Source organism: Virgisporangium aurantiacum, assembly GCF_016863635.1.
GTDB classification, from domain to species: Bacteria; Actinomycetota; Actinomycetes; order Mycobacteriales; family Micromonosporaceae; genus Virgisporangium; species Virgisporangium aurantiacum.
On the sequence record NZ_BOPG01000082.1, the window covers coordinates 1 to 56,727 of the forward strand.

Sequence of the window (56,727 nt, forward strand, 5' to 3'; positions counted from 1 at the left end):
TCGATCGTCTCGAGCACCGACCAGGCCGCGTCGAAGGTCGGCATCGGACGCAGCGCCATCGGCTGTTTCTGCAGTTCGACCCGCAACTGAATGAGCATCAGCAGGCGCCGGCTGCGTTCGCCGGCAAGGAGAAGCCGGATCGACTCAGCGTCTCCCTCGCCGCGCGCCAGGCTCCGGAACTGCGTCTGGGAAAGTACGTGGTTCCGGGCGCCCGCTGCGGATGGCCCGGAAGCCGCGCGCTCGGCCATCTCGCCGGTCAGTCGGCGCGTCCGGGCGGACCCGTTCCGATGTTCTTCCGTGGCCGGTCTACCTGGGCCATCACGGCCAACAGGGATGGGCCGAGAACATCGAGGTCGTAGTCGACGAGAGCCGCGATCGGGACATTCGCCAGATCGATCAGCACCGTCTCGACGCCTGAATCGGGAATCTCCACGATGCCGGCTCCTCCTTGTGGGTGGTGTGCCGGGCCACGTTGCCCAGTGAAAGGTGTCATTGGTCTGGACTCAATTTACATGCATCAGTCTCACAAGCACATCCCTGAAAATCCGGCCCGGACTCGGACAGTCATCATGGGAGTGGCTCGGCTGAGAAACGGGTGGGAAGATGACACGAGATGACCGCGATCTTGAACGGCGGTTCCCCGGTGCGGATCGGGAGCTGGTCTACCGGGAGCTCGAACTTGATCGGATCCTTACCAGGGTTCAGGTCGGCAGGTCGCGCGACGGAGCGACCGATGAGCCGTCCGGAATAGCGATTGGCCTGGTTACGGCGTTGCCGGTGGAGTCAGCGGCGATTCGCGTCATGGCCGACGACGTTCGGCCGGTGTCGGTTCCGGGCGACCCCACCTTGTATTTTCTTGCTGAAATGCCAAGCCGTGACGGTGGGCGTCATACCGTTGTGATCGCGAGCCAGGTTCAGGACGGCAACCGCGGAGCGGCAGCTATTTGTGCAGGTCTTGCCCGCAGTTTTCCGAGTCTTCGGCACATTGTCCTGTGCGGCATTGCTGGTGGTTTCCCGCAGAATGGGCTTCGGCTGGGTGACATCGTGTCGGCGAGTGACGGAATCGTCGACTACGACCACGTCCGGTCGCTGCCCGGCGGGGATCAACTTCGTCGGCCGGTCGAAGGCATGTCGAAGGTGCTGCTCGCCGCCGACCGGGAGCTCCTCGCCCAGGAGGCGCTCGGGTCGCGTCCGTGGCTCGCCCACCTTGCCGAGCGGAGGGTGCCGCCGCTGTTCGCGCGTCCCCTCGCAGTTAACGACCCGCGGCGAACCGATCGTCCCGACGGACCGATCGTGCATCGGGGTTCGATCGGCAGCGCCGATCGGCTGGTTCGGAGCGCCCGGGTCCGCGACCAGTTGGCCACGCGGTTCGGGGTGATGGCGGCGGAGATGGAGGGCTCGGGCGTCGCGGTCGGTGCGGACCTGCACGGGGTGCAGTGGTACGTGGTCCGCGGGATATCGGACTACTGCGACGAGTCCAAGAACGACCGGTGGCAGCCGTACGCCGCCCTGGCCGCGGCGTCCTATGTTCGGGCGCTGCTGGCGGAGGTCTCCGCCGGGCTCCCGGCCAGCAGGGCCGGTACGCAGCCCCGCGAGTCCGGCCTGAACGCGATCGTCGACGTGCTCCTGTCGTTGCCCGTCATCGAGGAGGAGCACCAGCGCCAGACCCTCATCCGCCAGCTCCCGTCGCGCATCAGGACCCAGATCCCGTCGCACCAGGTCCCCCGCCTGCACGTCATCACGCTGATCCAGACCTGCGAACGCTTTCCCGACGGCGCCGACCAGCTCATGCGCGCCCTGGAAACCACAATGGGCGGCGACGCGCCCGAACTCGACCGGGTCCGGTCGGTCATCGGGCAACACTGGCGGTTCTCGAACTAAGTTCGTTCCGGACCGCGGGGAATCTCCACCTTCGCCTCGCCCGTGCGCAGGGCGCGCACGATCGCCCGGGCCACGTACTCCGCGCTGTGCGACACCGTTCCCGGCCGGAGACGGCTGCGGTCGGCGTTGCGGCCGCCGTTGAACTCGGTCGCGGTCAGCGAGGGAATCACCAGCGACACGACGATGCCGTCGGCCGCGAGTTCCTTGCGGGACACCGCGGTCAGCGTGTTCACGGCGGCCTTCGTCGCGGCATAGGCGCCGATGCCCGGCGGATCGCGGCGCACCGTGCCGGAACTGACGTTGATGATGCGGCCGCCGCCCTGTTGGCGCATTGCCGGCAGCACGGCCTGCGTCATCGTCAGCACGCTGACCACGTTGAGGTCGAGCACGCGCAGGAACTCGTCGGGATCCACCGCGTCGAGGCTCCGGTGCAGGCTGCCGCCGGCGTTGTTCACCAGCGCGTCGATGCGGCCGTGCCGGTCGAGCGTCGCGTCGACCAGTGTCTTGATCTGGGCGCGGTCGGTGACGTCGGTTTCGACCGCGAGGGCGCCGCCGAGTTCGGCGCTGAGGTCGCGCAACCGGTCCGCCCGTCGCGCGGCCAAAATGGGACGGGCACCGGCCAGGTGGAGCAGGCGGGCGGTGGCCGCCCCGATCCCGGACGAAGCCCCGGTGACGATGACCGCCTTGTCGACAACATCGAAGTACACGAGCACACCCTAGACGGCGCCCCGGGTGTGCAGTTCGGCCAGGCGCCGGGCCGCGTACTCCGGTTCCGGCACCCAACAGGTGGCCGCTTCCCAGGCAATCCCCGCGGTGACGAGCACAGAGCGCCCGACCGGCACCGGAACCTCGACATCTTCCGGAACGAACGCGAAGTCGAACCACGGCACGTCGACCCGCGACTCGTCCCAGTCGAGCAGGGTCATCCGCGACCCGTCCACGAGAATGTTGCCCGCTCCCACGTCACCGTGGACGACACACTCCCGGTCGGCAGCCAGCGGCCGCCATGCCGCGCGGACCGCCCGTACGCCGTCGGGCGGCATCGTGTCGAGTCGGACGTCGCCGCCGCGGTCCGCCGTGAGCAGTTCCCGGCTCGACGCGAAACCCGGTCGTTGCGGCCATCCGACGGTGAGTTCGTGAAGGGTCTCCAGGGTTTCGACGACGCGACGCCAGTCGTCGACGTCGCGGGGTGGCCGGCCCGCGACGAAGTCTGTCACCATGACGCCGTCGACCTGGCGCCGCCCGTCGTCGCTGGGCACCGGGACGGGTACCGGGAAGCCGGCCGCCGCCAGGTGGTCGAGGAGGTCGAGTTCCCAGCGCAGCGCGTCGGGTGCGCGGGTGGACGTGCGGACGACGAGCCGCCGCCCGCCGCGCCGGGCGAGGAAGACGCGGTTGCGCGCCCCGCCCGGGAGCGGCTCCACCAGGTCGACGCCGTGCCAGGGAGTCACCGACGGGAGGGTCATCGCGCGGCGCGGGCGACCGTCACGATTTCCGCGCTCGACGGTGTGCACGGGCCGCCGCGGAAGTCGCCGTAGCGTTCGGCAACCGTGAAGCCGGCTTCCGTCAGGTAGGCGTCGAGGTCGGCTTCGGTGATGAAGCGTAGGTCGGCGTGGTCGACGCGGAGCGGTACGCCGTCGCGGGTGGCGGTGGTTTCGGCGACGGTGACGACGCCGTCGGCCCTTTCCCGGACGTCGTAGACCATGCGTAGGTCGCGGCCGTCGGGGTCGACGACGTCCCACGGGTTGTCGGGGGTCCACGACTCCCACTCGCGGGCCAGCCGGTTGCGGGTCTCGAACGCGAACGTACCGCCGTCGACGAGTGCCGCCCGGATCGCGGCCAGCGACGCGCGCAGGTCGGCGTCGGTGGCCAGGCACTGGAACGCGTGGCTCGCCATCAGCGCATGCGCGAACTCGCCCCGGAACGTGAGGTCGGCGGCACCGGCGAGCACCCACTCGACGTCCACAATGGACTTTGCCCGGGCCCGGCCCAGCATTCCCTCATCCGGGTCGACCCCGCACAGCCGGCCGGAATGGCCGTTGTCGCGGGCGCGGGCGAGCAGGGTGCCGGTGCCGCACCCGACGTCGAGGACGCTCGGCGCCGCCATCATGTGACGCAGGTGGAAGTCGTCGCTGGCGCCCCACGGGTTCAGCACGTCGTAGAGGGCGGCCGCATCGCCGTCTGAATAGGCGCGCATCATTCGAATCTTGCCGGATCGCCGGCGCCGTAGCGAAGGATTTCCGGTTCGCCGTCGGAATAGTCGATGACGGTGGTCGGCTCGGTGCCGCACTCGCCCGAGTCGACCACCGCGTCGAGTTGGTTGTCGAGCGCCTCCTTGATTTCCCAGCCCTGGGTGAGCGGCTCGGGTTCGTTCGGAAGCAGGAGGGTGCTCGACAGCAACGGCTCGCCCAGTTCGCCGAGGATCGCCTGTGCCACCACGTGATCGGGGATGCGCACGCCGACCGTCTTCTTGCGCGGATGCATCAGGCGCCGCGGCACCTCCTTCGTGGCCGGCAGGATGAACGTGTAGCTACCCGGAGTGGCGGCCTTGATCGCGCGGAACGACGCGTTGTTGATGTGTACGAACTGGCCGAGTTGCGCGAAGTCTCGGCACACCAACGTGAAGTGGTGACCGGCGTCGAGCTTGCGGATCTCCCGGATCCGGTCGATCGCGGCACGGTTGCCCAGCCGGCACCCGAACGCGAAGCAGGAGTCGGTGGGGTACGCGATCAGTCCATCACTTTGAATGATCTCCACGATCTGGGCGATCGCCCGCCGTTGCGGGTTCGCCGGATGCACGTCGAAGTACTTCGCCACCTTGGCAGCGTAGATCTCCCGCGGGACGCCGGGGGTTCAGCCGCCCTGACCGCAGGACGACTGCCACCGGTTGGCGTACTCGCTGCCGCCCGGCCGGTCGAGAAAACCGGTGCCCGGCCACAGCCAACCCCAGCGACGCCGGCGCGGCAGATCGGGCGGCGCACAGGTGCAGATGTCGTGTGAGGACCCCCTGTCATTGATGGTGACCGCGGCGGCGGCAACGTCCGATCGCATGTTCTAATCGTACAAGTGTTCGAACACGTAACGGTAACATTGGGGATGAATCACCCAACGGAGTGCCCGCGGAACTCAGCGTTGCGAGGCTTCTCGCGCCGTCGACTCCAGGCGGTCGTAGTAGGCCTGCCACCAGGTCGCGTCCACGTCGGGGAGGTTGGAGTTCTGGCTGTTGATCCCCGCGGCGCCGTCGATCAGTTCACGCACGAGGTCGGCGTGGCCGCAGTGCCGGTTCGTCTCCGCGATCATGTGCACGAGAATCAACTGCAAGGTGACGCGGCTGCGCTCGCCGGGCCACCACGGCACGCGCCCCGGCGCGTCCAGGGGCAGCTCCTCGATGGTGGCGTCGGAGTGCGCCCACACCCGGCGATAGAGGTCGACGATGTCGGCGCGGGACTCGTCGGCGGTCGCCCACATGTCGGCGTTCGTCTCGGCGTCTTCCTCGGTCCAGGGCAACGGCTCCGGGAACGGCCGGTCGAACACGTCGCCGAAGTACCCCGCCTCGGTGCCGGCCGTGTGCTTGACCAGGCCGAGCAGGTTCGTGCCGGTGGGCACCAGCGGCCGGCGGATGTCGTACTCGGAGAGCCCGTCGAGCTTCCACACCAGCGCCTCGCGCGCGCGTCGCAGGTAGTGCCTGAGCTCGTCCTTGAATTCCATCGGCACAGCCTAGAACCGCGCCTCAGAGGTCGCGCACGAGAATTGTGAACGTCTCTTCCTGGTGCCGGTTGACCCGCCCGCTGCCCAGGTCGGCGTCGGCCCGACCGGTGACCAGCCCGTGGTCCCACTCGCGGAAACCCAGCCGGTCGTACAGGCGGCGGACGCCGTTGTGCGGGTCGACGCCGAGCGCCACCTGCTTGTGGCCGGCTTCCCGCAGCAACCGGGCCGCCTCCTCGACGATCGCCGTGCCGACGCCCTGCCGCCGGTGCGGCTTGCCGACGAACAACCGGTTGAGGATCGGCACGCCCGGCAGCCACCGCTGCAGTTCGGCCTCGTGCGCCGGCCCCAGCCAGAGGTAGACGAAGCCCACCGCGAGGGCGCCTCGCGAGGCCGCGAGCAGGAGACCGTGACCCTGCCGGGTGAACTCCATCCGTTTGTCGAGGAACGAGCGATGGCCAAGGGCGGCGGTCAACCGGGGAAGGTCCCCCTCGTCAGCGGGTTCGATGGCGAGGTCGAGCATCCCTCAACACTCGGGCATGGTCGTCCAATCGACAAATTCCCATGGGTCAAACAGCGGCGAAGGCGCACGATTCGTCAAGACTGGTGGCAACACAGGCCGACTCGGGGATTTCGATCCGCTTCAGCGCGACGTTCAGGCTCAGCTGGGTGGGGAACCGCCCGACGAACGCCGTCCACTCCCGCCGGTCGCGCTGCCAGGCCTGGATGAAGTCGACACACAACTCGGGCGTGATCAGCGCGAGCCGCTCGCGGGCCGCGTTCAGCGACGCGAGCACCGGGCCCCGACGTTCGATCGGACGACCCATCGCCATCATCGTGATGCGGTCGATCAGCCCCCGCCGTCGCTTGAGGAAATCCTGCCAGTGCGCCAGGTTGGCGTTGGCGATGCGGCCGCCGTTGTCGAGGTTCCAGAACAGACCCTCGGCCAGGCAGTCGCCGAACTCCTCGTACGTGGCCCGCTGGGGCGACGCGAACGGGTCGTACGGCTGCTGGACCATCGAACCGGACCGCCCGACGGTCGACAGCCGGTGCGGGCCGAGCAGGTAGAACCAGTCCTCGTTGTAGATCTTCGGGAAGAACGAGAACGAGCGGTGCGGCGCCACCAGGATGCCCCCGCCGCCGATGAACGTGCCCTGCTCGCCACCGACCGCCCGGAGGGCGTGACACACCACCGAGTTGTCGGGGTAGCCGACGTTGTGCATGCCGACCACGTCGAAGCGGCCGAGCAACGCGGCGGCGCTCGACAGGCCCGAGTGGTCGCTGACCGCGATGTCGTCGTCGAGGAACACCACCCGCTGCCAGCCCGCGGTGCGCGCGACCAGCAGGCCCAGGTTGCGCTTGAAGCTGAGATCGGAGACCTGGTGGAAGATCGTGCCGTCGAGCATCCGGGTGGTGCGGAACGACGGCAACCGGTCGTGGAGACCGTCGACGTCGATCGCGATGACCCCGGGGATCGACGCGGGTGCCCGATCGATGACGTCGGCCGCGCGCGACTCCCCGCTGCTGAGCACGAGGACCCGGCACTGAAGCTCCGTGGCCAGGGTGAAGATGTGGTCGAGCGCGGCGGCCGGCCGAAACGAGGGCACGATGATCGCGTCGACCGGCGCCGGCGGCGGCCGGTCGGCGACCGGCGCCAGCAGGTGGGTGTGGCTGCCGTGGTGCAGCTCGGCGATGCTCATGACGGGTCCTCGGTCCACTCGTGGAGGCGGGTGTCCGCCTTGGTCCAGTCCGGCGTGATCACCTTGCCGCCCGGCGCCATCCGGACCCGCATGAGCAGGCCGAACGTGTCGCTGCCGCCGAACCGCTCGTTGAGGTACTCCTCGTTCCGGTCGCGGAACCGCTGATCCGTCAGGGCCCGGACCGCGCCGTAGACGCCCCGGCCGTACATGGCGTAGCAGAAGGTCACCGTGCGGAGGCGGTTGAACGGGTTCGGCGCGCGCAGGAAGTGGGCGACGTCTTCGCGCAGCACCTCGCGCCCGCCGGCCTTGGCGAGCAGCGCCTCGTGCCGGGTCTCCTCGTCGCCGCCGATGATCTCGAACCAGGCCTGCCAGTCCTCGCCCTCGGCGCTGTTCGTCACCTGCCGGACCGGGAGGTCGAAGAAGTCCAGCAGTTCGGCGGTGATGTCGTTCATGTCGACGCCGCCGAGCATGACCAGGTGAGTGGTGTAGTCGTCTTCGACCAGCTCGGACGACCGCCGGAAGCGCACCAGGTTGGCCGGGTTGACCGCGCGGACATGTCCGAACAGCTCGATCATGGCGTCGAGGTCGGCGTAGGTGTACGCGTCGATGTAGTCGGGGTTCTGCGGGTCGGCGTACGGCGACTTCTGCAACCGCTCCGGCAGGCGGCCGCACACGATGGTGACGGGCGCCCGGTCGGGGAAGTACCAGGAGCCGGCGGCGGGGGCGTTGCTCGGGCTCGCCGGCTGCTGCGACGGGCGGGCCGTCGCGGTGACGGTGGCCGGGCCGAGAGCGGCCTCCCGGAGCTGGATGAGCTCCGCTTCGAGGCGCTTGCGGTCGGCGTTCTCGTCGTCGGTCAGCTCGTCGTCGGTGAGCAGCCGGGGCGCCTGACCGACCGTGGCCCGGGGGGTACCGAACAGCCGCGCGTACGCGCCCAGCCGGTTCACCGGGGGGACCTTGCCGCCGTTCTCCCACGACGAGATCGCGGGCGCGCTGACGCTCAGGACGCGGGCCAACTGCTCCTGGGTGAGGTGTACCTCTTCGCGGAGCGCCCGGAGTCGCAGCGCCAGGTCAGCGGCAGGATCGGCCGACATGAGCTTTCACCCCTTCAAGTGAAGTTTGGTTAGCGGCGACGCCGCACTATAACGCCGTTCTGAGCGTCGAGGAACCACTTTCGGGTCACCTTAACTATCGCTAAGTGAAGGATGCCTATTGATCGTCTTAACGAAACCGTTGCATGACCGTGCGTACAAGGTCGATACTAACTTCAAGTTTAGTCACCGTATTCAAGGTGAAGGAGGTGGTTCAAGTGATGGTAACCAAGCCGACGGTGAAGCGGCCACCGCCACGCGCGCCGCCCACCCGGAGTACCAACTGCCCGATCGCGAACGCAGTAACCGGCTCGTATCAACCAAACGACGCAAGGAACTCGCGATGTTCGCCTCCGACCCGAAACACCTCACTCCGTCGACGCTCGCCGAGGCCGCCGCCGGTGCCGGGGATCTCCGCCCGGTCTTCTACGGTCTGCTCCTGCTGTTCACGATGGTCGCCTGCGCCAAGCTGCTCTCCGCCGCCGTTGAGCAGGCCAGGTACGCGTTCGAGCAGTTCAAGCAGGCCGTCCGGACGCTGTTCTTCGCCCTGATGGTGGCCATGCTCGTGGCGGCGCTGGTGCTGCTCGCCTTCGCTGATCTCCTGGCGCAGGGCTGATGCGCACCCGCCCAGCCCCCAGGACCGGGCAACCGGAAGGTGGGCGGGTGGCACACCGCGTGGCTACCCGCCCATTGCCCCCGGGGTGATGGTCCGGAGCAGCGGAAGGTTCTTGCTGATCACCCCGCTCACGCCGAGGCGGCGGGCGTCGTCGAGCGCTTCGGGCGTGTCCACCGGCCAGGTCAGCACCGTCCGGACGGACCTGTGCAGTTCGGCCACCACGGCCGGGGTCAGCAGGTCGCGGCGCACGGAGACCCCGGCGGCCGGTCGCCCCGACCGGAGCGTCGCGCGCAGGCGACGGAGGCCGCGCCGGCTGCCGGCGGAGAGCACCACCCGCACCTCGGGGTCCGTGAAGCGGGAGAACATCCACCAGTGCTGGGTGCAGATCCAGACCGGGGCGCGGGGCACGGCCGCACGCAGGGCGGCGGCCACCGTCGGGGCAAGATTCGGGTGGACGCCCTTGAGATCGAGCATCAGCCGGTCGGCGTCCATTTCCCCGGTGACCGCGAGCAGGTCCGCGAGCAGCGGGATCTCGACGTCACGACGGCGGCGGACCGGCTCGCCCCGGTCCCACAGGTATCGCGGCCCGAGCCACTTGCGGTGCCGGATCTCCAGCCGGCCGCGGTACCGGTGCACGTCCGCCTCGACCAGGTCGACGCCGGCGTCGAGCGCCTCCCGCAGCGACCCGACGCCGTTGCCGGCGCGGTGGGCGACGGTGATCACGTCAGTGACTCGATGCGCCGCCGCAGGAACCGGCGTTCGGCGTCGGTGGGGGCCAGTTCCAGCGCCTCGCGGTAGGCGGCAACGGCTTCGGCGTCGCGGCCGAGGCGGCGGAGCAGGTCGGCCCGCGACGCCGGCAGCAGGTGGTAGGTGGCCAGCGCACCGGTCTCGGCGAGCCGGTCGAGCAGGGTGAGGCCGAGCGCCGGCCCGTCGGCCATCGCGATCGCCACCGCCCGGTTCAACTCCACCACCGGCGACGGTACGAGCTTCGCCAGTTCGCCGTACAGGCTCGCGATCTGCGGCCAGTCGGTGTCGTCCGCGTGCGGTGCGGTCGCGTGGAGCGCGGCGATCGCCGCCTGGATCCGGTACGGGCCACGACCCGGGGTGAGCAGGCGTAGGGCCTCGTCGATCGTGGCCTGGTCCCACCGCGAGCGGTCCTGCTCGGCCAGGGTGATCATGTCGCCGTTCGCGTCGACGCGGCCGGCCCGCCGGGCGTCGTGGAACAGCATCAGCGCGAGCAGGCCGCGCGCCTCGGGCTCGTCCGGAAGCAGTTCGATCAGGACCCGCACGAGCCTGATCGCCTCCGCGGACAGCGACTGACGGATCAGGTCGGCACCGGTGCTGGCGGAGTAGCCCTCGTTGAACATCAGATAAAGGACGCCGAGCACGCCGAACGTGCGCTCCGGCAGCAGGTGGGCCGGCGGCACCCGGTACGGGATGCCCGCGTTGCGGATCTTCCGCTTGGCCCGCACGATCCGCTGGGCCATCGTCTTCTCGTCGACGAGGAACGCGCGGGCGATCTCCGGGGTGGTGAGGCCGGCGAGTGTGCGCAGGGTCAGGGCGACCCGGGCCTCGATCGGCAGGGCCGGGTGGCAGCAGGTGAACATCAGTTGCAGCCGGTCGTCCGGCACGGAGTCCTCCTCCTCCCGGCGCTCGTCCGGAACGGCGTCGGTGATCGCCACCGACCGCAGCCGGTTGGTTTCCGCGGCGCGGCGGCGGATCCGGTCGACGGCACGGTTGCGCGCGGCGGTGGTGAGCCACGCGGCGGTGCTTCTCGGCACGCCGTCGACCGGCCAGCGGGTGAGCGCCTGGGCGAACGCCTCCTGGGCACACTCCTCGGCGAGGTCCCAGTCACCGGTGACGCGGATCAGCGTCGCGACGACCCGTCCCCACTCGTTCCGGAACGCCTCGTCGACGGCGCCGCGCGCGCCGCGGGCGCCGCCGTCGCTCTCCTCTACTCCGACCAGAACGGCCTCACCTCGATAAGCCCGGCCCGCGCCATCGGATGCAGCGCGGCGATCTCGACTGCCTCGTCGAGATCCTTGCAGTCGAGGACGTCGTAGCCGGCGATCCACTCCTTGGTGTCGGCGAACGGCCCGTCGGTGATGAGGCGGCCGTAGTCGCGGATCGTGGTGGCGTCGCTGGTCGCGGCCAGGATGTCGCCTTCGAGACGCACACCGCGCCGCTCGGTTTCGGCGAGCCACTGCTCGATGGTCAGGCCGGTCTCGCCCTCGCTCGGCGCACCGGGTTCCGCGCAGACGAACAGCATGAACTTCATCACTCAGCCTTCCGCGTGCACGTGGAACGGACGGATCTCGACGGTCTGGTGCGCGGCCGGGTGCATCGACGCCACCTCGATCGCGACGTCGAGGTCGTCGACCTCGATCACCTCGAACCCGCCGATGTGCTCCTTGGTGTCGGCGAACGGCCCGTCGGTGATCAGCACCTCGCCGTTGCGCACCCGCACCGTGACGGCCGTGTTCGGCGGCCGCAGCCGCGCACCGTGGTGCGGGAAGCCGCGCTCCTCCACCGCCTTCGTCCAGGCCACGAACTCCGGCATCACGACGATCTCCTCGGGGGCGGGCTCATCCCGTCCGTCCCCGATCATCCACAGCATGTACCGCATGGGGGTTCCTCTCCGCGTTCGGTGCGCCTCTCACCCCGTAGACGCCGTGCCGGTCCGAAATCGACAGCGACGCCAGAGCATTTTTCGCGGCTTCGCGGATCCGGCGCTCGGGGGCGTGCCCGGCGAGCCGGGTGATCGGGCCGGCCAGCCATCGTCGCAGACCGGCGGTGCGCAGCCGCAGCCGTGACACCAGCACCGGCAGGGCCCGGAGCGCCTCCCAGCGGACCTGTTCGTCGGGGTCGTCGAGGAGCGCCCGGAGCCGATCGACATCGGTGCGGTCGCCCATCCTGGCGAGGCTGCGGGCCGCCACGGCCCGGGAAAGTGGTGAATCATCCGCGACCGCCGCCCGGAGGTGCTCGACCGGTGCCCGCTCCAGCCGGGCCGTCCATGCCCACCGGGCCGCATGCCGCACGCTCCCGACGGGATCGGCCATGAGCCGGCGGAGCAGCGCCCCGGCATCGTCGGTACGGACGAGCGCGTCGGCCACCGCGAGCCGGACCCGGTCGTGGTCGGCCGCGGCGGCGTCGAGCAGGTCCCATCGGGCGCCGGCGGCCAGGCCGGCCACCGCGCGGATCCGGACCTCCACGCTCGGGTCGGCCAGCGCGTCGGCGCAGAGTTCGACGTACCCGGGCGCCTCGACGAGGATCAGGACCCGCAGGCTGTTGGCCCGCACCTGGTTCGACGGATGCAGGAGCAACGGTCGGACGGCGGCAGACGAGTCCATGCGGGCCAACGACAGGGTGGCCGCACCGCCCGCCTGGCTGTCGGCGAGCACGGCGCACAGGGCGGCGATCACCGTGGGATCGTCGGTGCGCATGCCGCCCAGCGCCTCGGCGGCCCGCGCCTGCGGACGTCGCCCGCCCAGCCGGGCCAGCAGCAGGTCGCGGGCGGGCGCCGGATCGATGCGGCCGATCGTGAGCATGGCCCGGGCGCGCACCAGCGGGGTGGGATCGTCGAGCAGGGGCACGAGCGCCTCGACCACGGCGTGCCGGGTGGACGGGTCGGCATCGGCGGCCGCATGACCGAGGCTCGTCACGGCCGCCCATCGCACGAGGAAGTGCGGGCCGGCGAGCTCCGCGATGAGGGCCTCGATCACCGCCGGGCCGGCGAGCTCGGGATGTCGCCGCACCAGCGTGCCCAGGCCCTTGGCCGCCTGGTACCGCCGCCAATCGTCGGGTTCCCGAAGCATCCGGACGAGCCGGTCGACCTGGCGCTCACGCATCACCCAGACCGTAAGGGCCCGTGTCGAATCCCCCCGAGTTCGACACGGGCTCTACCGATTGCGCTCGCTCCGCTCGCGCGGGCCCGGGGCCGGCTAGGTCACCCGGCGCTGGCCAGGTCGTGCGAGTCGTGGTTGACCCAGAACTCGACGATCTGACCGTGCTCGATGCGCACGATGTCGACGCCGGACGAGCGGACCACGGTTCCGGACGGGCCCCAGGATCCCGCGACGCGGGTGATGCCGGTGAGCGTCCACCGCCCGACGATCATGTGCACGCCGAGCACCGGCCCCACCTGGACCGACAGTTCGAAGTCGACGAACGCCGAGCGCACCGCCTCGGCCCACGCGAGCAGGTCGGACCTGTCGCCGATGTGCTCCGGCCGGCTGGCCGTGTGCGGGAAGTGCGCGACGAGCGTGGGGGCGAGCAGGTCGTCGGATCGGTTGTCGCCGTTACGGAGCGCCAGCCACTGCGTCCAGAGCGACAGCCGTTGGTCGACCGAGGGGGCGGTGACGTGGTTCGTGTTGACCGTCAACGCGAAAGTCCCTTCTGTGTGCTTCAGGGGCCGTTCGACCTATCCTCGCCCCAGGTGAGGGCACCCTCCTGTCCGCATTTCTGACGCTGTCGCCTTCCAGACGCAGCGGTGCCGTGCCGAGGTCGCCCACGTTCAACCCGGCCAGCGACGCCAGCCGGGGTGCGGCGACCTCCTCGGTGCGGGCGAACTGAACCACCCGGTCGAGCCGGAACTCGCGGATGCCCTCGCGCAGCCGGCACCACGCGATGAGGTACCAGTGCTCGCCACCGCCGGCCAGCCCGATCGGCTCGACCGCCCGCGACGACAGCCGGCCGTTGCGGTCGTAGTACTCGATGGTGACCACCGACCGGCTCCACACCGCCTCTTCGGCCTCGCGCAGCACCTCGACCGGCCCGGCCGTGGCGGCGGCCGGCTGGACCAGGCAGACCCGCCCGGCCATCGACCGGGTCGCCGCCAGGTCGTGCGGCGCCATGACGGCGACCAACTTGTGCAGTGCCGACCGCGCCGCCGCGGCGAACGGGGTGCCGGCCATCGCGCTCAGCGCGACCGCGGTGGCGATCGCCTCCCGGGGCGTGATGTTCAGCGGGGGCAACGTGTACGCGCGATCGAGCACGTAGCCGCCCCGACGCCCGGGCTCGGCGTAGATCGGCACGCCGGCCTGCTGAAGCGCGCCGATGTCACGGCGGATCGTGCGAACGTCGACCTCGAAGTGCTCGGCCAGCCGGCGCGCGCTCCGGGCACCGGGACGCACCCGCCGGAGCTCTTCCACCAGCGCATATAGACGATCGGTACGGTTCACGGAGCAACGTTACCGAGAGGGTATGACAAAAAGTCATACCCTCTCGGCGAGCTGCATCATGATCTCGGTGAGCATCGGCGTCCGTAGATCTCTGGGGTCGCGCCGGACCTCGTTCAGCCGCCGCCGGGCGTTGCGCGCCTCGGTGCCCTTGCCCAGCTCGTCGTAGGCCCGGGCCAGCATGGTCAGCGTGGTGGCCTGGCCGCTCGGGATGTCCATCCGCTCGAACTCCACCAGGCAGCGCTCCAGCCCGGTGGCCGCCGACGCGGGGTCGCCGTCGCCGATCCGGCTCACGGCGAGGTCGCGGTCGAGGCTCGTCCGGCCGAGCAGGTCGCCGAGCTCGGTGGCCAGGTCGCGGCTCTCCCGCAGCAACCGGATCGCCTCGGTGCGCCGCCGCAGGCCGGCCGCGGCCGTCGCCAACTGCCGCAGCGCGGCCAGGTACACGTACCGGTCGCCGGTGGGGCGCAGCAGCCGCACCGCCTCGGTGGCCGCGTCGTGCGCCTGCGCGGCCGCACCGCTCAACAGTTCGCTGACGGTCAGCGAGTTCAGGCACCGCCCGAGCACGATGTCGGCCGCGTCGAGCACCCGGGCCTGCGCCACCGCCCGCCGGTCGACCTCCAGCGCCGCCGGGAACCGCCCCAGCCCGCGCAGCGCCGCCGACAGCGCCGGCGCGGCGATCACCGCACCCAGCGGGTCGTCGGCGGCGGCGAAGTGCTCCCGGGCGCGCTCGGCCGCGGCGATGGCCCGCTCGGCGTACTCCTGGTACCCGTACAGCACGGCCTGGTCGCTGAGCACGCAGGCCAGCCCGTGCGCGTCACCGAGCCGCTCGTACCGCGACAGGCTCCGCGCGAAGTGCTCGGCCGCCGCCGCGACCTCGCCGCGCACCAGCCGCAGGATCCCGTTGATCAGGTCGGCCCAGGCCAGCCCGCGGCGGTCGCCGGCACGCGTCGCGGCCCGGCCGGCCACCGCGAGCACCTCGCGCAGCCGCGTCCACGATCCGCGCGCCCACAGGAACGGCGCCAGCCGCTCGGCCAGCGCCAGCGCCGCGTCGTCGTCGGCCACCTGCAGCACGAAGTCGACCAGCAGGTCGACCTCGGCGTCGAGCCATTCGCCGGGCGCGGCGCGCAGCCGCTCGGCCAGGCCGTCGGGCAGCCGGGCCGGGCCCGCGGTGGTCGCGGCCCGGGCCCAGGTCACGGTCCGCGGCAGATTGCGCGAAGCGATATCGGACGCCCACAGCACGGCGGTGACGACCCGCGCCCGCGCCGCCGGGTCGTCGTTCGGCAGGTCCTCGGCGTAGAGCCGGAGCAGGTCGTGCAGCCGGTAGCGCGGTTCGCCGTCCGGGCCGGCCCCGTCGGGAGTGAGGAGGCCCGCCTCCACGAGCTCTTCGACAACGGCGTCGCTGCTCGTCGCGTCCACGAGCATTGACACCAGCCACGCCGCGACGCTGCGCGGGCCGACCGGGCCGAGCGCCGCGAACGCCGCCCGGGCCTGCGGCGAGAGCGCGGCAACGCTGAACGCGATGCTCGCCCGGACCTGCTGGTCGCCGACCATGAGCTCGCCCAGCCGGCGCCGCTCGTCGCCGAGCCGCTCGGCCAGCGCCTCCACGGTGAGCCCGCGGGTGGCCAGCCGGATGCCGGCGATGCGCAGCGCGAGCGGAAGATTGCCGCAGGCGTCGGCGATGCGGGCGGCGAAGGCGGGCGACCGGGCCATCCGCTCGGCGCCGACCATGTGCGCGAGCAGTTCCTGCGCCTCCGGATCGGTGAGCGGGTCGAGGTGCACGTGCCGCGCCTCGACCAGGCCGCCGAGCAGTCGCCGGCTGGTGACCAGCACGGCACTGCCGCCGGTGCCGGGGATCAGCGGACGGATCTGGGCCGGGTCGGCGGCGTCGTCGAGCAGCACGAGCACGCGGCGGTCGGCGAGTTTGGCCCGGTAGGTGGCCGTCAGCGCGCCGAGGTCGTCGGGGATGGCCGGGCCGGGGACGCCGAGGCTGCGCAGGATGTCGGCGAGCGCGCCGGCCGCGTCGCGGGGTGCGGCCGAGGCGCCGGCCAGGTTGATGAAGATCTGGCCGTCGGGGAACGCGTCGCGGATCGTGTGCGCGGCGACCACGGCCGCGGTGCTCTTGCCGACGCCGGGCTGGCCGGACAGGGCGACGACGGGGACGATCGCGCCCGGTCGCAGCAGCCTCGCGATCCTGCTGATCTCTTGTTGGCGCCCGACGAACCCCGCCGGTGTCGGCGGAAGCTGGCAGACCGGAAACGTGTTCGTAGGCGCCGGCTCGTCGTCCTCGCCCTTGAGGATCGCCTGGTGCAGCCGCTGCAACGCGGCGCCCGGCTCGATGCCCAGTTCGTTGACCAGCAGGTCGCGGGCGTGCTGGTAGGCGAGGAGGGCGTCGGCGCGTCGGCCGGCCCGGCACAGCGCCCGCATCAGCAGCCCGTGCAGGCGCTCCCGGAGCGGATGCTCGGCGATCAGTTGCCGCAGTTCCGGCAGGAGGTTCGTCACCGGCAGGCCGGCGGCGAGGTGGGCGTCGGCGCAGTCCTCGGCGGCGTCGAGGCGTTCCAGGTCGCAGTGCGCGATGTCGGAGGCGAGCAGCGGGATCGACATGCCGGCGAGCATCGGCCCGCGCCACTCCTTGAGGGCGGCCCGGAACCTCTCGACCGCCTGTTCGCCGCTCTCCGCGTGAGCCGCTTTCGCCTCCTGCCGGAAGCGCGCAAGATCAAGATCTTCATCCGGGACGGTGAGACGGTAGCCGCCGTTGGCGTGCTCGATCGTGGTCCGGGTGAGCCGGTCGCGCAGGCGGGAGATGTAGGTCTGCAGGTTCGACGCGTAACTCGATGGCGGGCGGTCGGCCCACAGCGTCTCGACCAGCTGTCCGACCGTGACGACCTGCCCGGCCCGAACGAGCAAAGCGGCCAGAAGGGTACGTTCCAGGCGGCTCCGGAGCGGCACCTCCACGCCGTCGTCCGAGCAGACGCTCAGCGGCCCGAGGACTCCGTACTTCACCGTCACTCCCGGCGGCTTCTGCATCGACAGGCGTGGAACTTCGGACCGTACTATATCGGCGCCCCGCCCCAACGGCGATCTTGGCCTGCCGCCGGCGCCCGATTTGCGGATCTTGGACTCCCGAAGGTGTTATGGCACCCACTGGCGTCCAAGATCGGCACCCGGCGCGGTGTTGATCGTTGAGTCTCGTGTGGCCAGCGTGTGGTGGGCGTGTGGCCGGTCTTCTCAGAATCCCGTGGTTTGCGCAACGGGGCGTGTAACTCAGAATGACCAGGAGACTACGGATGTCGATGCAGGGGACGCCCCGGCCGTCGGGCTCGACCTACTATGCGGCGTCCTACCGTGCCCAGGAGCCGCCAGGGCCGGGGTATGCCCCGCCGGCGCCGGAGTCTGCGGCGCCCAGCCGGCCCAGCCCGGGGCCGGGGTTTCCGCCACCAGGGCACGAATCCGCGGCACCCAGCCGGCCCAGCCCGGGGCCGGGGTTCCCGCCGCCCAGCCCGGGGCCGGGAGCCGTGCCGCCTGGCCAGCCTGGGCCGGGGTATGCGCCGTCGGGGTCGGCGCCGGGGCATGCGCCGCCGGCGCCGGAATCCGCGGCGCCCAGCCGGCCCAGTCCGGGGGCGGCGTCGGAGTTTGCGGGGTACGGCCGGCCGAGTCCGGGGCCGGGGTTTGCGCCGCCGGCGCCGAGTCCCGTGCCCGTGCTGCCGCCGTCCGGGGGCGACTCGTTCCCGCCCCTGGACACCGCCGGGTTCGGGCCCGGCCCGGCGCCCGGCACCGGGTACGCCGTCCCCGGCCAGGGCGGGCCGGCCGCGCCGCCCGCCCGGCGCAGCAACGGCGGGCTGCCGATCGTGCTGGGCGTGCTGGCCGTCGTGTTGGTGCTGTGCATCGGGGGTGGCGCGGCGGCCTACTTCTTCTTCGTCGCCGAGGAGACGCCGGCCGACGGGGCGGACCGGCCGGCGGCCGCGACGTCGCCGTCGGGAGGTGGGTCCGGGGTGGCCACGCCGGGGCAGGCGTCGGCGGTGCCGTCGGGTCCGGCGCAGCCGGGCGGCGAGCAGGAGGTCAGCGGGGACCTCTCCGGTTACAAGCAGGGCGACTGCCTCACCGTCGACGAGGCCGACGACAACAAGGTCGAGAAGGCCAAGTGCACCGACCCGGGCGCCCAGAAGGTGCTGCTCCGCAAGAATGGCACGCTCGACGACTCGGTCTGCGACACCACCGACGCGACCTTCTCGCTGTCGCAGGACGCACCGGGATCCACGAAGGACTTCGTCCTGTGCGTGGGACCGGTCGATTGACCGCTCCGGGGGGAGCATTCCACGATCTTGGGCGCAACCGCCCAGACCGTTCAGGATCGCGGGACGAGGCCGGTGGGGTAGAGCATGCTCTACCCCACCGGTAGCGGACGGTGGATCACAGAGCCGCCGCCGTACTCCATCGCGCGGGCGGCTTCCGGTTCGTAGCGTCAAGGGCATGAGTTCCACTCAGCAACCGGCGACCCTGTGGCGGGCGATGGCCGGCAACCCCGTGCGGTTCCTGCTGTCGTCCTGGCCGTGGCGCGCCCTGGTGTACGTCGGCGGTACGCTCGTCAGCTGCTTCCTGGGGTTCCTGGCCTTCATCGCGTTGGGCACCGTCCCGCCGGCGCTGCTGCTGATCGGGATACCGGTCGGCGTGGTGGAACGGTGGCGGCTGCGCATCATCGAGCGCAAACCGATCCCGAGTCCGCACCTGCGGATGCCGTTCGGCCTCGACTGGCTGCAGCGGCGGGTCACCGAGGCGGCCACCTGGCGGGAGCTGGCCTACGCGGTGACGATGGGGCTGGCCCTCAGCATCGTCGACCTGATCGCGCTCTCGGTCCTCGGCTTCTTCCTGCTGTTCGTGGCGATCCCGTTTATCTACCTGCTCGACGGCGACGCGGTCGACGTCGAGTTCATCGGGCGCTCGCTGAACTCGATCGGTGAATTGTTCCTGCTCAGCGGCGTGGTCGGCGTGCCGGGCACGATCGTCACCGTGTACGGCATCAGCGTGCTCGCCGGTGCGCAGGCCGAGCTGGCCAAGTGGCTGCTGGTGCCGACCGACGCCGACCTGCAGCACCAGGTCCGCGAGCTGGCGCAGTCGCGCACCCGGCTGGTCGACGCGTTCGAGGCCGAGCGCCGTCGCATCGAGCGCGATCTGCACGACGGCGCCCAGCAGCACCTCGTGCTGTTGACCATGAAGTTGGGCCTCGCCCAGGTGGAGCTCGCCGGCACGCCGGGCCAGGCGGCGAACCTGGTCGGCGAGGCCAACGAGCAGGCGCGGCTGGCGCTGGCGTCGATGCGCGAGCACATCCGCGGCATCCACCCGCAGATTCTCACCGACTTCGGCCTGGTCGAGGCGGTGCGGGAGCTCGCGGAGCGGTGCCCGCTGGCGGTCGAGGTCGACCTCGCGCTGCCGGGCCGGCTACCGACGCCGATCGAGTCGGCCGCGTACTTCGTGGTCTCCGAGGCGCTCACCAACGCGGTACGCCACGCCGACGCGAGCCACGTGCAGATCACCGGTGGACTCGCCGAGGGGCGGCTGCTGGTGGCGATCATCGACGACGGGCGGGGCGGTGCCGATCCGGCGCTGGGCACCGGCCTGCGTGGGCTGGGCGACCGCGTCGCCGTCATGGATGGCACCCTGGAGATCAGCAGCCCGAAAGGTGGCCCCACGATGATCCGGATCGACCTTCCGTGCCTCTTCGCGTAGTGCTGGCCGAGGACTCCACGCTGATGCGTGCGGGCCTCGTCAGCCTGCTGGAGGGTCTCGGCCACACCGTGGTCGCGGCGGTCGGCGACGGCGACGCGCTGGTCGCCGCCGCCCGCGAGCACCGCCCCGACCTGGTCATCACCGACGTCCGGATGCCGCCCGGCTTCACCGACGAGGGCCTGCGCGCCGCCGTCACACTCCGCGCCAGCGATCCACGAGCGGCCGTGCTCGTGCTCTCGCAGTACGCCGCGACGGCGTACGCGGCCGAACTCCTCGGCCCCACCGGCCAGGCGGGCGTGGGCTACCTGCTCAAGGACCGCGTCGGCGCGGTGGCCGACTTCGCCGACGTCGTGACCCGCGTCGCCGGCGGCGACACCGTGATCGACCCGGACGTCGTGCGCCAACTCCTGAGCCGGCAGCGCACCGCCAACCCGCTCGACCGGCTCACGCCGCGCGAGCGCGAGGTGCTGGGTCAGATGGCCGAGGGCCGCTCGAACCCCCAGGTGGCGCAGGCGCTCGGCATCAGCGACGCGGCCGTGGCCAAGCACATCGGCAACATCTTCATGAAACTCGACCTGCCGGCCGAGGAAGGCCACCGCCGGGTCCTCGCCGTGTTGACCTACCTAAGAGCCTGACTCGAACACCAGGATCGCCGCCTGCACGCGGTTGGTCAGCCCGAGCTTCGCCAGCGACCGGCTGACGTGCGCCTTCACGGTCGCCTCGCTCATCTGCAACTCGCGGGCGATGTCGGCGTTCGACAGCCCGCGCCCGACCGCCCGGATCACCTCGTCCTCCCGCCCGGTGAGGCTCGCCAGTAGCCGCCGGGCCTCGTCGGCCCGCGACGGGCGCTGGTCGGCGTAGGAGGAGATCAGACGCTTGGTGACCGTCGGCGCGAGCATCGCGTTGCCCGCGGCCACGGTGCGCACCGCCGCCGCCAGGTCGCGCGGCGGCGTGTCCTTGAGCAGGAAGCCGACGGCGCCGGCGCGCAGCGCCGCGTGGACGTACTCGTCGAGGTCGAACGTCGTCAGCATGATGATCTTCGCCGCGGCACCGATCTTCTCGGCCGCGACCAGCCCGTTCATCCCGGGCATGCGGACGTCCATCAGCACCACGTCGGGGCGGTGCCGCTCGACCGCACGGAGAGCGTCGGCGCCGTCGACCGCCTCGGCCACCACCGAGATGTCGCCGGCCGCCTCCAGGATCAGCCGCAGGCCCGAGCGCACCAGCGCCTCGTCGTCGACCACCAGAACGCGGATCATGCCGGCAACCTGGCGGAGACCGCGAACCCGCCGTCGAGCCGCCGGCCGGCCTCGAACGTGCCGCCGAGCAGTTCCACCCGCTCCCGCAGCCCGGCCAGGCCGGCCCCGCTACCGGGCAGGCCGGGCAGGGAGGACGGCGCCGACGACGGCTCGTTGCGGACGGCGACCTCCAGAGCGTCGGGCAGATAGCGGACGACCACCGACGCGGCCGCGTCGGCCGCATGCTTGTGGACGTTGGTGAGCGCCTCCTGCACCACCCGGTACGCCGTGCGCTCGACGGTGGCAGGCAGCGCCCGCGGCGCACCCTCCACGGTGCGGTCGAGCGCGATCCCGGCGGCCCGGCTCTGCTCCAGCAGGTTGTCGAGGTCGTCGAGGGTGGGCAGCGGCGCCTGCCCCGTGTCGCCGGAGCGCAGCACGCCGAGCGCGGCCCGGAGCTCCTGCAGCGCGTCGCGTCCCGTGGTGCGGATGAGCGCGGCCGCCGTCGCGGTCGGCTCGTCGGGCGCGTTGACCTCCAGCGCCCCCGCGTGCAGAACCATCAACGAGACGCGGTGCGCGACCACGTCGTGCATCTCGCGCGCGATGCGGGCCCGCTCCAGCGTCCGGGCCTGCTCGCTGCGGGCCTGCTGCTCGCGCTCGGCCTGCTCGGCCCGTTCCGTCAGGCCCGCGAACACCCGCCGGCGCTCGCGCACCCACAGCCCCACCGCGGTCGGCAGCCCGACCGTGAGCGCCGCCGACAGGACCGCCCAGATCGCGAACTCGATGCGGAATGGATAGACCGTCAGCGCCGCGACCAGGTAACTCGTGAAGACGATCACCGCGAGGCAGACCGGTACGACCCGCCGCCGGGCGACGGCCGCGTAGTAGGACGCCGTGAGCAGGCCGGCCCACGAGCCGAAGATCAGCCAGGCGGGGACCGCGAACACGTACAACGGCCACCGCCAGCGGCGCGCCACCAAGGCACCGACGGCGCAACCGAGCGCGAGGAACCCGGCGAACACCATGATCCGCTCGCCGTACAGCTCGTCGAGCGTCGGTTGGTCGAGCCGGCCGGTGGGCCGGCCGGGCGCCAGGAACGAGAAGGCGAACACGGCGACGGCGAGCAGCGCCGGTATGGCGACGCGCTCACCGATACGACCGAGATCCCGCACGGGACGAGCGTAGGCACGCCGGGCCGGGGCGCGGTATTCGACCAAAGTTGCAGGCGACGATCGACCATCGACCGACGTGCCCGGCCGGGGGTCTCCGCGACGGTCGGTTCATGACCACGACAACTACCGCCACGGCCGTGCGGGTCGCCGGGCTCACGAAGGTGTACGGCGCCGGCGAGGCGCGCGTCGTCGCGCTCGACGCCGTCGACGTCGACTTCGCCCGCGGCCGCTTCACCGCGATCATGGGACCGTCGGGCTCCGGCAAGTCGACGCTGATGCACTGCGCCGCCGGCCTCGACCGCGCGACGAGCGGCCAGATCTTTCTCGGCGAAACCGAGCTGTCGACACTGAACGAGAAGGCGCTCACCGCGCTCCGGCGCGACCGCGTGGGGTTCGTGTTCCAGGCGTTCAACCTGTTGCCGACGCTCGACGCGCTGGAGAACATCACGCTCCCGCTCGATCTGGCCGGCCGCAGGCCCGATCCCGCGGTGCTCGACGCGATCGTCGACGCGCTCGGCGTCCGCGATCGCCTGCACCACCGACCGGCGCAGCTGTCGGGTGGCCAGCAGCAGCGGGTGGCCTGCGCCCGGGCGTTGATCACCCGGCCCGACGTGGTGTTCGCCGACGAGCCCACCGGCGCGCTCGACTCGACGTCGTCGGCCGAGGTGCTGGCGTTCCTGCGGCGCAGCGTCGACGAGCTCGGCCAGACCGTGATCATGGTGACGCACGACCCCGCCGCCGCCCGCTACGCCGACGACGTGGTGAACCTCGCGGACGGGCGGGTGGTCTAGATGCTGCGCGCGATGCTGCGTGACCTGCGCGCGCACAAGGGCCGGCTGGCCATGATGCTGGCCGCGATCGTGCTCGGCGTCGGCTTCATGGTCGCCACCTGGGTGATCGCCGACTCGACCGCCCGCACCGCCGCCGGTGCGCCGGCCCGCACCGACCTCGACGTCGCGGTGCAGGCGCGGGAGCCGGAAGCCAGGTTCTCCGACGACGACCGGAACCGGCTGGCCGCCCTGCCCGGCGTCGAGCGGGTGGCGGGCGTGTACGCCGGGTACGCCGCGCTGGTCGGTGCCGACGGCAAGCTGGCCGGCGTCTGGCCGGACCGGGCCGGCACCAACTGGGACCCGTCGCAGCGGTTCACGCTCGCGGCGGGTCGCGCGCCGGAGCGGCCGGGCGAGGTGGCGCTCGGCGAGACCGAGGCGGCCGCCGCAAAGCTCAAGCTCGGCGACTCCGCCCGGGTGATCCTCGTCGACGGGACGTCGCGGCGGTTCACGGTCACCGGCCTGTTCACCTACCGCGCGTTGGGCGCCGAGCCGACGCCGTCGCTGGCGTTTCACGACGCGCTTTTCGGGGACCGGTTCGACCGGCTCGAACTGGTGGCGGCGCCCGGCACGGGGCAGGCGGCGCTCGCCGACGCGGCGGCCGCGGCGATCGGCGGGAGCCGGAACCCGTCCGGCAGCGGGGTCACGGCGCCGGTGCGCACGGTGCGCACGGGCGCCGAACTCGCCGCCGAGCGCGACGACCTGGCCGCCGACAACGCCCGCTCGATCCGCGAGGTGATGCTGGCGTTCGCGGCGGTGGCGTTGCTCGCCGGGGTGTTCGTCATCGCCAACACGTTCACGATGCTGGTCACCCAGCGCACCCGGCAGTACGCGCTGCTCCGCGCGGTCGGTGCGAGCCGGCGGCAGGTGCGCCGGGCGGTGCTCGCCGAGGCGGCGGTGATCGGGCTGGTCGGGTCGGCCGTGGGTGCCGCGCTCGGCGTGGGTCTCGGCATGCTCGCGATGGCGGCGTTCCGCACGGCCGGGTCGACGGTCGTCTACTCGGTGTCGCCGGTCGGCATCGGGGCCGGGTTCGCCGCCGGGGTGCTGGTGACGCTGGTGTCGGCCTGGGGCTCGGCGCGGCGGGGCGCGGCGGTGCCACCGGTCGCGGCGCTGCGGTCCGACGCGGCGATCCCGCGCCGGGCGCTGCGGGTGCGGCTGGTCGTGGGGCTGCTGCTGGTCGCGGCCGGGGTGGCGCTGGTCGCGGCGAACGGGGGGACGCAACTCGACGAGACGATGCGGGTGCTGTCGGTCAGCGGGGCGCTGGTCGCGTGGATCGGACTGCTGGTGCTCGCGCCGCTGATGGCGGGTGCGGCGCTGCGTCCGCTGTCGCGGGTGCTGTCGCGTGGACCGGCGCTCCGGCTTGCGGTGCGCAACGCGGTGCGCGACCCGCGCCGCACGGCCGCCACGGCGTCGTCGCTCGTGGTGGGCCTCGCCCTGGTGACGGCGTTCGCCGTCGTCGGTACGGCGTTCACGGCCGTGGCCGGCGACTCGATCCGCGGGCTGGTTCCCGCGTCCACCCTGGTTGTCGAGCCCGCGCTCGACGGCGCGCGACTGCCGGCGGACGTGCCCACGACGGTGGCCGCGACGCCGGGCGTCACCGCGTCGCTCGCGGTGCCGCGCGCCCAGATCGACTGGGACCACGGCAACGTGAGCATGAGCGCGGTCGATCCCGCTGCCCTCACGGCGACGCTGCACCTGCCGATCGAGCGCGGCTCCGGCGACCTGGGCAGCGGCGTGGTGCTGCTGCGCTGGTACGCCGACCAGTTCCACGTGGAACCGGGCGACCGGGTGACCCTCCGGTTCGGCGCCGACGATTCCCGTGAGGTGCGTGTTGCCGGTGTGTACGCGGGCTGGGAGGGCCAGCCGGGCATGTTCGTCGACCGGTCGCTGGTGCCGTCGCGGTACCGGGGTGACGTGGAGACGGTGTACGCGGTCGGGTCGCGCGACGCGCTGGAGAAGGCGTTCCAGGACCGGCCCGACGTGCTGGTCAGCGACCGCGAGGAGGTGATCTCGCGGCTGGTGGCGGAGTTCGAGTTCGTGCTGTCGGTGATCTACGCGCTGTTCGGCGCCGCGCTGGTGATCGCCGTGTTCGGGGTGGTGAACACATTGGCGCTGTCGGTGCTGGAACGTACCCGCGAGATCGGCGTGCTGCGGGCGGTGGGTGCCGGGCAGGCGTTCGTGCGGCGGGCCGTGCGGCTGGAGAGCATCGTCATCACGGGGTACGGCGGGGTGCTGGGGGTGCTCGTCGGGCTGGCGCTCGGCGGGGTGCTGCAGCACGTGATGCTGGCCCGGGAAGTGTGGGTCGTCGACGTGCCCGTGCCGCTGGTGCTGGTCAGCCTCGCGGGCATGGTGCTGGTGGGTGTCGTCGCGGCGGTGTGGCCCGCGCGGCGTGCCGCACGGGCCGACATCCTTGCGGCGGTGGCCGCCGAGTGAACCTCAGCCGCTTGCGACGTGTCGCAGCGTGGTGAAGGCCGCCCGGTTCGGAAGGTGGGTGAGCAGGTGCCGGACGAGGCGCACCTGCTCACCGTCGCCCGTGCTCATCGCGAGTTCGATCTGACCGAAGACGTAGTTCGCGAGACCGGTGGCGGCGCCGGCGAACGAGATCGGCGGCAGGGTGCCGGCGACCTCGCGGTAGCCGTCGAGCAGGGCGCGGGCGCCGGTCACGTTAACGCCGCCGTTCGGGTTCGTGGCCCAGTGGGTGAGGGCCTCGCCGATCTCCCAGCCGGGTGGCTGGCCGGCGGCGTGCTCCCAGCCCGTGATGACCAGGGCTCCGTGCTCGCCCAGGCGGACGTTGCCCGGGATCAGGCTGTTGTGGGTGTAGACGGGTCTCCCGGGCTCGGCGCCGCTCAGCCGGTCGAGGTGCTCGAGCGTGTCGAGGGCGCCGGCCAGGACCGGTGCCCAGCCGGCACCGGTGGCCGCCACCTTCTCGACCAGCTCCGGCCAGCCCACCGGGGTGAACCGCATCGAGTGCCAGCCGCAGATCCGGTCGGCTGGCAGCGCCAGACCGTGCAGGGTGGCCAGGATCCGGCCGACGCCCGCGGTGATGCGCGCGCTGACCGGTGCCGACAGCGGCGGTCCGGAGTGCAGCCACCGGTAGACCCGCCACCGGTTGCCCTGGATCTCCTCGACGACCCGGCCGTCGGTGCTGCGCACGGGTTCCGGCAGCACGACGCCCGCTGCGGCGGCCGCCCGTTGGAGGGCGACGTCGGGTTCGCCGTCGGTGGGTGGGTAGACACCGTCGACGGTGCGTACCGCCCAGCGGCCCGACGCGGTGTCGAGCAACCAGCGGCGTCCCATTTCATCGGGACGGGCCAGCGACCGCATCGCCCCGGTGTTCGCGCCCAGGCCGAACCGTTCTGAGATCGCCTGTACCAGCGCGGGATCGGCGATGTCGGCACCACCCTGGCGGCGGTCGACCTCGGCTTTCAGTTCCGGCCAGCCGCGGAAGCCGTACTGCTCGGCGAGCGACGCCTGCGCGTCGGCCAGTGATGCGGCGGGCTCGCTGTCGCGCAGGCCGGCGAGCAGGTCCTTCGCCTGACGCCGCAGGTGCGCGATGTTCGGATTGTCGGGAAGCGTCTTCATGGGAGCACCTCGCTCGTGCCCGGACCCGCACGGGCAGATCGGGTGCACGGCCCGATCAGGACGGGGATGGCTTCGAGCCTTCCGGCGGGTCGCGGCGCGCACCCAACGCGCTGGTGAGCAGCCTAGCCGATGGGGGCGGGCCGGGCCCGCCCCCATTTTCCGGCTACCAGGGTGCGGGTGGTGGCGGCGCGACCACCGGGGGACGGTCGTCGCACGTGAACGTGTTGGGCAGCATCCACGGTGCCAACCAACCGCCGTCGTTGCCGCCCCGGTCGGTGAGGCCGAACTCCGACCCGGTCGGCGGGAAGTTGAACGAACCGCAGTTGTTGACGCCCACCGCGCCGACGTTGCGCGCGTCGACGTTCTCGAACGACGCCGCACCCTTCACCCGGGCGCTGACCACCGACGTGCCGGTGCCGTCGACGCGGGTGTTTCTGAAGTTGACGTTGGAGATCGCGTAGAGGTCTTTCACCGGCCAGTCGCTGACGAGCATGATGGCGTTGTAGGTGCTGTCGAGGAAGTGGTTACCGACCACCTGGATGTCGGCGTCGATGCTGCCGTCGAGGGCGTAGAACCAGATGGCGCCGAGTCCGAGGTTCCAGTTGAGGTCGAGTCCGCCGGCGCGCACGGTGGTGTTGTTCGTGAACCAGAGATGGCCGGTGAACGGTTCGGCGCCGAACCGCGATCCGGCGTGCAGGCCGCTGCCCTCGCGCAGCGGGTCGGCGACGAGGTTGTTCGACACCGTGTTGTCGTGCCCGCCGTAGATGGCGATGCCGTTGGCGAGCGTGGGCGTCTGCACGGTGTTGTGGTCGAAGACATTCCCCGCGTTGGTCTCGTTCTCGGCCCACATGGCGAGGCCGTCGTCGCCGGTGTTACGGACGAAGTTGTTGCGCGCCAACGAGTTCGTCACACCGGTGTGGAAGTTCAGCGCGTCGGCGATCTGGTCGACGATCACGTTGTTGGTGATGCGGATGTTCGTCATCGGACCGTCGAACCACATGCCCACCTTGGTGTGCCGGATGTGCAGCCCGTCGATCGTCGAGTTGCTCATCGCGCCACCGATGCCGTTCACCTGGTCGAGGTCGATGCGCTCCCGCACGTCGCCTTCGATCGAGAACCCGGAGAGGTGCACATTCGATGAACCGCCTGCCTTGCCGTAGAAGCCGACGCCGGTGTGCACCGAACCGTCCGGTAGCGGCGTGTCGAGCGCCACCTCGCGGCCCTTGATCACCGTGTACCAGTTGCCGGCGCCCTCGATCGTCACGTTGTCGACGATGATGTGCCGGTTCACCTGGTACGTGCCCGGCGGCACGTACACCTTCAGGCCGCTGCGTCGCGCGAAGGCGATCGCGCGGTCGAACGCGTCGGCGGAGTCCTTGCGGCCGGTCGGATCGGCGCCGAAGAAGAGCACATTCGACGCGATGACGCGCACCTTCGGCGCACCGACGAGGTGGGTGTCCAGGAGGTCGATCACGGTCCACGGAGCCGAAGCGCTCGCGGTGAGCCGGATGCGGTCGCCGGCCTTGTAGGTGCGGTCGAGCCACATGCGTTGCTCGTCGTAGAAGTGCATGGGCCGGAACGGCTTGCTGATGCCGGGGAACCCGGGCGTCTGCGCGGGCACGCAGGCGCACTCGGTGATCCACCAGTCCGGGTGCAGCAGGTCGGCGTTCGGGTCGTTGGTGAACTGGTACTGGTTGTACAGCCAGGCGTACTGCGAGGTGAGCGTCATGGCCCGCTTGGCCTTGCCGTTCACCGTCACGTCGAGCGGTGCGGTGATGCCGCCGCCGGTCGGCGCGTCGGGCAGCGCGTACCGCACGGTGATCGCGTTGGTGGCGGCCGGCAGCGTGAACTCGACGTACTGGCCGGGCGCGAGTTGCACGGCCTTCCGGCCGGACGCCTCGGCCGGCAGGGTGTACGCGGCCCGGCTCGGGCCGATGACGGATCCGGTGGTGGTGGCGTTCTCGGCTTCCTGCTCGAGGAAGTCGACGTCGGCACCGCGGCCGGCGACGAGCGCGGGGTCGAGGGCGGCCCGGGTGACGATCGGCTTCGTGGGTGTTGCGGCTTGGGCGGCCGCCGTCGGTGCGACGAGCAGCGAGAGGCCGACGACCGCGGCGGAGGTGAGAGCGGTTCTTCTCCGAGGCATGGCGATCCTTGGGAGTGGTGGCGGGTGAGGTGACCTTAGGCGCGCCGTGACCAACCCCACAAGCGTCCGCCCGGATTTTCCGCGAGATTGTCGAGTTCTTGCGAACCGGTATGGTGATCCCATGAGTTGGCGATGTTGATCTAGCCCGGTAAGTCCCCGTGGGCCACCGCGGGCGTCGGCCGTCCGACGTCCGTTGGTTTCCCGTGGGAAGGTTTCATGATCACGTCTGCCCGGCGCATCGCCGCCGTTCTGTACGCGTACTCGTTTCTCGACGATCTCGTTCTGCTGTACCCGGTGTACGCGTTGCTCTTCGCCGACACCGGGCTCTCCGTCTGGCAGATCACGTCGCTGTTCGTCATCTGGGCGGGGAGCAGCCTCGTGCTGGAGGTGCCGTCCGGCGCCTGGGCCGATGCCGTGTCCCGCCGCCTGCTGCTCATCGTCGGGCCGCTGTTCACGGCCGTCACGTTCGTGTCGTGGGCGATCTTCCCGACGTACTGGGTGTTCGCGCTCGGCTTCCTGCTCTGGGGCCTGAAGGGTGCGCTGGCCTCGGGCGCCCTGGAGGCCCTCGTCTACGAGGAACTCGAGCGCGCCGGCGCGGCCGACCGCTACGCCACGATCATGGGTCGGGCGTCGGCCGCCGGAACGATCGGCGTGGTGCTCGCGATGGCGTTCGCCGCGCCGGTGCTCGCGGTCGGCGGCTACCCGGCGGTCGGCGTGGCCAGCGCCGTCGTGGGCGGGCTCACCGCGGGCGTCGCGGCCGCGTTCCCCGAGCACAGAAAACCCATTCTGGACGACGAGGAGCACGTCGCCGTCACGCAGTCGCTCCGGGCGGGGCTCGGTGAGGTGCGCCGCGTCCCGTCGGTGCGGGCCGCGGTGCTCGTGGTCGCCGTGGTCGCCGCGATCTGGGGCTCGCTGGAGGAGTACACCCCGCTGCTCATCCTCGGCACCGGAGTGCCGGTGGCGGGCGTCCCGTTGTTCGAACTGCTGATCTGGTCGGGGGTGGCCGTCGGTGGTCTGTTCGCCGGGCGGGCCGAGCGGCTCGGTCGCACCGGGTTCGTCGCGCTGCTGGTGGGCTCGGCCGCGGCGTTGGCGGCGGGCGCGCTGGTGCGGCACCCGGCGGGCATGGTGCTGGTGGCGGTGGCGTTCGGCGGGTTCCAGCTCGCCACCGTGCTGGCCGACGTGCGTCTCCAGCACTCCATCACCGGTCCGGCCCGGGCCACCGTCACGTCGCTCGCCGGCATGACCACCGACGTCGGCACGATCGCCGTCTACGCCTGCTACGCGGCGCTGGCGAGCGCGACGGGGCACTCGGGCGCGTTCGTGCTCCTGTGCGCCCCGTACCTGCTCGTCGCCGCCTGGATCCTCAGAGCCGGTCGGGCGACGCGATCCCCGACAGGTCCAGCCCGGCACGCATCGTCTCCGCCGCCAGCCGACACAGCGCCAGCCGGTTCTCCCGTACCGGCGAAGGAGCCCTGAGCACCGGACACGTTTCGAGGAACGTCGTGAGGCTTTGCGCCAGCCGGAACAGGTATCCGCACAGCCGGTGCGGCTCCAGCGTCGCGCCCACCTCGGCCACCACGTCGCCGAACGCGTCGAGGTCGAGGATCAGCGCCCGTTCGGCGGGTTCGAGCGGTAGGCCGGTGTCGATCTCGCCGTCGGCACCGGCCCTGGCCAGGATCGACCGCGCCCGCGCGTGGGCGAACTGCAGGTAGACGCTGGTGTTGCCGGTCAGCGAGAGCATCCGGGCCGGGTCGTAGACGTAGTCGCGGGCGCGGTTGGTGGCGAGGTCGGCGTACTTGAGCGCGCCGACGCCCACCTCCCGGGCCCGCTCGTCGACGGTCGCGGCGTCCAGCGCCGGGTTCTTGGCCGCCACGACCTCCCGGGCGCCGGCGACGGCGTCGTCGACGAGGTCGGTCAGCCGAGCGGTTCCGCCGTACCTGGTCCGGAACGGTTTGCCGTCGGAGCCGAGCATCAGGCCGAACGGCACGTGGGTCACGGTGACGCCGGCGGGGATCCAGCCGGCCCGCCGGGCGGTGTCGAACACCATCCGGAAATGCAGGGCCTGCCGCGCGTCGACCACGTACAGCACCCGGTCGGCGCGCAGCGCGGTGACCCGGTGCCGCACCGCGGCCAGGTCGGTGGCCGCGTACCCGAACCCCCCGTCGCTCTTGCGCACGAGCAGCGGGACGGGCTCGCCGTCCGGGCCGCGCACGTCGTCGAAGAAGACGCACACCGCGCCGTCGCTGTGCACCGCGACGCCCGCGGCCAGCAGGTCGTCGACCACCGCCGGCAACCGCGGGTTGTAGAAGCTCTCGCCCACCACGTCGGCCGGTTCCAGGAGCACGCCGAGCCGGTCGTACACGTCGGTGAAGTACCGCGTCGACTCGTCGACGATGTCGTGCCACGCGGCCACCGTCTCCGCGTCCCCCGCCTGAAGCGCGACCACCCGTCGCCGCGACCGGGCGGCGAAGCCCGGATCGGCCTCGAACGCCGCCCGCGCGTCGCGGTACAGCCCGGCCAACCGCGAGATCCCGCCCGACGAGGCCGGCGCGGCCGGCGACGTGGACATGTACTCGATCAGCATCCCGAACTGGGTGCCCCAGTCACCGATGTGGTTCTGCCGCAGCACCGTGCCGCCGAGCCGGGTCAGGACCCGCGCCAGCGCGTCGCCGATGATCGTCGACCGGAGGTGACCGACGTGCATCTCCTTGGCGATGTTCGGCTGCGAGTAGTCGATCACCGTGACCCGGCCCGTCTCCGGTAGCGGCACGCCCAGCCGGGGGTCGGCGAGCCGCCCGGCGGCCTGGGTGAGCAGCGCGTTGTCGGTGAGCGTCAGGTTGATGAAGCCGGGCCCGGCGACGGTCGGCGCCACGTCGGCGGGCAGCGCCGCGGCGACGGTGGTGGCGAGCTCACGCGGACTCCGGCCGAGCGACCGGCCCAGCGCGAGCATCCCGTTGGCCTGGAAGTCGGCGTGCTCCGACCGCCGTACCTGCGGGTCGAAGTCATGGTCGGGAAGGGCGTCGGTGACCCGGGCGGCGAGCAGCGACGACAGCGATGGCAGCGGCATGGAGAGACTCCGAGAAAAGAGAAAGGTTCCGAGGACGCGAAATAGGGGCCACACCCTGCCCTCAACTACTGGGAGCGGGTGCGAGCCCGATCAACGTCGTCGGAGCCGCAGTGCCATCAAGAGACCACTATACGGGCGGCGGTCCTTGCCGCGACAATTTCGACGTGCGCACTGACGACGTACACGCGCGAGTACTCGAGCCGGTGGCGAAGCTGTGTGCGGAGGCCGGGGTGCCGGTGCGCGTCGGCGTGTTCCGGCCGACGGCGCCCGACGCGACGGGAGCGCCGCAGGCACCGGTCGCCGCGCTGCGGTGCACGGCCGACGACGACTCATGGGACGCCGTGGTCACCGCCGTGCGCGGCCAGCGCCGCAGCACCGGGGCGGGCGGGGCCGGCACCGGGTTTGCCCGCGACCCACGCACCGGGTACGACCTGAACTCGCCCGGCGAGCTGGTGTACGAGGTGCAGATCCGGGAGAACGACGACGGGCTCGGCGGGCACGGCCCGCGTCCCATCGTGGTCTTCCGGCTGTTCGAGCAGCCCCGCGCGGCGGCCGACGAACTGATCCTCTGGCACCGGCGGGCCGGCCTGTTCACGGTCGTGCCGCCGGTGGAGGACCCGAAGGCCCGCCTGCGCCGCGAGCGTCGCCGGTTCGAACACCGCACGACGGCCGCCGACGCGGCCGAGGTGCGGATCACCGACCTGCCGCCGAACCTGGTGGAGGCCGCGGCGGCCATCGATCCGGCGGCGCTGTGCTTCCACTTCCCGCGCGACCGTAGCGGCCGGTATTTCCGCAGCGTGGTGGTGGCGCTGGCGCGCGACCCGGCCATCCGGCCGCACGTCCGCACCCGGTGGCTCACCGCCCGCGCCGGCAAGGACGGGCTGGTGGTCGGCGCCGCCGACCTGATCTCGGCCAACCAGCCGCACCGCTGGGACCTGACGCCGTGGCTGTGGCACCGCGACCACGCCGGTGCCGCCAGAACCGAGCGCTGGCAGGTCGCCCGGCCCGACGACGCGGCTCCCGTCATGGCGGCCGTCGGCCGCTCGGCCTGGCCCGACGCGTTCGCCGCCGCGGGCGTGGCGGTCGAGCCCGACCTGGTGCGGATCCTCAACGGCGTGCCGCACCGCAGCTACCGGGCCGAGGTCACCGGCACCTGGGTCGCCAACCTGTACACCGGGTTGACCGACCTGGCGCCGTGGCGGCTGGCCGAGGCGTACCGGACCTGGCACGACGAGCGCACCCGGCACGGCCTCACCACGCGCGACCCGGTGGTGCTGTTCGGGCTCGGCGGCCTGGGCACCGCCCGCAAGCCGAAGGTGGCGCTCGACCACGGTCCGCTCCTGCGGCTGACGTACACCGGCGGAAACGCCGTACTCCCGCACGCGCTGTGGACGGTTCCCGCCGATCTCGCCGCCCATCTGTACGGATTCGCCCCGTACTGAGGTCACTCGACAACGGGCGGCACCGTTTGGTCAGATAAGCGGTGCTCACGTTCACGGTGCTCGGCCCGCTGCGGGTTTTCCGCGACGGTGAGCCCGTGTCGCTCGGCGCCAAGAAGCAACGCACCGTCCTCGCCCTCCTGATCGCCCGCGCCAACCTGGCCGTCGGGCTCGACGACCTGATCGACGAGGTGTGGCCGGCCGACCCGCCCGAGTCCGCGGTGGCCAACGTGCGCACCTACGCCGCCAACCTGCGCCGGGAGTTCGCGGCGGCCGGCGCGCCCGACGTGCTGCGCCGCAGCGGCGACGGTTACCAGCTCACGGTCGGCCCGGCCGGCTGCGACGCGCTGGTCTTCGACGACCTGCGGCAACGGGCCGGCGACGCGCGCGCCGGCGGCGACCTGGCCGGCTGCGCGCGGCTGCTGGAGGAGGCCGGCCGCCTCTGGCGGGGCTCGGCGCTGGCCGGGATCGCGGTCGGTGCCCGGCTGCGCACGTACGCGTCGGCGCTCGACGAGGCGCATCTCGCCGCGATCGAGGAGCTGGCCGACGTGCGGGTCGATCTGGGTGCCGCGGCCGCGGTGTTGCCCGCGCTGCGCGAGCTCGTCACCGCGCATCCGCTGCGCGAGCGGGCGCAGGCGCTGCTGATGCGGGCGCTGCACCAGCAGGGCGACGTCGCGGCGGCGCTGCGGGTCTACACCGACGCGCGGGCGGCGCTGGTCGAGCAGTTGGGCGTCGAGCCCGGGCCGGCGCTGCGGTCGGCGCAGCGCGAGATCCTCACGGCCACGTCCTCGGCCGAGTCCGCTGCCGAACCGGTGCCGGCCGCCGGTGCGGCCCCGCCCCCGGCTCCGGTGACGCCCGCGCAACTGCCCGGTGACCTGCCCGCGTTCACCGGCCGGGCCGGTCAGCTGCGGCAACTCGACGAGGCGCTGGCCACCTCCCGGAACGCGGGCGCGAGCGCGGTGCTCATCACCACGATCGCCGGCACGGCCGGCGTCGGGAAGACGGCGTTGGCGGTGCACTGGGCGCACCGCGTCCGCGACACGTTTCCCCACGGCCAGCTGTACGTGAACCTGCGCGGGTTCGACCCGAGCGGTCCGCCGCTGGGCGCGGCCGAGGCGCTGCACGGGTTCCTCGACGCGCTGGGCGTCGCGCCCGAGCGGGTCCCGCGCGACCTCGCCGAGCGGGCCGCCCTGTACCGCAGCCTGCTGGCCGACCGGCGCCTGCTGGTGCTGCTCGACAACGCCCGCGACGCGGAGCAGGTGCGTCCGCTGTTGCCGGGTACCCCGTCGTGCCTGGCCGTGATCACCGGCCGGGGCGACCTGACCGGCCTGGTCGTTACCGAGGGCGCCGTGCCCGTGATGCTCGACGTGCTACCGCCGCACGAGGCGAACGCGTTGCTGGTGCGGCGGATCGGTGCCCGGCGGCTGGCGGCCGAACCGGAGGCCGCCGAGGAGATCGTCACCCGGTGCGCCCGGCTGCCGCTGGCGCTCGCGGTGGTGGCGGCCCGCGCCGCGCTGCGGGCCGACCTGTCGCTCTCCGACATCGCGGCGGAGCTGCGCGCGGCCAGCCTCGCCCCGTTCAAGCAGGCCGACCCGGCCACCGACCTCCGCTCGGTGTTCTCCTGCTCGTACCGCGCGCTCGACCCGGCGCCGGCCCGGGTGTTCCGGCTGCTCGGCGTCACCCCGGGTCCCGACATCGGGCTGCCGGCGGTGGCCAGCCTCGCCGGCTACCCGGTCGAGCAGGCGAAGGAGGCGCTGGCCGAGCTGGTGGCGGCGAACCTCGTCGTGGCGCTGCCGGGCGGCCGGTACGGGCTGCACGACCTGCTCCGCGCGTACGCCCGGGAGCTCGTTGGCGCCGGTGAGGCGGAGCCGGCCCTGCGGCGCCTGGTCGACCACTACACGCACATGGCCGACGCCGGATCGCGGCTGCTGCACAGCCGGCGCGGCCACGACCCGTTGCCCGATCTGCTGCCCGGTGCGGTGCCACCGGCCCTCGCCGACGCCGCAGACGCGCTGCGGTGGTTCGCTGCCGAGCGTCCACTGCTTGTCGACGCCGTGCGCACCGCGGCGCGCAACGGGCCGCCGCCCGCCGCGTGGAATCTGGCGCTGGCCATGTATGTGTTCTTCTACCGGCAGGGCTACCTGCCGGAGGCGGTCGACGCGTTGCGGGCCGCGCTGGGAGCCGCGCGCGCCGCCGGAGACCGGAGCGCGGAGGCCCGGCTGCGGCGGTCGCTCGCCGGGATGTACGTGAAGCTGGGACGCATCGCCGAGGCCAGCGACGAGCTCCGCACCACGGCCGACCTGTTCGAGGAGGTCGGCGACCGGTTGGAGCGGGCGCACACGCAGGGCACGCTGGCGCAGCTGAACCACTCGGTCGGCGAGCTCGACCGGGCGCTGTCGTACGCCGAGGTGGCCCGGGAGCTGTACCGCGAGGTCGGGCACCGCAACGGCGAGGCCCGCACCCTGAACGCGATCGGCTGGATCCACGCCCAGCGCGGCGAGTTCGAGTCGGCGTTGACGTTCTGCACCGGCGCGCTCGACCTGCACCGCGCCGGCGACAACCACGTCGACGCGGCGCACGCGTGGGACAGCCTCGGATTCGTGCAGCACCAACTCGGGCGGCACGCGGAGGCGGTGGCGAGCTTCGAGCAGGCGTTGGCCAGTTTCCGCGGGGCGGGCGACCGCTACGAGGAGGCGTCGACCCTGGAGAACCTGGGCGCCGTGTACGCCGACACCGGCGACGTCGCCGCCGCCGAAACTGTGTGGCGGCGCGCCGCCACGATTCTCGACGACCTCGGCCACCCGGCGGCGGTCAAGGTCAGGGACAGGTTGGCCAACCTCCCGCAGGAGCCGACCACCCCCGTTACTAGCTCCGGGTCGGCTCTGAAACCAACCTAACGGACGGTGTCACGCCCACCCGATAGGTTTCATACAGGTCCGATCCCGGTGAGGCGCGGCATCACCTGTTCGGCGATGCCGGTGGCGAACTCGACCGGGTGCCGGTCGGGCATCGTCTGCAGTTCTTTCACGCCCAGTCGCGCGTACGCCTCGGCTGCGGCGAGCCACGCGTCGGTATCGAGCAGGGCCGGTTGGGTCACCAGCACGGTCTTCTCGATGCTGTCGTAGTCGCGGCCCTCGGCCTCGCAGTGGCTGCGGAGAACGTCGAACTTGTGCGCCACGTCGGCGGTGTCGAGCCCACCGAACACGTTGCACGCGTCGGCATACTTGGCCACCAGCCGCAGCGTCTTCTTCTCGCCGCCCCCACCGATCAGGATCTTCGGCTTCCTGATGTTCTGCGGCGAGTTGCGGGTCTCCGCGAGGTCGTAGTGCCGCCCCTTGTAGGGCCCGTTGTCGTCGCTCCACATCTGCAGGCAGATCTGGAGCGTCTCCTCCAGCCGCTCGAACCGCTCCGCCACCGGTACCACCGGCACGCCGAGCCCGCGCTGCTCCCGCTCGTACCAGGAGGCGCCGATGCCCAGCCGCGCCCGTCCCTGCGACAGGATGTCGAGCGTGGTGACAATCTTGGCCAGCAGGCCCGGGTGCCGGTACATCACGCCGGTCACCATGAGGCCGAGCGTCATCCGCTCGGTCTTGGCGGCCACGTAGCCGAGGGTCGTGTACCCCTCGAGCATCGGCTCGTCGACGTCGGCCATGCCTTCCATCTGGAAGAAGTGGTCCATCACCGTGAACGAGGACGCGCCCGCCTCCTCGACGATCCGCGCCGTCTCAGCCAGCGTCGGCGCGATCGCGGCCGGGTCGGCGGGGGTCGTGTAGTTCCAGTAGTGCACTCCCAGCTTCATGCGTCTGATTCTGCGCCGGTGCCCGGGCGGGCCGGGCCACTTGGTACGCACTTCAACTCCCTGTGGATAACCACCGGGTTGTCCACAGGGCCTTTCGGGGCTGTGGGCAGTGGCCGATCCTCGACTCCCGTGTGGGATCAACAGGCTGGCATCCTCACCCGCCGGCAGGCTCTCGCCGCTGGCCTCACCGACGAGGCGATCGATGCCCAGGTCGGTGCCGCCCGCTGGCAACGCGTCTATCCGGGTGTCCTGGCCACCTTCAGCGGGCCGGTGGGCCGGGAGGCGCAGTTGTGGGCCGCCGTCCTGTTCGCGGGGACAGGTGCCGTGCTGAGTCACGAAACAGCCGCCGAACTGCATAAATTGGTCAGCGAGCCGGCCGAGGTGGTCCACATCTCGATTCCGGTCGGGCGAAGCGTCCGCGCCCGCCCGGGGATCGTGCTCCACCGGTCCAGGAACGTGGAGCGATTGCGGCACCCGGTTCTCGAACCGCCACGTACAAAACTGGAGGAAACCGTCCTCGACCTCACCCAGACGAGCCCCGACCTCGATTCGGCGATTGGCTGGCTCGTGAAGGCGGTCGCGTCTCGACGGACAACGGCGACGCGCCTGTTGGAGGCGCTGACGGCCCGGCACCGCGTGCGATGGCGGCGAGAGCTGACCAACGCACTCTCCGATGTGGCAGATGGTTGCCATTCGATGCTCGAACTGCGGTACGCCCGTGCGGTGGAACGCGCCCATCGATTGCCCCACGGCTGTCGGCAACGAAGGCGCGGGTCCTGGTACGACGACGTCGCCTACATCGACTTCGGAGTGCTGGTGGAACTCGACGGAAGAGCCGCGCACGCGGGTGAGCGGGTGTTTCGTGACCATCGGCGGGACAACGCGGCGGTGTTGAGCGGTGCGAAGGTCCTCCGTTACGGCCTCGCCGACGTAACCCGGCGCCCGTGCGTCGTCGCCGGTGAGGTGGCAACGGTGCTGCGATCCGCCGGCTGGGTGGGTCATCCTCGCAGTTGCGGGCCGGGATGCCCGCTACCGCAACAACGCGGTGATTCACCCGTGCCCCGACACGGGTGAACAACCGCATTGTTGCGGTCCTACGCCAGTTCGCGGCGGGGGTTCAGGTGGGCGCGGTCGGCGGCTGCGCGGCCGGAGCGGTAGCCTTCGGCGTTGCTGACGGTCACCTCGCGGTACACCAGATGAGGGAACGCGGCCCGGAAGCTCTCCTGCACCGCCTCGTCGCGCGCCGCCAGCACCGGCAGCAGCGATCCGCCCAGCTCAGCTGCCGCCTCGCGGCCGGCCCGGTCGGAGGCGCCGGCCAGGCGTTCGCCGATGCGGGTGGCGTAGGCGGTCAGGAATGCCAGCCGGAACGAGCGGGTGCTGGAGCGGCCGTGCCGGTCGCGGCGGGAGCCTTCCGCCGCCAGCGCAGTGGTGGCCTGCACGAGCAGCGACGTGAAGAGCAACTCCACCAGTTCCAGGTCGGTGGGGAAGCCGAACACGGTGCACGCGCCGAGGGCCTTCGACCACACCGACCGGCACCGGTTGGCCCGCGCCACCCGGTCGAGCAGCATCGACTTGGCCATCTCGTACGGCGCCTCGACGCCGATGCGCACACCGGCCGGTTCGGAGGACGTCGACGAGCGGGCGGCGGCGGCGACCAGGGCGGCGTCGATGCTGTGCCGGGCCATCAGCTCCTGCGCCTTGGCCGTGTAGGTCTCGGCCTCCTCCGGGAACGTCGTCGACTCCGCCTTGGCGAGCAGGGCACGGATGCGTTCGAGCGCCCGCGTGCTCACGTGGGGGTCCGCGGGCCGGCCACCGCGCACCCGGGGATCGGCGGCGGCCTGCGCGCTGCCGGGCGGTGGGATCAGCACGGGCAGCGGCGAGAGGCGGCGCAGCATGCCGACGACGTGCAGAGCGGTCCCGATGGCCGCGGCCCGGTCGACACCGCGCCGGTCGGCCCAGCGGTCGACCCAGTCCTGATCCGGGTCCCACCACAGGTCGGGCACCTGAGCCGCCCAGCGCGGGTCGACGACCGCGGCCGGGTAGTCGCGCATCCGGAACGCGACCACGTCGTCGACGATGCTCGCCGCCGCCGGCCCGTGCTCGCGACGCGTGAACCGGGCAAGATCGGCGGGCTGCCAGCCCTGCTGCCACAGCGCGTGGACCACGTCGGACAGGGTCGCGAGCACCGCCCGGTCGACCACCGCGCCGCCGCCCGGCAGGCCGAGACCGTTGGCAAGATCCTTGGCGTACGTCGCGGCCAACGCCCGGTCGCCGAGCACCGCCGGCGAGGACGCGACGGACACGACACCGAGGGCATGCTCGTACGGCGTGGCCTTACGGCGGTCACCCATGACCGGCCAGGTTACCGGTAGCGTCGCTCCCGGGCCGGTGCGGCCGTACGTGATCGGACACGTTTCGTATTGTGGTTCGCGTGAGTAACCAGGAGACGCTCGAATTTCAGGCTGAGGCGCGCCAGCTGCTGCAGTTGATGGTCCACTCGATCTATTCGAACAAGGACATCTTTCTGCGTGAGCTGATCTCCAACGCCTCCGACGCGCTCGACAAGCTACGGCTGGAGTCGATGCGCGACAAGGATCTCGACGTGGACACGTCGGATCTGCACATCACGATCGACGTCGACACCGAGGCACGCACGCTGACGGTGCGCGACAACGGCATCGGCATGACGCGTGACGACGTGGTCGAGCTGATCGGCACGATCGCGAAGTCGGGCACCGCCGAACTGCTGCGCAAGCTGAAGGAGTCGAAGGAGACCACGCAGGACTTCATCGGGCAGTTCGGCGTCGGCTTCTACTCGACCTTCATGGTGGCCACGAAGGTGGAACTGGTCACGCGGCGGGCCGGCGAGGCCGAGGGCACCCGGTGGGCGTCCGAAGGCGAGGGCACGTACGTCATCGAGACGATCGAGGACGCGCCGCAGGGCACCGCGGTGACCGTCCACCTGAAGCCGGAGGACAAGGACGACCACCTCTTCGACTACACCGCGGATTGGAAGATCCGCGAGATCGTCAAGAAGTACTCCGACTTCATCGCGCACCCCATCCGCCTGTCCGGTGCCGACGAGCCGTTGAACTCGATGAAGGCGTTGTGGGCGCGGCCCCGCAGCGAGGTCGAGCCGGCCGAGTACAACGAGTTCTACAAGCACATCAGCCACGACTGGACCGATCCGCTCGAAACCATCCACATGAAGGGTGAGGGTGTCTTCGAGTACGAGGCGCTGCTGTTCATTCCGGCGCGGGCGCCGTTCGACCTGCACATGCGCGACGGCAAGCGCGGCGTGCAGCTGTACGTGAAGCGCGTCTTCATCATGGACGACTGCGAAGCGCTAATGCCGAGCTACCTGCGCTTCATCAAGGGTGTCGTCGACGCGCACGACCTGTCGCTGAACATCTCCCGCGAGATCCTGCAGCACGACCGCCAGATCCAGGTGGTGCGCCGGCGCCTGGTGAAGAAGGTGCTGTCGACCATCAAGGACCTGCAGGCGAACGACGCCGAGAAGTACAAGACGGTCTGGACGGAGTTCGGCCGGGCCATCAAGGAGGGCTTCCTCGAAGACTCCGAGAACCAGGACGCTCTGTTGGGCGTCCTCTCGGTGGCCTCGACGAACGACCCCGCCGAGCTCACGACGCTCGCCCAGTACGTCGAGCGGATGAAGGACGGCCAGAAGGACATCTACTACGTCACCGGCGAGTCCCGCTCGATGATCGAGAACTCGCCGCACCTGGAAGCGTTCAGGGCCAAGGGCTACGAGGTGCTGATCCTCACCGACCCGGTCGACGAGGTGTGGGTCGAGCGGGTCACCGAGTTCGACGGCAAGCCGTTGCAGTCCATCGCGAAGGGCCAGGTCGACCTCGGCTCGCCCGAGGAGGCCGAGTCGGCGAAGGAGGAGTTCGCCGACTTCCTGCCCTGGATCACCGCTGCGCTGGCCGACGAGGTCAAGGAGGTGCGGCTGTCGTCGCGGCTGACCACGTCGCCGGCGTGCGTCGTGGGCGACGAGCACGACATGACCCCGACGCTGGAGAAGATGTACCGGGCGATGGGCCAGGAGGTGCCGCACACCAAGCGGATCCTGGAGCTCAACCCGGGTCACCCGCTGGTCAAGGGACTGCGGGAGGCGCACGCCGCCAACGCGGAGAACCCGGCGCTCACGGAGACCGCGGAGTTGCTGCACGGCATGGCGCTGCTGGCCGAGGGCGGTGACCTGAAGGACCCGGCGAAGTTCACCCGCCTGCTCGCCGACCGCCTCACCGCAGCACTGTAAATTTTTGATCGGCCCCGGGGCCGGCGTCGCCTGGACTGAGGAGCGTAGGGAGCGCAGCGACCGGAGCGACGAGGGAAGGCGGCGCCTCAGAGGCCCCGGGGCCCGCGCGAGCGGAGCGAGCGCCAAAGGAAGAGCCGGCCGTGTGGTGCGGCCGGCCGATCATGTGGTGCCGGGTTCAGAAGTGTCGCACCCATGCGATAGAAATCTTGCGACTCGCCTTTGGAGGTCGCATGGATCCATGGGAACAACTCAGCTCGGTGCCTGTCGTTCCGCCTGTCCAGCCACGGAAGTTGGCGAAGGCTCCGTTCGTCGAGCTTGCCGACGGTCGCCTGCAGGGCGTGGTGTCGAGCGGGTCAGACATCGAGCGCGTCTACGTCTCGTCGTTCGCGGCGAAGACGCACGTCTACAGCTGCAGCACCAACAACAACCGGCCGTGCGGCGGCCTGCGCGGCTCGCCGTGCAAGCACCTGCAGACGTTGCTCGATGAGGCAGTGTTGCAGTACGGGTCCGAGCGCGTCATCCGCTACCTGAACATCGACGCCGAGCCGGGCGCCAGTACCTGGGAGCTCATCCGCGCCATGAAGGGGCACCAGGAGTCGGCTCTGGCTGCCACGGTGTTCAGCCGCTTCCTGCACCACCTCGCGTACCTGGAGGTGCCGGGCAGCGTCGATCCGTTGCCGGAGTTGCAGTGGTTCCCGGCGGGGGTGCAGTAATGCGTGGAACGGAACTGGCCGCGATCTGCGGGTTCGACGACGCGGGCGTCACGGCCGCGTTGGATCTGGTCACCGGGTTCGACGAGGCGTTGGTTTCCGGCCTCGCCCGGCTCGGTGAGGACCGGGTGGCCGGGCTCACCGCGCTGGCGGGTGCGGTCGCGGTCACGCCGCTCGGTGAACGGGTGGCCGAGGCCGTCGACAAGGTGACCGCCGGGTCGATCGCCGACGAGCACCTGGTCGCGTTGGCGGCGGCCCGTACGGCGTTGCTCGGTTCGGTGCACGACGCGCTGGTCGCCGGCGTCGACACGGCCCTGGGTCGCGAGCGCGCACCGTATGAGGCCGCTCCCGCCGACAAAGCCGAGGAAGACCTGAACCTGTTGGCCGGCAGCCGGTCGTGGCTGCGGGAGCTGGCGATCGCGGGGTGGCGCGGCGTCGACCACGACCTGGTGTCGGCGGTCGGGCAGACCGTGCAGGCGTTGCTGGCGCTGCCCGCGAAGGAGAAGCCGTCGCGGCGGCGGCTCGGCGTCCTGCTCGACGGTCTCGCGGCCGAACTGCGCGCGGCGAGCCCGATCGCCACGATGGAGAAGCTGCCGAAGCGGCGCTGGGCCGACCTGTGGTGCCGGGCGTTGCTGCTGTCGCAGCCCGGCCAGGAGCGTCCCGAGCCCACGCCGGTTTCCGGCCGGTTGCTGGTGCTCGGTGCCGACATCCACGAGCACGCCACCGCGGTCCAGGTCCAGGTGCACGGGGTGCTGGAGGGCGGCGACGGGCCGCGGTTGGTGCGCGCGAGCGTCTCGGCGGCGAAGGTCGACACCATCGTCGGTCGGGCGGTGTGGAAGCTGCTCACCCAGCACACGATGCTCACCCAGGCGCTCGCCAAGCGCGTCTCGTTGACGCTCACCGACATGCCGCTGCTGCCCAGCGGTGACCTCATCTGGCACGACGACAAGGCCCGTCCGGCCGAGCCGGCCGATCCGTTCACCACGGCCAAGACGATGCTGTCCACCGCGGTCGCTTCGGCGACGCCGCCGCTGCAACGGCATCCGGCCGGCATCGCCGAGCCCGTTCTGATCGAGTTCTACACCGTCGAGGGCGACCTGCTGCACCGCGACGGCGGCCCACCCGAGGGGGTTGCGCTGGCGCTCGGCCGGCTGCCCGCGTCCGGGCCGGTCACCGCCGACCTCGCGCGCAAGTCGTCGGCCTGCATCGGGTTGCTGCGTTGGGACGGCGGCCGGTGGTCCGTGCAGCCGCTGGCGGTGCGCGTCGAAACGAAGAAGGGCGAGGTCGAGTACCACAACGGCGACTGGGCGCTCGGTCACCCCGACCCGAAGGTGGTCAAGGCCGACGCCAAAGACGACGCCGTGGGCACGCTGCGCGAACGCGCCGGACGGTTGCTGCGCAAATGAGCGAACACTCCAACAGGCGACAGGTGCTGTACTGGCGGCTGATCGCCCGGCTGTTCGACCCCGAGGAGCAGCCCGGGCTGGAGGCGGCGAGCGTCGCGATCGTCGACGACATCGAGCTTCCACAGGCGCTGCTCGACCCCACGGTGTCGGTCGACACGATCGTGCAGCGGTTCCCCGACCTGGCCGACGACTTCCGCGGCCTGCTGGCGGAGCACAAAGACGAGTCCACAGAGGACGATGACGTACCCGGCAACGACGAGGTGCGCCGGGCGGCGCTCGTCTCGAAGCTGCTGCTGAACGTCTTCAACACCGGGCAGGGCAACGTCAGCGCCGGGCAGTTGACCCGCTGGCAGCAGGACGCCGGCTGGTTCGAGCAGGCGCTCGGGTTCGAGCCGGGGCACCTGCGCACCGGTCCGGGCAAGAACGAGGGCCTCGGCCAGGTGCTCGGCGGCATCGAGGGCGACCTCATCAAACGCATGCGGCTGCGCGAGGTGCTGGGCGACAACAAGCTCGCCGCCCAGTTGACGCCGAGCATGTCGCTCATCGAGCAGCTGCTGCGCGACAAGCACAACCTGTCCGGGCTGGCGCTGAAGAACGCCAAGGCGCTCATCCGCCGGTTCGTCGACGAGGTGGCGCAGGTGCTGCGCACCCAGGTGCAGCAGAGCAGCGTCGGCACCATCGACCGGTCGATCCCGCCGAAGCGGGTGTTCCGCAACCTCGACATCGAGCGCACGATCTGGAAGAACCTCACCAACTGGAACGCCGCCGACGAGCGTCTCTACGTCGACAAGCTGTTCTACAAGCAGACGGCGAAGCGCACCACGCCGGCGCGGATGATCGTGGTGGTCGACCAGAGCGGCTCGATGGTCGACGCGATGGTGAACTGCACGATCCTGGCGTCCATCTTCACCGGGCTGCCGAAGGTCGACGTGCACCTGATCGCCTACGACACCCGGGCGCTCGACCTCACCCCGTGGGTGCACGACCCGTTCGAGGTGCTGCTACGCACGCAACTCGGCGGCGGCACCGACGGGAACGTCGCGATGGCGCTCGCCCAGCCGAAGGTCGCCGACCCGCGCAACACCGTGCTGGTCTGGATCTCCGACTTCTACGAATGGCGTCCCGAGCCGCTGTTCGCCAGCATGGAGGCGCTGCACCGCTCGGGTGTGAAGGTGATACCGGTCGGGTCGGTGAGCAGCGGCGGCCAGGCGAGCGTCTACCCGTGGTTCCGCCAGAAGTTCAAAGACATGGGGACTCCCGTGCTCTCCGGTCACATCAAGAAGCTCGTCCACGAACTCAAGAACTTCCTCGCTTAGGAGAACGGCGAACATGACTGAGATGCTGCGTGCCCCGGCCGAGGTGAAGTACGCGGAAGAGCTCGACTGGCTGGAGTCCGTCGACGACTCGCCGAAGCCGTTCTCGTGGCGGCTGAGCCCGAAGATGGTGCGCCTGTTCATCCTCGGCTCCGAGCGGGCCGACGGCCTCGACCGCGAGATCGGCCAGAAGTGGTACGGCGACCGCAGTTTCGTCGAGCGCAGCATCGTGACGCTCGCGTCCGACCGCGGTCTGCTGCTGATCGGCGACCCGGGCACCGGCAAGAGCTGGCTGGCCGAACTGCTCGCCGCCGCGATCTGCCGCAACTCCACGCTCGTGGTGCAGGGCACCGCCGGCACCACCGAAGACCACATCAAGTACTCGTGGAACGTCTCGATGGTGATCGCGCGCGGGCAGAGTCGCGAGTCGATGATCCCGTCACCGATCATGACCGCGATGGAGAAGGGCGTCATCGGCCGGTTCGAGGAGCTCACCCGCTCCACCAGCGACGTCCAGGACGCGCTGATCTCGATCCTGTCGGAGAAGTACGTCTCGATCCCGGAACTCGACGACGACAACATCGTCTACGCGCAGCCCGGCTTCTCCATCATCGCCACCGCGAACAGCCGCGACCGCGGTGTCAACGATCTCTCCTCGGCGCTGAAGCGGCGGTTCAACTTCGTGCGCATCCCGGTGGTCACCAACAAGAAGGCCGAGGCGGAGATCGTCCGGTTCCGCACCGTCGAACTGCTGCGCCGGCACCAGATCGAGCTCGAGGTGCCGCCGACGCTGCTCGACATCCTGTTGCAGAGCTTCGCCGACCTGCGGGCCGCCGCCGACGCCGCCACCAGCGACGACGAGAAGTTGGAGTCGGCGCTGTCGACCGCCGAGCAGATCGGTGTGCTGGAAGACGCGATCCTGCACAGCCAGTTCTTCGGCGACCGCACGCTGCGTGCCGGCACGTTGGCGAGTTCGCTGGTCGGGTCGCTGGCCCGGCGCAGCCCGGAGGATCTCGCGATCCTCAACAAGTACTGGCACGGCGTGGTCGAGCCGCGCAGCAAGAACGACGGCGGCGAGTGGCCGGAGTTCCTCGACGGCGGCAAGCAGACGATCGACACACTTTCATGACGTTCGACGCCCTCAGAACTCAGCTTCTCGACGCGGCGGCCGCGTTCAGCGGAAGTCCGGCCGCGCTCGACGGCATCCTCACCGGGATCGTCGACGACGTCGACCGGGCGCTGCGCGAGGAGCTGGAGATCTTCCCGGTGTGCCACCACTCGCCGGCCTCCGGGCTGGCGATGGTGCGGCGCCTCCGGGAGAAGCAGCCGAAGGTCATCTACCTGGAGCTGTGCGAAGACCTGCGCCCGCTGCTCGACGAGCTGCGCAACTGCCGGCTGCCGGTCGCGGTGCAGGCGTTCGCGTCCGACCTCGACCAGTTCCCCAAGGACTGGGCGCCGTTGAGCGTGGTCGCTCCGATCACCGAGGCGTCGGCCGAGTACCAGGCGATCGCGTACGCACTCGACACGCCGGGCGTCGAACTGGTGCTCGTCGACCGGTCGGTCGACCACGTCTTCCAGTGGGAGCCCCGTAAAGAGGAAAAGGCGGAAACACCGGAAGACGACGAGGAAGCCGCGCTGCACGGTGACGCCGTCGGCATCGAGATCGGTGACCTGCGCCCGGGTTTCGCCGCGCTGGAGGAGCACCTGCTACGGCACGGCAAGGTGCGGCACTGGTCGGAGTGGTGGGACCAGTACGTCGAGCAACCGTTGGGCGGGGCCGACTACGCCACCTACCGGCAGGCGATGGTGCTCATCGGCAGCCTGTTCCGCCGGCTGGGCACCGACCGTCCGCACAAGGTCCGCATCGACGAGGACCGGGAAAGATACATGTGGACGCGCATGCGCGAGCACCTGGCCACGTCGGGCGTCGACAAGGCCGACTGCCTGTACGTGTGCGGCGCCTTCCACGCGGCGAGCCGCGTCGAGGAGTTTGGCACACGCGAAGACGTTCCACAGTGGAAGATCGAACCCCGCACGAACACCCGCTGGCTCTACGGGCTGATCCCGTCGAGCTACTCGGCGATCGAGGCGCAGTTCGGGTTGGCGTCCGGCTCGGTGTCGATCGCCGCCGCCTCGTACGCGAAGTCGGTGACGCGGGGTGGCCTCAAGCCGTTCCGCCTGGCCGGCCAGCAGGGCAAGACGAGCAAGGCCAAGGCGCTCCCGCCACCGGCGAAAGACAAGCCGGTGAAAGACGAGCTCACCGGGTTCCTGTCGGCACCCCCGGCACTCGACCAGCTCGACGAGGAGGAACTGCTCGGCTGGTGCGTCGAGATCGTGCGGCTGGCCCGGAAGAACGGCTACCTGTCCAGCACCGCCGACGCGATCGCCATCTTCGAGACGTCGATCCTGCTCGCCGGGATGCGCGGCCGGGCCCGGCCGACCCCGTACGACTTCCAGGACGCGGCGATCACCTGCATCGAGAAGGACGCCGTCCCGGGACGGCGCGACGTGCGACGGCTGTGCGAGATCCTGCTCGGCGGCGACCGCGTCGGCCAGGTCGGCTACGACGCGCTGCCGCCGCTGGCCCGCGACGTCTACGACCGGCTCGCGCCGCTGCAACTGAACCTCCAGCAGCGCACGCTGCGCCGCGCCCTGCTCGACTTCAACGCCGAGCCGCACCTGCGTCCGGTATCCAACCTGTTGTGGATGCTGAAGTACCTGCTGCCCGACCACGCCGTACGCCCGATCATGGGCTCGCGCGGGCTCGGTGAGCAGTCGATCCAGGAGAGCTGGGACCTCGACATCGCCCGCAACCAGCGGCAGATCATCGAGCTGGGCTACGAGGGCGTCACGGTGGAGCAGGTGCTCGAACAGCGCCTGCGCCGCGAGGTCTGGAAACCGAAGGCCACGGCCGCCGTCGCGCTCAAGGCCGTCGAAGACGCGACGGTGTTCCTCGGTGGCAGAAGATTCGTCGACGAGCTGGGCGCGCGGGCCGTCGACCTGCTCGCCGGCGAGCGGACCGTCGACGACGCACCCGAGGTGCTCAAGCGCATCCGTCGGCTGCTGGCGCACTACCGCGCCACCGAGCCCACGTTGCCGGCATGGTGCGAAGCGTTCGTCACCCGGGGCTATGCCCACTACTGCACGCTGCTGCCGACGTCCTTTGTGGACGAAGACACCGGTGTGCGCCAGGTCGCCGCGATGCTCGGGTTCCTCTTCTCCATGGAGAGCCTGGCGCTGTCGCTCGGCTGCGACCGCTCGCAACTGGAACTGGCGGTGAAGCAGTCGCACCCCGAGTCGCCGGCAAAGGTGGCGCTGCTGTGGGCCGCCAACAACCAGTTGGGCCTGCTGCCGCTGTCCGAACTCCGCGAACGGTGCGACGCCCTGCTCGGCAACCCGCTGGTGGTGCCGTCGTTCCCGCAGTACCTGAGCGGTTTCGTGCAGGCACTGGAACCGGCGCCGGTGCTGAGCGGGTTCGTGGTCGAGCTGTTGTCCAAGGCGTTCGCCCGGCTGCCCGACCGCGTACTGCTGCCGTGGCTGCCGACGCTGATCACCACGTTCAAGCAGCAGGCCGGCGAGCTGGTGCCGGTGCTGATCCGCGAGGCGGCCCGTACGTTCCCGGCCACCCTGCCGGCCGTCGACGCCTGGACCCCGCCCTGGGAAGCGGGGCCGGCCCCGAAGCCGGCCGTCGCGGCGCAACCCGCCGGCCCGGTGACGGATCTCCTCCGCGCCCACCCCGAGCCGCTGAACGCCCTGGCCGCCCTGCTCGGCTGCCCGACGGAGTGGCAGGACGACCCGCCGGCTCAGGGCGCCACCCCACCGGAGCTGATCACCCTGCTGACGAACCACCCCGACACCGCAAGGGAGCTGGCCGACCTCCTACGCGCATAGGCGACTTGACCACGGCGGGCGCCGGGTGGTTTTGTGGAACAATCCGCCAACCGAACAACCCGGAGCCCGCCATGGCCGAGCGCAGCGAGGGCATCATTAGGCAGAGCCCTCCCGGTCAGGGCGGGTCACCACGGAGTGGGGACCCGTCATGACCCTCGACGCCGCACAGGCGGTGGCGGATGCCGCTGCCCGGGCCGCCGCCGCCAGCCCCGCGCTCGCCGCCGCCGGCCAGGAGCAGATCGACGCCGCCATCGTCGCGATGGCCGAGCGGCTCTCCGACGCCGGGATCGCGGCGCAGGTGCTGGCCGCGAACGAGGTCGACTGCGCCACGGCCAAGGAGGCGGGCATGGCCGGCGGCCTGCTCGACCGGCTCCGCCTCACCCCGGCCCGCCTCACCGACATGGCCGGCCAGCTGCGGCAACTCGCCGACACCGAGGCGCTGCCGACCAGGGCACCCGTGCGGCCACTGGAAAGCGAAGACGGCGGGCTCGTCGTGGAGGAGTGGCGCCGCCCGGTCGGCGTCATCGGCGCGAACTTCGAGGCCCGGCCCAACGTCGCGGTCGACGTCGCGTCGCAGCTGGTCAAGTCGCGCAACGCGGGCGTGCTGCGCACCGGGTCGGCCGCGATCGGCTCGGCCGCCGCGCTGGTCGACCTGGTCGTCGGCCCGGCGCTCGCCGCGGCCGGCCTGCCGGGTGACGCGGTGCAGCTGCTCCGCGTGCCCGGCCGCGAATCGGCCGAGGCGCTGGTGACCGAGCCGACGAAGATTCCGCTGGTGATCCTGCGCGGCAGCGGCGAGAGCACCCGCACCCTGGCCGCCCGGGCGGCGCTGGCGGGCGTCAAGACGCTGGCGCACGCCGACGGCGGTGGCGTCATCTACCTCCATCCCGCCGCCGACAAAGCGCTCGCCGAGAAGCTGATCGGCGACGGCCTCGACCGGCTCGGCGTCTGCAACCGGTTGAATCTGCTCCTGATCGACACGGCGATCTGGGACGAGACGGTGCCGGGAATCGTCGAGAAGCTGGCCGCCCGCGAACCGAAGATCGCCGCCTCCCTGCCGCCGCACCAGCACCCGCTGGGCTACGAGTGGGCGCTCGACGACAACAACGAGGCCACCGTCACCATCGCGCCGGCCGACGGCGAACTCGACGCCGCCGACATCGCCAACCGGGAGACCTCCGGCCTGGCCGCGACGATCGTCACCGAGGACGCCACCGTCGCGAACAGGTTCCTCAAGGCGTACGTGGGCACGGGCGCGTTCTGGAACGCGTCGACGCGGAGGCTCGACGGGTTCAAGTTGCTCGGCGTCCCCGAAACCGGGATCAACGTCGACCGCGTCCCGGGCCCCCGCGGCCCGGTGACGTTCCGCGACCTCTACCTCCGGCAGTACGTGGTGGTACCCGCCGACCGGACCCTGGGCTGATGGCCCGCCCCGACGGCTCGGACACCTGGGTCGAACGGCTGGCCGAAGACCGGGCCGCCCTCACCGGCGGCAGCCGCTCCCAACTGCTCGCCGGAAAGCTGCGCCAGCGCATCACCGAGGGCGTGTTCCGGCCGGGGGAGCGGCTGAGCGAGGAGGCGTTGAGCGAGGCGCTGAGCGTCTCCCGGAACACGCTGCGCGAGGCGTTCCGCCAGCTGGCCCAGGAGGGCGTGCTGGTCCACGAGTTCGGCCGCGGCGTGTTCGTCCGCACCCTGACCGCCGACGACGTCCGCGACATCTACGCGATGCGCCGGATCCTCGAACTGGCCGCCGTGCGGAACCTGCCGAACGCGCCGGCCGGCGCGCTGGAACAGGTCCGGCTCGCGGTGGAGACCGCCGAGGAGGCCTCCGCCCGCTCGGACTGGGGCGCGGTCGGCAGCGCGAACATGCGTTTCCACCAGGCGGTGGCGGAGTTGGCCGGCAGCTACCGGGTGCGCGAGGCGGTGCGCCGGCTGCTCGCCGAGCTGCGCCTGGTCTTCGTGGTGATGGACGACCTGCGCGAGTTCCACGAGCCGTACCTGAAGTCGAATCGCGCGCTGTACGAGCTGCTGGCGGCGGGCGACGCCGCGGCGGCCGAGACGGCGTTCTCCGCGTACTTCGACACGGCGGAGTCGCAGCTACTGGCGGCGTACGGGAACCGCTAGGACGGCCGGAACCGCCGACAACGCATTGAAGATCTTGCACGCCCAGTCTTGACTTGTTCTTTGTTGAACAAAATACTTTAAGGACGAATAGCCAATCACAGCGGAGGCACATCAGCTCGGGAGGGTGCACATGACCACGGCCACCAGCAGTCGACGCAAAGTGATCGCCGCGAGCCTCATCGGTACCTCGCTGGAGTGGTACGACTTCTTCCTCTACTCCTCGGCCGCGGCCCTGGTCTTCGGCAAGCTGTTCTTCCCGACGTTCGACCCGCTCACCGGCACCCTGCTCGCGTTCGCGACGCACGCGGTCGCGTTCGTGGCGCGTCCGCTCGGCGGCATCGTGTTCGGGCACTTCGGTGACCGCGTCGGCCGCCGCGGCGTGCTCGTCGCGACGCTCGTGCTCATGGGTACCGCCACCATGCTGATCGGCGTCCTGCCCACCTACGCGCAGTGGGGCGTCGCCGCACCGATCGGCCTGGTGGTGCTGCGGTTCCTGCAAGGGCTCGGGCTCGGTGGCGAGTGGGGCGGCGCCGTCGTCATGACGCTCGAACACGGCAAGGAAGATCAGCGTGGACGCGATGCGGCCTGGCCGCAGGTGGGCGTCCCGGCCGGGAACCTGCTCGCCGCGGGCGTCCTGTGGCTGATGAACGCCGTGCTCAGCGACGCCGCGTTCCTGTCCTGGGGCTGGCGGGTGCCGTTCCTGCTGTCCGGCGTCCTGCTGCTGGTGGGGTTGTGGATCCGGGTCGCCGTCACGGAGTCGCCGCAGTTCGAGGCGATGAAGTCACAGGAGGGCGCCGCGAAGGTGCCGCTGGTCGAGGTGCTGCGCGCCCACCCGCGCGGCCTGCTCACGGCCATGGCCGCCCGCATCGGCACCGACGTGGCGTTCTACGTGTTCACGCTGTACCTGCTCACGTACGTCACCTCGAATGTCGGCCTGCCGCGGCAGGCCGGGCTCACCGCGGTGCTCGTCGGCTCGGGTGTCCAACTGGTGCTGATCCCGTTCTTCGGCGCGCTGTCCGACCGCGTCGGCCGGCGGCCGGTGTACGCGGCCGGCGCGGTCGCGGCGGCGGTGTGGGCGTTCGCGCTGTTCCCGTTGCTCGACACCGGCAACCGGCTGGTCATCGTCCTGGCCGTGGTGGTCGCGCTGGTCACGCACGCGGCGATGTACGGACCGCAGGCGGCGTTCGTCGCCGAGATGTTCCCCACCCGGCTGCGGTACTCGGGCGCGTCGATGGGCTACCAGGTGGCCGGCATCCTCGGCGGCGCGCTGGCGCCGATCATCGCGGTGCGACTGGTGCAGACGACGGGGTCCACGCTCGCCGTGTCGGTGTACGTGTTGCTGGCACTGGCGATCACGGGTGTCGCGTTGTGGTTCGCGCCGGAGACCGCGTCCGGTGTCTCCGGTGCGAAGCGCGACGTGGAGTTGACCGACGCGCGTTAGCCTCGGGCGGATGGAAACACCCACACCCGGCGATCGGGCCCGTGGCCTCGCCGCCGAGTCGCTCGCGTCCGACGACCCGACCGGCTGGTTCGAGCGGCTCTACGGCGACGGCGACCTGACCGTCCCCTGGCACCAGGACGGGCCCGACCCGCATCTCAAGGGCTGGGCGGAGGCGAAGAAGCTCGACGGCGTCGGGCAGACCGCCCTCGTGGTCGGTGCCGGGCTCGGCGACGACGCGGAGTTCGTCGCCGGGCTCGGCTTCGCCACCACCGCGTTCGACGTGGCGCCGAGCGCGGTGGAGCGGGCCCGGCAGCGGTTCCCCGCATCGACGGTGCGCTACGAGGTGGCCGACCTGCTGAACCTGCCGGCCGGCTGGCGGTTCGACCTCGTGGTGGAGAACTTCACGGTGCAGTCGCTCCCGGTCGGGCTTCGAAAAGAGGCGATCGCGGCGGTGGCCCGCGCGGTGGCGCCGGGCGGAACCCTGATCGTGCACGCCACGTACCGCGATCCAGCGGTCGAACGGCCGGGACCGCCGTGGCCGCTCACGCGGGAAGACGTCGACGGGTTCGGCCTGAACCCGGTGACGGTGACGCTGATCCCGGAGCCCGGCCACCCGCACCTGGGGACCTGGCAGGCCGAGTTCACCGCGTAGCGAGCCGTTTCAGGTCCCGGGTGCGCAAAACCCGGCCCTCGCCGTCGCCGAGCGCGGCCTCGATCATGCCGCGGGCCAGGTCGGTGGCGGTGATCGCGAGGCCCGGCAGGATCGCGTTGAGGGCCGGGAAGACCGCGCGCATCAGGGCACCGGCCGGCCGTTCCGGCTCCGGGTGGATGTATCCGGGACGCACGACGAACAGCCGCCGCAGCCCGTTGCCGGCCAACTGCGCCTCGGCCTCGCCCTTCACCCGGGCATAGCGGAAGAGCCCGCGCTGGCTGGCACCGGCGGCGCTCAGGTGCACGAACGTGTGCTCCGGGCTGCGTTCCCGCAGGATGTCGGCGGCCGCGAGCGGGTAGGTGAGCGTCACCTCGCGGTAACCGACGGCACTGCCGGCCCGCCGTCGCGACGTGCCGAGACAGAAGAAACACGCGGCGACGCCGGTGAGCTGGTGCGCCAGCGACTCGGGGTGGCTGAAGTCGTGGCAGTGGATGTCGATCAGCCGCGGGTGCCCGATGCCGATCGGCCGGCGCGTGATGGCGCGGACCTCGGCGACGCGCTCGTCGGCCAGGCACTGCGCCACGACGGCCGAGCCGGCGGTGCCGGTGGCGCCGAACACCACGACGCGGACCGGATCGGACATGTGCGTGCGCCTCCTGAGGACTCCAACCCGGCCGTCGGAATTCTAAGCTAGGGCCCGTGACCCATGCCGTCGCCGTGCAGTTGCTCATGCACCTGCGCCGCGCCCGTGATCACATCGACCGGTACTACCGCGAGCCCCTCGATCTCGACGCGCTGGCCAGGGTCGCCGGCGTATCGAAGTACCACTTCGCCCGCACGTTCGAGCTGGCCTACGGCGAGACGCCCATCCGGTACCTGACCCGTCGTCGCATCGAACGGGCACAGGACCTGCTCCGGCACGCGAACCTGACCGTCACCGAGGTGTGCATGGAGGTCGGGTTCGCGAGTCTCGGCTCGTTCTCGTCGCGGTTCACCAGCCTGGTGGGCGAGAGCCCCACCGCCTACCGGAACCGGTGGGCCGCCCGCGGCGCTCCCCATGTACCCGGCTGTTGGCTGTTCATGCGCGGCGTCCTCGACCACTCCGGAACCAGCGAAGCAATCTCGGAGAAGCACGGAGAGCAACCGCGGTAGTAGCGTCCATTGCATGATCACAAACGTTTCGCTCGTCACCGTGTACTGCCTTGACCAGGACAAAGCCCGCGATTTCTACGTCGACGTGCTCGGCTTCGAGGCGGCCGTCGACATCTCGATGGGTGATGGCTTCCGATGGGTGACGCTGAAGCACCCGAGCCAGCCCGAACTCGAACTGACCCTGATGGTGCCCGGCCCGCCGCTGACCGCCGAGGCGGCCGCCTTCTACCGCGGGCAACTGGAGAAGGGTGAGATGGGCGGCCTGGGCCTCCAGGTCGACGACTGTCGCAAGACGTACGAGGAGCTCGTCGCCAAGGGCGTGACGTTCATCCAGGAACCGTCCGACCGCCCCTACGGTGTAGAGGCGGTCTGTCGCGACGTCTCGGGCAACTGGCTCGTGCTGGTCGAGAAGAAGGCGTTCACACCGGGTGACTTCAGCGGCGGGTGAGCTCCGGGCGCAACGCGAGGATCAGGCCGAGTGCCGTGTACCCGATCAGCAGGTGACCCACGGCCACCCACTGGGCGACCGCGCCGCCGACGATCACGAACACGGGTACGGTCACCGGCGCCCAGCTCTCCGCCACCGCCGGCCATCCGCGGGCCAGCCCGCGCCACCGCCCGGCGATCGCCACCTTCACGCCGATGATCGCCATCCCCAGCATCGAGAGTGGCCAGAACGCGTCGAGCACGGCCAGCCACACGTCGTCCCGGAAGGCCGGGACGGCGCCGTGTAAAACGGTCCAGAGCGTCGCGAGGGTCAGCAGGCCGAACTCGACGCGCAGCATGCCGCGGGCGATCCTGGTGACCCCGGTCGCGCCGGTCTTGAGCTGGGCGGCGACCAGCGCGAAGAGGCCGATCTGGAACGGCAGGCCGCTGAGGTCGCCGATCGTGATGCCGATCGTGGTCTCCGGCACGTTGCCGACGGTGGCCAGCCCGGCGACCCAGCAGAGCGTGCCGGCGGTGACCATGATGCCGGCCCGCCGCACCGCGCGGTCGGCGTCCACGACAGGTGCGGGATCAAGAGCGGGGACGTCGGTGCGGGCGTAAGCGGGGTTGGTCGAGATCGTCATGTCGGGTCCTTCGGAAGTCGGTGCGTTGACACCGGGAACCTTCGGCGGGGCGCGTCCCGGGCCGGCAGGGCTCGCCGCCCCGGATCGGGTCCTGCCCGGTGTCCCGACCCGGACGGGACCGTTGTCCCGACGACCGCGGGACGCCTGAGCTGCGACGATGCCTGAGTGAGGCACGAAAGGAAGATCGCCGGCGCCGTGATCGTGGTGGCCGTCGCCGCCACCGTGGCCGCGGCCGTCCTCGACCTCCGCGTCCCCGCGGCCCACCGCCGGGACCTGGTGCTGGAGGCGGGCTGGCTCGCCGGCATCCCCGGCGTCGTCCTCGCGGTGCCCGGCGCTCTCCTCCTGCGCAGGATCCCCACCCACCCGGTCGCCTGGGTGCTGTGCGTCACCGGCCTGCACTGGAGCCTCGACGGCTTCGCGTCGAGCTGGCTGGCGTACGCCACGCTGAGCGAACCGGCCAGACCGGGAGCGGAGTTCGCGTTCTGGGCGTACCAGCGGCTGGGCGCCAGCCTCCTGCTCGCGCTCCCGCTCGTCCTCCTGCTCTATCCCGACGGGCGCCTGCCGGTCGGCCGGTGGTGGCGCGTGGCGGCGATCGTCAGCCTGGCCGCGACGGCGCTGTTCCCGCTGGCGCTGCTGGCGGTGCCGAGCGACATCGCGCAGGACCAGCAGACCGGCGCGGCCCTGCCGGCCGCCTTCGCCGCGCTGAACCTGGACCTCACCACGATCCCGCTGCCGCCCGGCGTCTGGGAGCCGGTGTTCGCCGCGACCCTGGCGCTGGTGCCGCTCAGCCTGCTCGTGCCGTTCGCCGTGGTGATCAAGCGGTACCGGGCCAACCGCGTCCGGATGCGCTGGCTGCTGTGGGCGGCGGTCGTCGACGTGCTGGTGATGCTCTCGACGGTGGTCACGCCGGACTGGTTCACGTCGGTCGCCCTCACGATCGCCGTGTGCGTCACCGGCGTGGCCGTCGCCATCGGGATCGTCCGGCCCGACGTCACCGACGTCGACGAACTGCTCGGCGGCACCCTCCGGTACGGCGCCCTGGCGATCGCGGTGGTCGCGGTCGACGCCCTCGTGCTCGGCGTGACGACCGCGCTGGCCGAACGCGACGCGGCGGTGCTGGCGTTGCTGGTGGTCACCGCCGTCTACGGGCCGCTGCGGCACCGGCTGTGGCGGCTCGCCGGCCGGCTGATGTTCGGTCGCCGCGACGACCGGTACGGCGTCGTCGCGAGCCTGGCCGAGCAGTTGGAGCGCTCGCCGGCGCCGGAGGAGCAACTGCTCGCCGTGGCCCGCACGGTCGCCGAGGCGTTCCGGGCGCCGTTCGTCGCGGTCGAGGTCGATCGCGCCGGTTCGGCGTCGCTGGTCGCTTCGTACGGGACGCGTCCGCGCGAGACCCAGGTGCTGCCGATCACCTACCGGGGCGAGGCGGTCGGCCGGCTGGTCCTCGGCCGGCCGGGTCGGCTCCGCGCGCTGTCCGCCCGCGACGAACGGCTGCTCGGTGACGTCGTGCGCCAGGCCGCCGCCGCGGTCCGGGCCGGCCACC

The 56,727-nt window shown here is 71.4% G+C and carries 52 protein-coding genes (1 of these 52 only partly in view); 24 read left to right on the plus strand and 28 right to left on the minus strand.

From position 1 onward, the window contains the following. Nucleotides 1-248: HEXXH motif-containing putative peptide modification protein (locus tag Vau01_RS50805; RefSeq protein ID WP_204008471.1), on the minus strand; the 248-nt coding region annotated here is incomplete at its 3' end. Between the two features lie 8 nt (nt 249-256). Next, entirely contained in the window at nt 257-433 is a 177-nt protein-coding gene (locus Vau01_RS50810; protein WP_204008473.1) for a hypothetical protein, read from the minus strand. Between the two features lie 170 nt (nt 434-603). Between Vau01_RS50810 and Vau01_RS50815 the strand changes: the two genes are divergently transcribed. Then, complete coding sequence (locus tag Vau01_RS50815; protein WP_204008475.1) at nt 604-1,881, plus strand: phosphorylase family protein; 1,278 nt, start codon at nt 604-606, stop codon at nt 1,879-1,881. On the opposite strand, the gene Vau01_RS50820 is transcribed toward Vau01_RS50815, so the two are convergent. The 9 genes from Vau01_RS50820 to Vau01_RS50860 form a co-directional block, all read right to left on the minus strand. Next, entirely contained in the window at nt 1,878-2,588 is a 711-nt protein-coding gene (locus tag Vau01_RS50820; protein WP_204008477.1) for an SDR family oxidoreductase, read from the minus strand. The two genes, Vau01_RS50815 and Vau01_RS50820, sit on opposite strands and share 4 nt — an antisense overlap. Before the next feature lie 9 nt (nt 2,589-2,597). Then, nucleotides 2,598-3,329 carry a phosphotransferase enzyme family protein gene (locus tag Vau01_RS50825; RefSeq protein WP_204008479.1) on the minus strand — a complete coding sequence of 244 codons (732 nt, stop codon included), beginning with the start codon at nt 3,327-3,329 and terminating at the stop codon, nt 2,598-2,600. An 11-nt stretch (nt 3,330-3,340) separates the two neighbouring features. Next, a complete protein-coding gene (locus Vau01_RS50830) occupies nt 3,341-4,075 on the minus strand; it encodes a class I SAM-dependent methyltransferase (RefSeq protein WP_204008481.1) in 735 nt (244 codons plus the stop codon). Beyond that, entirely contained in the window at nt 4,075-4,695 is a 621-nt protein-coding gene (locus tag Vau01_RS50835; RefSeq protein WP_204008483.1) for an L-threonylcarbamoyladenylate synthase, read from the minus strand. The genes Vau01_RS50830 and Vau01_RS50835 overlap by 1 nt, the downstream gene beginning before the upstream one ends. Before the next feature lie 36 nt (nt 4,696-4,731). Further along, on the minus strand, nt 4,732-4,929 hold the full coding sequence (locus tag Vau01_RS50840; protein ID WP_204008485.1) for a hypothetical protein: 198 nt from the start codon (nt 4,927-4,929) through the stop codon (nt 4,732-4,734). Nucleotides 4,930-5,004: 75 nt separating this feature from the next. Beyond that, complete coding sequence (locus tag Vau01_RS50845) at nt 5,005-5,586, minus strand: DinB family protein (RefSeq protein ID WP_204008486.1); 582 nt, start codon at nt 5,584-5,586, stop codon at nt 5,005-5,007. 22 nt (nt 5,587-5,608) lie between these two features. Next, nucleotides 5,609-6,106: a GNAT family N-acetyltransferase gene (locus tag Vau01_RS50850; RefSeq protein WP_204008488.1), complete on the minus strand. Its 498-nt coding sequence runs from the start codon at nt 6,104-6,106 to the stop codon at nt 5,609-5,611. A gap of 46 nt (nt 6,107-6,152) precedes the next feature. Then, nucleotides 6,153-7,283 (minus strand): hypothetical protein, encoded by a 1,131-nt coding sequence (locus Vau01_RS50855; protein ID WP_204008490.1) that lies wholly within the window; start codon nt 7,281-7,283, stop codon nt 6,153-6,155. Continuing rightward, a complete protein-coding gene (locus Vau01_RS50860) occupies nt 7,280-8,374 on the minus strand; it encodes a helix-turn-helix domain-containing protein (protein ID WP_204008492.1) in 1,095 nt (364 codons plus the stop codon). Before Vau01_RS50860 ends, Vau01_RS50855 begins: the two co-directional genes overlap by 4 nt. A gap of 340 nt (nt 8,375-8,714) precedes the next feature. Between Vau01_RS50860 and Vau01_RS50865 the strand changes: the two genes are divergently transcribed. Beyond that, nucleotides 8,715-8,987, plus strand: a complete 273-nt coding sequence (locus Vau01_RS50865) for a hypothetical protein (RefSeq protein WP_204008493.1) — start codon at nt 8,715-8,717, stop codon at nt 8,985-8,987. Nucleotides 8,988-9,050: 63 nt separating this feature from the next. Here Vau01_RS50865 and Vau01_RS50870 read toward each other — a convergent pair whose 3' ends face one another. From Vau01_RS50870 to Vau01_RS50905, 8 genes are all read right to left on the minus strand, one after another. Then, entirely contained in the window at nt 9,051-9,710 is a 660-nt protein-coding gene (locus Vau01_RS50870; RefSeq protein ID WP_204008495.1) for a glycerophosphodiester phosphodiesterase, read from the minus strand. Next, a complete protein-coding gene (locus tag Vau01_RS50875; protein WP_204008625.1) occupies nt 9,707-10,954 on the minus strand; it encodes an RNA polymerase sigma factor in 1,248 nt (415 codons plus the stop codon). The genes Vau01_RS50870 and Vau01_RS50875 overlap by 4 nt, the downstream gene beginning before the upstream one ends. Then, nucleotides 10,942-11,265 carry a YciI family protein gene (locus Vau01_RS50880; protein WP_204008497.1) on the minus strand — a complete coding sequence of 108 codons (324 nt, stop codon included), beginning with the start codon at nt 11,263-11,265 and terminating at the stop codon, nt 10,942-10,944. The genes Vau01_RS50875 and Vau01_RS50880 overlap by 13 nt, the downstream gene beginning before the upstream one ends. 3 nt (nt 11,266-11,268) lie before the next feature. Continuing rightward, nucleotides 11,269-11,613, minus strand: coding sequence for a YciI family protein (locus Vau01_RS50885; RefSeq protein WP_204008499.1), 345 nt, complete (start codon nt 11,611-11,613; stop codon nt 11,269-11,271). After that, entirely contained in the window at nt 11,573-12,835 is a 1,263-nt protein-coding gene (locus tag Vau01_RS50890; protein ID WP_204008501.1) for a HEAT repeat domain-containing protein, read from the minus strand. The genes Vau01_RS50885 and Vau01_RS50890 overlap by 41 nt, the downstream gene beginning before the upstream one ends. Nucleotides 12,836-12,933: 98 nt before the next feature. Next, on the minus strand, nt 12,934-13,368 hold the full coding sequence (locus Vau01_RS50895) for an ester cyclase (RefSeq protein ID WP_204008502.1): 435 nt from the start codon (nt 13,366-13,368) through the stop codon (nt 12,934-12,936). After that, nucleotides 13,286-14,167, minus strand: a complete 882-nt coding sequence (locus tag Vau01_RS50900) for a helix-turn-helix transcriptional regulator (RefSeq protein WP_204008504.1) — start codon at nt 14,165-14,167, stop codon at nt 13,286-13,288. Before Vau01_RS50900 ends, Vau01_RS50895 begins: the two co-directional genes overlap by 83 nt. A gap of 33 nt (nt 14,168-14,200) precedes the next feature. Then, nucleotides 14,201-17,164 (minus strand): AfsR/SARP family transcriptional regulator, encoded by a 2,964-nt coding sequence (locus Vau01_RS50905; protein ID WP_204008506.1) that lies wholly within the window; start codon nt 17,162-17,164, stop codon nt 14,201-14,203. A gap of 689 nt (nt 17,165-17,853) precedes the next feature. Between Vau01_RS50905 and Vau01_RS50910 the strand changes: the two genes are divergently transcribed. The 3 genes from Vau01_RS50910 to Vau01_RS50920 all read left to right on the plus strand — a co-directional run bounded on the left by Vau01_RS50910 (nt 17,854) and on the right by Vau01_RS50920 (nt 20,520). Then, complete coding sequence (locus Vau01_RS50910) at nt 17,854-18,456, plus strand: LppU/SCO3897 family protein (protein ID WP_204008507.1); 603 nt, start codon at nt 17,854-17,856, stop codon at nt 18,454-18,456. Between the two features lie 175 nt (nt 18,457-18,631). Further along, nucleotides 18,632-19,885 (plus strand): sensor histidine kinase, encoded by a 1,254-nt coding sequence (locus tag Vau01_RS50915; protein ID WP_204008509.1) that lies wholly within the window; start codon nt 18,632-18,634, stop codon nt 19,883-19,885. Between the two features lie 23 nt (nt 19,886-19,908). Then, nucleotides 19,909-20,520 carry a LuxR C-terminal-related transcriptional regulator gene (locus Vau01_RS50920; RefSeq protein WP_239152626.1) on the plus strand — a complete coding sequence of 204 codons (612 nt, stop codon included), beginning with the start codon at nt 19,909-19,911 and terminating at the stop codon, nt 20,518-20,520. On the opposite strand, the gene Vau01_RS50925 is transcribed toward Vau01_RS50920, so the two are convergent. After that, on the minus strand, nt 20,509-21,144 hold the full coding sequence (locus tag Vau01_RS50925; protein ID WP_204008512.1) for a response regulator: 636 nt from the start codon (nt 21,142-21,144) through the stop codon (nt 20,509-20,511). The two genes, Vau01_RS50920 and Vau01_RS50925, sit on opposite strands and share 12 nt — an antisense overlap. Beyond that, nucleotides 21,141-22,292, minus strand: a complete 1,152-nt coding sequence (locus Vau01_RS50930) for a sensor histidine kinase (protein WP_204008513.1) — start codon at nt 22,290-22,292, stop codon at nt 21,141-21,143. The genes Vau01_RS50925 and Vau01_RS50930 overlap by 4 nt, the downstream gene beginning before the upstream one ends. A 110-nt stretch (nt 22,293-22,402) precedes the next feature. Between Vau01_RS50930 and Vau01_RS50935 the strand changes: the two genes are divergently transcribed. Beyond that, complete coding sequence (locus Vau01_RS50935; RefSeq protein ID WP_204008514.1) at nt 22,403-23,083, plus strand: ABC transporter ATP-binding protein; 681 nt, start codon at nt 22,403-22,405, stop codon at nt 23,081-23,083. Then, complete coding sequence (locus Vau01_RS50940) at nt 23,084-25,552, plus strand: ABC transporter permease (protein ID WP_204008515.1); 2,469 nt, start codon at nt 23,084-23,086, stop codon at nt 25,550-25,552. Nucleotides 25,553-25,555: 3 nt separating this feature from the next. On the opposite strand, the gene Vau01_RS50945 is transcribed toward Vau01_RS50940, so the two are convergent. Both Vau01_RS50945 and Vau01_RS50950 read right to left on the minus strand, forming a co-directional pair. Then, nucleotides 25,556-26,701 carry a phosphotransferase enzyme family protein gene (locus Vau01_RS50945; RefSeq protein ID WP_204008516.1) on the minus strand — a complete coding sequence of 382 codons (1,146 nt, stop codon included), beginning with the start codon at nt 26,699-26,701 and terminating at the stop codon, nt 25,556-25,558. A gap of 163 nt (nt 26,702-26,864) precedes the next feature. Next, on the minus strand, nt 26,865-28,844 hold the full coding sequence (locus Vau01_RS50950) for a glycosyl hydrolase family 28-related protein (RefSeq protein ID WP_204008517.1): 1,980 nt from the start codon (nt 28,842-28,844) through the stop codon (nt 26,865-26,867). 216 nt (nt 28,845-29,060) lie between these two features. Between Vau01_RS50950 and Vau01_RS50955 the strand changes: the two genes are divergently transcribed. Then, nucleotides 29,061-30,320: an MFS transporter gene (locus tag Vau01_RS50955; protein ID WP_204008518.1), complete on the plus strand. Its 1,260-nt coding sequence runs from the start codon at nt 29,061-29,063 to the stop codon at nt 30,318-30,320. Here the strand turns inward: Vau01_RS50955 and argS are convergent. After that, the gene (argS, locus tag Vau01_RS50960; protein WP_204008520.1) at nt 30,208-31,911 is read right to left on the minus strand and encodes an arginine--tRNA ligase; all 1,704 of its coding nucleotides are present in this window, start codon (nt 31,909-31,911) and stop codon (nt 30,208-30,210) included. The genes Vau01_RS50955 and argS overlap by 113 nt on opposite strands. A gap of 164 nt (nt 31,912-32,075) precedes the next feature. On the opposite strand from argS, the gene Vau01_RS50965 reads away from it, so the two are divergent. Together Vau01_RS50965 and Vau01_RS50970 are read left to right on the plus strand one after the other, a co-directional pair. Next, a complete protein-coding gene (locus Vau01_RS50965) occupies nt 32,076-33,353 on the plus strand; it encodes a hypothetical protein (protein WP_204008521.1) in 1,278 nt (425 codons plus the stop codon). Between the two features lie 41 nt (nt 33,354-33,394). Next, complete coding sequence (locus tag Vau01_RS50970) at nt 33,395-36,247, plus strand: AfsR/SARP family transcriptional regulator (RefSeq protein ID WP_204008523.1); 2,853 nt, start codon at nt 33,395-33,397, stop codon at nt 36,245-36,247. A gap of 29 nt (nt 36,248-36,276) precedes the next feature. Here Vau01_RS50970 and Vau01_RS50975 read toward each other — a convergent pair whose 3' ends face one another. Then, entirely contained in the window at nt 36,277-37,149 is an 873-nt protein-coding gene (locus Vau01_RS50975) for an LLM class F420-dependent oxidoreductase (protein WP_204008525.1), read from the minus strand. Between the two features lie 129 nt (nt 37,150-37,278). Here Vau01_RS50975 and Vau01_RS50980 point away from each other — a divergent pair, with 129 nt between their 5' ends. Further along, complete coding sequence (locus Vau01_RS50980) at nt 37,279-38,223, plus strand: PDDEXK family nuclease (protein ID WP_204008527.1); 945 nt, start codon at nt 37,279-37,281, stop codon at nt 38,221-38,223. Between the two features lie 20 nt (nt 38,224-38,243). On the opposite strand, the gene Vau01_RS50985 is transcribed toward Vau01_RS50980, so the two are convergent. Next, nucleotides 38,244-39,500, minus strand: coding sequence for a DUF2786 domain-containing protein (locus tag Vau01_RS50985; protein WP_204008528.1), 1,257 nt, complete (start codon nt 39,498-39,500; stop codon nt 38,244-38,246). A 137-nt stretch (nt 39,501-39,637) separates the two neighbouring features. Between Vau01_RS50985 and htpG the strand changes: the two genes are divergently transcribed. From htpG to Vau01_RS51035, 10 genes are all read left to right on the plus strand, one after another. Next, entirely contained in the window at nt 39,638-41,431 is a 1,794-nt protein-coding gene (gene htpG, locus Vau01_RS50990) for a molecular chaperone HtpG (RefSeq protein WP_239152627.1), read from the plus strand. 230 nt (nt 41,432-41,661) lie between these two features. After that, complete coding sequence (locus Vau01_RS50995; RefSeq protein WP_204008532.1) at nt 41,662-42,144, plus strand: hypothetical protein; 483 nt, start codon at nt 41,662-41,664, stop codon at nt 42,142-42,144. Further along, complete coding sequence (locus Vau01_RS51000; protein ID WP_204008534.1) at nt 42,144-43,547, plus strand: hypothetical protein; 1,404 nt, start codon at nt 42,144-42,146, stop codon at nt 43,545-43,547. Before Vau01_RS50995 ends, Vau01_RS51000 begins: the two co-directional genes overlap by 1 nt. Next, nucleotides 43,544-44,863: a vWA domain-containing protein gene (locus Vau01_RS51005; RefSeq protein WP_204008536.1), complete on the plus strand. Its 1,320-nt coding sequence runs from the start codon at nt 43,544-43,546 to the stop codon at nt 44,861-44,863. Before Vau01_RS51000 ends, Vau01_RS51005 begins: the two co-directional genes overlap by 4 nt. Nucleotides 44,864-44,876: 13 nt before the next feature. Beyond that, on the plus strand, nt 44,877-45,989 hold the full coding sequence (locus Vau01_RS51010; protein WP_204008538.1) for an ATP-binding protein: 1,113 nt from the start codon (nt 44,877-44,879) through the stop codon (nt 45,987-45,989). Further along, entirely contained in the window at nt 45,986-48,751 is a 2,766-nt protein-coding gene (locus Vau01_RS51015; protein WP_204008539.1) for a DUF5682 family protein, read from the plus strand. The genes Vau01_RS51010 and Vau01_RS51015 overlap by 4 nt, the downstream gene beginning before the upstream one ends. A 148-nt stretch (nt 48,752-48,899) precedes the next feature. Continuing rightward, complete coding sequence (locus Vau01_RS51020) at nt 48,900-50,171, plus strand: aldehyde dehydrogenase family protein (RefSeq protein ID WP_204008541.1); 1,272 nt, start codon at nt 48,900-48,902, stop codon at nt 50,169-50,171. Then, nucleotides 50,171-50,872 (plus strand): GntR family transcriptional regulator, encoded by a 702-nt coding sequence (locus Vau01_RS51025; RefSeq protein WP_204008543.1) that lies wholly within the window; start codon nt 50,171-50,173, stop codon nt 50,870-50,872. Before Vau01_RS51020 ends, Vau01_RS51025 begins: the two co-directional genes overlap by 1 nt. A gap of 130 nt (nt 50,873-51,002) precedes the next feature. Beyond that, nucleotides 51,003-52,313, plus strand: a complete 1,311-nt coding sequence (locus Vau01_RS51030; RefSeq protein WP_204008544.1) for an MFS transporter — start codon at nt 51,003-51,005, stop codon at nt 52,311-52,313. Between the two features lie 10 nt (nt 52,314-52,323). Next, a complete protein-coding gene (locus Vau01_RS51035) occupies nt 52,324-52,965 on the plus strand; it encodes a class I SAM-dependent methyltransferase (RefSeq protein ID WP_204008546.1) in 642 nt (213 codons plus the stop codon). On the opposite strand, the gene Vau01_RS51040 is transcribed toward Vau01_RS51035, so the two are convergent. Further along, the gene (locus Vau01_RS51040; protein WP_204008548.1) at nt 52,955-53,608 is read right to left on the minus strand and encodes an NAD(P)H-binding protein; all 654 of its coding nucleotides are present in this window, start codon (nt 53,606-53,608) and stop codon (nt 52,955-52,957) included. The genes Vau01_RS51035 and Vau01_RS51040 overlap by 11 nt on opposite strands. A gap of 56 nt (nt 53,609-53,664) precedes the next feature. Between Vau01_RS51040 and Vau01_RS51045 the strand changes: the two genes are divergently transcribed. Both Vau01_RS51045 and Vau01_RS51050 read left to right on the plus strand, forming a co-directional pair. After that, nucleotides 53,665-54,117 carry a helix-turn-helix domain-containing protein gene (locus tag Vau01_RS51045; RefSeq protein ID WP_444546056.1) on the plus strand — a complete coding sequence of 151 codons (453 nt, stop codon included), beginning with the start codon at nt 53,665-53,667 and terminating at the stop codon, nt 54,115-54,117. Nucleotides 54,118-54,130: 13 nt separating this feature from the next. Continuing rightward, nucleotides 54,131-54,565, plus strand: coding sequence for a VOC family protein (locus Vau01_RS51050; protein WP_204008550.1), 435 nt, complete (start codon nt 54,131-54,133; stop codon nt 54,563-54,565). Here the strand turns inward: Vau01_RS51050 and Vau01_RS51055 are convergent. Next, nucleotides 54,552-55,187, minus strand: a complete 636-nt coding sequence (locus Vau01_RS51055) for a hypothetical protein (RefSeq protein WP_204008551.1) — start codon at nt 55,185-55,187, stop codon at nt 54,552-54,554. The two genes, Vau01_RS51050 and Vau01_RS51055, sit on opposite strands and share 14 nt — an antisense overlap. Before the next feature lie 165 nt (nt 55,188-55,352). Here Vau01_RS51055 and Vau01_RS51060 point away from each other — a divergent pair, with 165 nt between their 5' ends. Next, a protein-coding gene (locus Vau01_RS51060; protein WP_204008552.1) for a sensor histidine kinase crosses the window boundary here: on the plus strand, nt 55,353-56,727 show its 5' portion. 647 nt of this gene lie beyond the right edge of the window; only the first 1,375 of its 2,022 coding nucleotides appear in the window; it begins with the start codon at nt 55,353-55,355; the stop codon falls past the right edge of the window.

What these genes read in the sequence shown, in the direction of transcription:
- Vau01_RS50815 (WP_204008475.1), top strand. Translation starts at nt 604, where the DNA reads ATGACACGAGATGACCGCGATCTTGAACGGCGGTTCCCCGGTGCGGAT.
- Vau01_RS50830 (WP_204008481.1), bottom strand. Translation starts at nt 4,075, where the DNA reads ATGCGCGCCTATTCAGACGGCGATGCGGCCGCCCTCTACGACGTGCTG.
- Vau01_RS50840 (WP_204008485.1), bottom strand. Translation starts at nt 4,929, where the DNA reads ATGCGATCGGACGTTGCCGCCGCCGCGGTCACCATCAATGACAGGGGG.
- Vau01_RS50845 (WP_204008486.1), bottom strand. Translation starts at nt 5,586, where the DNA reads ATGGAATTCAAGGACGAGCTCAGGCACTACCTGCGACGCGCGCGCGAG.
- Vau01_RS50850 (WP_204008488.1), bottom strand. Translation starts at nt 6,106, where the DNA reads ATGCTCGACCTCGCCATCGAACCCGCTGACGAGGGGGACCTTCCCCGG.
- Vau01_RS50855 (WP_204008490.1), bottom strand. Translation starts at nt 7,283, where the DNA reads ATGAGCATCGCCGAGCTGCACCACGGCAGCCACACCCACCTGCTGGCG.
- Vau01_RS50860 (WP_204008492.1), bottom strand. Translation starts at nt 8,374, where the DNA reads ATGTCGGCCGATCCTGCCGCTGACCTGGCGCTGCGACTCCGGGCGCTC.
- Vau01_RS50865 (WP_204008493.1), top strand. Translation starts at nt 8,715, where the DNA reads ATGTTCGCCTCCGACCCGAAACACCTCACTCCGTCGACGCTCGCCGAG.
- Vau01_RS50880 (WP_204008497.1), bottom strand. Translation starts at nt 11,265, where the DNA reads ATGAAGTTCATGCTGTTCGTCTGCGCGGAACCCGGTGCGCCGAGCGAG.
- Vau01_RS50885 (WP_204008499.1), bottom strand. Translation starts at nt 11,613, where the DNA reads ATGCGGTACATGCTGTGGATGATCGGGGACGGACGGGATGAGCCCGCC.
- Vau01_RS50890 (WP_204008501.1), bottom strand. Translation starts at nt 12,835, where the DNA reads ATGCGTGAGCGCCAGGTCGACCGGCTCGTCCGGATGCTTCGGGAACCC.
- Vau01_RS50915 (WP_204008509.1), top strand. Translation starts at nt 18,632, where the DNA reads ATGAGTTCCACTCAGCAACCGGCGACCCTGTGGCGGGCGATGGCCGGC.
- Vau01_RS50920 (WP_239152626.1), top strand. Translation starts at nt 19,909, where the DNA reads ATGCGTGCGGGCCTCGTCAGCCTGCTGGAGGGTCTCGGCCACACCGTG.
- Vau01_RS50925 (WP_204008512.1), bottom strand. Translation starts at nt 21,144, where the DNA reads ATGATCCGCGTTCTGGTGGTCGACGACGAGGCGCTGGTGCGCTCGGGC.
- Vau01_RS50935 (WP_204008514.1), top strand. Translation starts at nt 22,403, where the DNA reads ATGACCACGACAACTACCGCCACGGCCGTGCGGGTCGCCGGGCTCACG.
- Vau01_RS50940 (WP_204008515.1), top strand. Translation starts at nt 23,084, where the DNA reads ATGCTGCGCGCGATGCTGCGTGACCTGCGCGCGCACAAGGGCCGGCTG.
- Vau01_RS50945 (WP_204008516.1), bottom strand. Translation starts at nt 26,701, where the DNA reads ATGAAGACGCTTCCCGACAATCCGAACATCGCGCACCTGCGGCGTCAG.
- Vau01_RS50950 (WP_204008517.1), bottom strand. Translation starts at nt 28,844, where the DNA reads ATGCCTCGGAGAAGAACCGCTCTCACCTCCGCCGCGGTCGTCGGCCTC.
- Vau01_RS50955 (WP_204008518.1), top strand. Translation starts at nt 29,061, where the DNA reads ATGATCACGTCTGCCCGGCGCATCGCCGCCGTTCTGTACGCGTACTCG.
- argS (WP_204008520.1), bottom strand. Translation starts at nt 31,911, where the DNA reads ATGCCGCTGCCATCGCTGTCGTCGCTGCTCGCCGCCCGGGTCACCGAC.
- Vau01_RS50975 (WP_204008525.1), bottom strand. Translation starts at nt 37,149, where the DNA reads ATGAAGCTGGGAGTGCACTACTGGAACTACACGACCCCCGCCGACCCG.
- Vau01_RS50985 (WP_204008528.1), bottom strand. Translation starts at nt 39,500, where the DNA reads ATGGGTGACCGCCGTAAGGCCACGCCGTACGAGCATGCCCTCGGTGTC.
- htpG (WP_239152627.1), top strand. Translation starts at nt 39,638, where the DNA reads ATGGTCCACTCGATCTATTCGAACAAGGACATCTTTCTGCGTGAGCTG.
- Vau01_RS50995 (WP_204008532.1), top strand. Translation starts at nt 41,662, where the DNA reads ATGGATCCATGGGAACAACTCAGCTCGGTGCCTGTCGTTCCGCCTGTC.
- Vau01_RS51000 (WP_204008534.1), top strand. Translation starts at nt 42,144, where the DNA reads ATGCGTGGAACGGAACTGGCCGCGATCTGCGGGTTCGACGACGCGGGC.
- Vau01_RS51005 (WP_204008536.1), top strand. Translation starts at nt 43,544, where the DNA reads ATGAGCGAACACTCCAACAGGCGACAGGTGCTGTACTGGCGGCTGATC.
- Vau01_RS51010 (WP_204008538.1), top strand. Translation starts at nt 44,877, where the DNA reads ATGACTGAGATGCTGCGTGCCCCGGCCGAGGTGAAGTACGCGGAAGAG.
- Vau01_RS51015 (WP_204008539.1), top strand. Translation starts at nt 45,986, where the DNA reads ATGACGTTCGACGCCCTCAGAACTCAGCTTCTCGACGCGGCGGCCGCG.
- Vau01_RS51020 (WP_204008541.1), top strand. Translation starts at nt 48,900, where the DNA reads ATGACCCTCGACGCCGCACAGGCGGTGGCGGATGCCGCTGCCCGGGCC.
- Vau01_RS51025 (WP_204008543.1), top strand. Translation starts at nt 50,171, where the DNA reads ATGGCCCGCCCCGACGGCTCGGACACCTGGGTCGAACGGCTGGCCGAA.
- Vau01_RS51030 (WP_204008544.1), top strand. Translation starts at nt 51,003, where the DNA reads ATGACCACGGCCACCAGCAGTCGACGCAAAGTGATCGCCGCGAGCCTC.
- Vau01_RS51035 (WP_204008546.1), top strand. Translation starts at nt 52,324, where the DNA reads ATGGAAACACCCACACCCGGCGATCGGGCCCGTGGCCTCGCCGCCGAG.
- Vau01_RS51040 (WP_204008548.1), bottom strand. Translation starts at nt 53,608, where the DNA reads ATGTCCGATCCGGTCCGCGTCGTGGTGTTCGGCGCCACCGGCACCGCC.
- Vau01_RS51050 (WP_204008550.1), top strand. Translation starts at nt 54,131, where the DNA reads ATGATCACAAACGTTTCGCTCGTCACCGTGTACTGCCTTGACCAGGAC.
- Vau01_RS51055 (WP_204008551.1), bottom strand. Translation starts at nt 55,187, where the DNA reads ATGACGATCTCGACCAACCCCGCTTACGCCCGCACCGACGTCCCCGCT.